Origin of the sequence: Mycobacterium sp. SMC-18, from assembly GCF_045310895.1 — a bacterium.
Taxonomy (GTDB): Bacteria; Actinomycetota; Actinomycetes; order Mycobacteriales; family Mycobacteriaceae; genus Mycobacterium.
In genome coordinates this window covers 1-57,179 of the sequence record NZ_JBJIAL010000026.1, presented here as the reverse complement: position 1 = coordinate 57,179, position 57,179 = coordinate 1, and the positions used below count along the sequence as shown (strand labels likewise).

48 protein-coding genes and 2 pseudogenes (1 of these 50 running past the window's edge) are annotated in these 57,179 nt (G+C 66.5%); 17 read left to right on the top strand and 33 right to left on the bottom strand.

From position 1 onward, the window contains the following. On the bottom strand, nt 1-217 hold the 5' portion of the coding sequence (locus ACJH6J_RS20665) for a WhiB family transcriptional regulator (protein WP_029105464.1). 74 nt of this gene lie to the left of the window's left edge; only the first 217 of its 291 coding nucleotides appear in the window; it begins with the start codon at nt 215-217; its stop codon lies off the left edge, out of view. A 413-nt stretch (nt 218-630) separates the two neighbouring features. Between ACJH6J_RS20665 and ACJH6J_RS20660 the strand changes: the two genes are divergently transcribed. From ACJH6J_RS20660 to ACJH6J_RS20650, 3 genes are all read left to right on the top strand, one after another. Beyond that, nucleotides 631-1,455 carry a hypothetical protein gene (locus ACJH6J_RS20660; RefSeq protein ID WP_318986495.1) on the top strand — a complete coding sequence of 275 codons (825 nt, stop codon included), beginning with the start codon at nt 631-633 and terminating at the stop codon, nt 1,453-1,455. Between the two features lie 88 nt (nt 1,456-1,543). Beyond that, the gene (locus tag ACJH6J_RS20655) at nt 1,544-2,122 is read left to right on the top strand and encodes a sigma-70 family RNA polymerase sigma factor (protein WP_138250355.1); all 579 of its coding nucleotides are present in this window, start codon (nt 1,544-1,546) and stop codon (nt 2,120-2,122) included. Beyond that, nucleotides 2,115-3,392, top strand: a complete 1,278-nt coding sequence (locus ACJH6J_RS20650) for an anti-sigma-D factor RsdA (RefSeq protein ID WP_406804466.1) — start codon at nt 2,115-2,117, stop codon at nt 3,390-3,392. The genes ACJH6J_RS20655 and ACJH6J_RS20650 overlap by 8 nt, the downstream gene beginning before the upstream one ends. A gap of 114 nt (nt 3,393-3,506) precedes the next feature. Here the strand turns inward: ACJH6J_RS20650 and ACJH6J_RS20645 are convergent, their stop codons facing one another. After that, nucleotides 3,507-3,908, bottom strand: coding sequence for a DUF5319 domain-containing protein (locus ACJH6J_RS20645; RefSeq protein ID WP_406804465.1), 402 nt, complete (start codon nt 3,906-3,908; stop codon nt 3,507-3,509). Nucleotides 3,909-4,055: 147 nt separating this feature from the next. Between ACJH6J_RS20645 and guaB the strand changes: the two genes are divergently transcribed. From guaB to ACJH6J_RS20630, 3 genes are all read left to right on the top strand, one after another. After that, nucleotides 4,056-5,597, top strand: a complete 1,542-nt coding sequence (gene guaB / locus ACJH6J_RS20640) for an IMP dehydrogenase (RefSeq protein WP_133427623.1) — start codon at nt 4,056-4,058, stop codon at nt 5,595-5,597. Between the two features lie 32 nt (nt 5,598-5,629). Beyond that, on the top strand, nt 5,630-6,757 hold the full coding sequence (locus ACJH6J_RS20635) for a GuaB3 family IMP dehydrogenase-related protein (RefSeq protein WP_346414607.1): 1,128 nt from the start codon (nt 5,630-5,632) through the stop codon (nt 6,755-6,757). A 67-nt stretch (nt 6,758-6,824) separates the two neighbouring features. Then, nucleotides 6,825-8,549 (top strand): GMC family oxidoreductase N-terminal domain-containing protein, encoded by a 1,725-nt coding sequence (locus ACJH6J_RS20630; protein WP_406804464.1) that lies wholly within the window; start codon nt 6,825-6,827, stop codon nt 8,547-8,549. A gap of 60 nt (nt 8,550-8,609) precedes the next feature. On the opposite strand, the gene ACJH6J_RS20625 is transcribed toward ACJH6J_RS20630, so the two are convergent. From ACJH6J_RS20625 to ACJH6J_RS20615, 3 genes are all read right to left on the bottom strand, one after another. Next, entirely contained in the window at nt 8,610-10,970 is a 2,361-nt protein-coding gene (locus ACJH6J_RS20625; RefSeq protein WP_406802771.1) for a glycoside hydrolase family 65 protein, read from the bottom strand. Between the two features lie 7 nt (nt 10,971-10,977). Next, nucleotides 10,978-11,709 (bottom strand): beta-phosphoglucomutase family hydrolase, encoded by a 732-nt coding sequence (locus ACJH6J_RS20620; protein ID WP_406802770.1) that lies wholly within the window; start codon nt 11,707-11,709, stop codon nt 10,978-10,980. Nucleotides 11,710-11,779: 70 nt separating this feature from the next. Beyond that, nucleotides 11,780-12,649, bottom strand: coding sequence for a TauD/TfdA dioxygenase family protein (locus tag ACJH6J_RS20615; protein WP_406802769.1), 870 nt, complete (start codon nt 12,647-12,649; stop codon nt 11,780-11,782). 66 nt (nt 12,650-12,715) lie between these two features. Between ACJH6J_RS20615 and ACJH6J_RS20610 the strand changes: the two genes are divergently transcribed. Both ACJH6J_RS20610 and guaA read left to right on the top strand, forming a co-directional pair. After that, nucleotides 12,716-13,273, top strand: coding sequence for a TetR/AcrR family transcriptional regulator (locus ACJH6J_RS20610; protein ID WP_212806821.1), 558 nt, complete (start codon nt 12,716-12,718; stop codon nt 13,271-13,273). Between the two features lie 9 nt (nt 13,274-13,282). Beyond that, the gene (gene guaA / locus ACJH6J_RS20605; RefSeq protein WP_212806820.1) at nt 13,283-14,842 is read left to right on the top strand and encodes a glutamine-hydrolyzing GMP synthase; all 1,560 of its coding nucleotides are present in this window, start codon (nt 13,283-13,285) and stop codon (nt 14,840-14,842) included. A 25-nt stretch (nt 14,843-14,867) separates the two neighbouring features. On the opposite strand, the gene ACJH6J_RS20600 is transcribed toward guaA, so the two are convergent. The 3 genes from ACJH6J_RS20600 to ACJH6J_RS20590 are packed head-to-tail and all read right to left on the bottom strand — an operon-like array spanning nt 14,868 to nt 18,726. Next, a complete protein-coding gene (locus ACJH6J_RS20600) occupies nt 14,868-16,778 on the bottom strand; it encodes a zinc ribbon domain-containing protein (protein ID WP_346414579.1) in 1,911 nt (636 codons plus the stop codon). Further along, entirely contained in the window at nt 16,775-18,409 is a 1,635-nt protein-coding gene (locus tag ACJH6J_RS20595) for a S53 family peptidase (protein WP_212806818.1), read from the bottom strand. The genes ACJH6J_RS20600 and ACJH6J_RS20595 overlap by 4 nt, the downstream gene beginning before the upstream one ends. 59 nt (nt 18,410-18,468) lie before the next feature. After that, the gene (locus ACJH6J_RS20590; RefSeq protein ID WP_212806817.1) at nt 18,469-18,726 is read right to left on the bottom strand and encodes a hypothetical protein; all 258 of its coding nucleotides are present in this window, start codon (nt 18,724-18,726) and stop codon (nt 18,469-18,471) included. Nucleotides 18,727-18,936: 210 nt separating this feature from the next. On the opposite strand from ACJH6J_RS20590, the gene ACJH6J_RS20585 reads away from it, so the two are divergent. From ACJH6J_RS20585 to ACJH6J_RS20570, 4 genes are all read left to right on the top strand, one after another. After that, complete coding sequence (locus ACJH6J_RS20585) at nt 18,937-19,632, top strand: hypothetical protein (RefSeq protein ID WP_212806816.1); 696 nt, start codon at nt 18,937-18,939, stop codon at nt 19,630-19,632. A 1-nt stretch (nt 19,633) separates the two neighbouring features. Then, nucleotides 19,634-21,202 (top strand): DNA polymerase Y family protein, encoded by a 1,569-nt coding sequence (locus tag ACJH6J_RS20580; protein ID WP_212806815.1) that lies wholly within the window; start codon nt 19,634-19,636, stop codon nt 21,200-21,202. A gap of 266 nt (nt 21,203-21,468) precedes the next feature. Further along, nucleotides 21,469-21,900 (top strand): MarR family winged helix-turn-helix transcriptional regulator, encoded by a 432-nt coding sequence (locus ACJH6J_RS20575; RefSeq protein WP_212806814.1) that lies wholly within the window; start codon nt 21,469-21,471, stop codon nt 21,898-21,900. Nucleotides 21,901-21,951: 51 nt separating this feature from the next. Then, nucleotides 21,952-22,374: an organic hydroperoxide resistance protein gene (locus tag ACJH6J_RS20570; protein ID WP_020102468.1), complete on the top strand. Its 423-nt coding sequence runs from the start codon at nt 21,952-21,954 to the stop codon at nt 22,372-22,374. 111 nt (nt 22,375-22,485) lie between these two features. Here ACJH6J_RS20570 and ACJH6J_RS20565 read toward each other — a convergent pair whose 3' ends face one another. The 8 genes from ACJH6J_RS20565 to glnT form a co-directional block, all read right to left on the bottom strand. Then, complete coding sequence (locus tag ACJH6J_RS20565; protein WP_305798813.1) at nt 22,486-23,571, bottom strand: nucleoside hydrolase; 1,086 nt, start codon at nt 23,569-23,571, stop codon at nt 22,486-22,488. Nucleotides 23,572-23,634: 63 nt separating this feature from the next. Further along, nucleotides 23,635-24,282: an XRE family transcriptional regulator gene (locus tag ACJH6J_RS20560; RefSeq protein WP_212806813.1), complete on the bottom strand. Its 648-nt coding sequence runs from the start codon at nt 24,280-24,282 to the stop codon at nt 23,635-23,637. Beyond that, on the bottom strand, nt 24,236-25,552 hold the full coding sequence (locus tag ACJH6J_RS20555; RefSeq protein ID WP_212806812.1) for an allantoate amidohydrolase: 1,317 nt from the start codon (nt 25,550-25,552) through the stop codon (nt 24,236-24,238). Before ACJH6J_RS20555 ends, ACJH6J_RS20560 begins: the two co-directional genes overlap by 47 nt. A 39-nt stretch (nt 25,553-25,591) precedes the next feature. Next, nucleotides 25,592-26,770, bottom strand: coding sequence for an FAD-binding oxidoreductase (locus tag ACJH6J_RS20550; RefSeq protein ID WP_212806811.1), 1,179 nt, complete (start codon nt 26,768-26,770; stop codon nt 25,592-25,594). After that, the gene (locus ACJH6J_RS20545; RefSeq protein WP_212806810.1) at nt 26,770-28,125 is read right to left on the bottom strand and encodes an FMN-binding glutamate synthase family protein; all 1,356 of its coding nucleotides are present in this window, start codon (nt 28,123-28,125) and stop codon (nt 26,770-26,772) included. The genes ACJH6J_RS20550 and ACJH6J_RS20545 overlap by 1 nt, the downstream gene beginning before the upstream one ends. A gap of 14 nt (nt 28,126-28,139) precedes the next feature. Then, nucleotides 28,140-28,820 (bottom strand): protein glxC, encoded by a 681-nt coding sequence (locus ACJH6J_RS20540; protein WP_212806809.1) that lies wholly within the window; start codon nt 28,818-28,820, stop codon nt 28,140-28,142. After that, the gene (locus tag ACJH6J_RS20535) at nt 28,817-29,728 is read right to left on the bottom strand and encodes a glutamine amidotransferase (protein ID WP_212806808.1); all 912 of its coding nucleotides are present in this window, start codon (nt 29,726-29,728) and stop codon (nt 28,817-28,819) included. Before ACJH6J_RS20535 ends, ACJH6J_RS20540 begins: the two co-directional genes overlap by 4 nt. A 65-nt stretch (nt 29,729-29,793) precedes the next feature. Continuing rightward, entirely contained in the window at nt 29,794-31,131 is a 1,338-nt protein-coding gene (glnT, locus tag ACJH6J_RS20530; RefSeq protein WP_212806807.1) for a type III glutamate--ammonia ligase, read from the bottom strand. A gap of 204 nt (nt 31,132-31,335) precedes the next feature. Here glnT and ACJH6J_RS20525 point away from each other — a divergent pair, with 204 nt between their 5' ends. After that, nucleotides 31,336-32,580: an ammonium transporter gene (locus ACJH6J_RS20525; RefSeq protein ID WP_406804463.1), complete on the top strand. Its 1,245-nt coding sequence runs from the start codon at nt 31,336-31,338 to the stop codon at nt 32,578-32,580. 67 nt (nt 32,581-32,647) lie between these two features. On the opposite strand, the gene ACJH6J_RS20520 is transcribed toward ACJH6J_RS20525, so the two are convergent. Continuing rightward, nucleotides 32,648-34,660 carry an SDR family oxidoreductase gene (locus ACJH6J_RS20520; RefSeq protein ID WP_212806805.1) on the bottom strand — a complete coding sequence of 671 codons (2,013 nt, stop codon included), beginning with the start codon at nt 34,658-34,660 and terminating at the stop codon, nt 32,648-32,650. An 88-nt stretch (nt 34,661-34,748) separates the two neighbouring features. Here ACJH6J_RS20520 and ACJH6J_RS20515 point away from each other — a divergent pair, with 88 nt between their 5' ends. Further along, the gene (locus tag ACJH6J_RS20515) at nt 34,749-35,615 is read left to right on the top strand and encodes a MaoC family dehydratase (RefSeq protein ID WP_212806804.1); all 867 of its coding nucleotides are present in this window, start codon (nt 34,749-34,751) and stop codon (nt 35,613-35,615) included. Between the two features lie 198 nt (nt 35,616-35,813). Beyond that, nucleotides 35,814-36,266, top strand: coding sequence for a DUF5994 family protein (locus tag ACJH6J_RS20510; protein ID WP_212806803.1), 453 nt, complete (start codon nt 35,814-35,816; stop codon nt 36,264-36,266). 34 nt (nt 36,267-36,300) lie between these two features. Here ACJH6J_RS20510 and ACJH6J_RS20505 read toward each other — a convergent pair. The 14 genes and pseudogenes from ACJH6J_RS20505 to ACJH6J_RS20440 all read right to left on the bottom strand — a co-directional run bounded on the left by ACJH6J_RS20505 (nt 36,301) and on the right by ACJH6J_RS20440 (nt 53,484). After that, nucleotides 36,301-36,503 (bottom strand): annotated as a pseudogene (locus ACJH6J_RS20505) (cold-shock protein). 83 nt (nt 36,504-36,586) lie between these two features. Continuing rightward, the gene (locus tag ACJH6J_RS20500; RefSeq protein ID WP_212806802.1) at nt 36,587-37,042 is read right to left on the bottom strand and encodes a DUF5994 family protein; all 456 of its coding nucleotides are present in this window, start codon (nt 37,040-37,042) and stop codon (nt 36,587-36,589) included. A 279-nt stretch (nt 37,043-37,321) separates the two neighbouring features. Further along, entirely contained in the window at nt 37,322-37,807 is a 486-nt protein-coding gene (locus ACJH6J_RS20495) for an SRPBCC family protein (RefSeq protein ID WP_212806801.1), read from the bottom strand. Then, the gene (locus ACJH6J_RS20490; protein WP_212806800.1) at nt 37,804-38,511 is read right to left on the bottom strand and encodes a DUF899 family protein; all 708 of its coding nucleotides are present in this window, start codon (nt 38,509-38,511) and stop codon (nt 37,804-37,806) included. Before ACJH6J_RS20490 ends, ACJH6J_RS20495 begins: the two co-directional genes overlap by 4 nt. Nucleotides 38,512-38,563: 52 nt before the next feature. Then, a complete protein-coding gene (locus ACJH6J_RS20485) occupies nt 38,564-39,742 on the bottom strand; it encodes an FAD-dependent monooxygenase (protein WP_256445375.1) in 1,179 nt (392 codons plus the stop codon). Nucleotides 39,743-39,867: 125 nt separating this feature from the next. Then, nucleotides 39,868-40,023: pseudogene (locus ACJH6J_RS20480) on the bottom strand (FAD-dependent monooxygenase); the annotation flags it as partial. Nucleotides 40,024-41,502: 1,479 nt separating this feature from the next. Further along, entirely contained in the window at nt 41,503-42,120 is a 618-nt protein-coding gene (locus ACJH6J_RS20475) for an MspA family porin (protein WP_212806798.1), read from the bottom strand. A gap of 231 nt (nt 42,121-42,351) precedes the next feature. Further along, nucleotides 42,352-42,981, bottom strand: a complete 630-nt coding sequence (locus ACJH6J_RS20470; protein WP_212806797.1) for a TetR/AcrR family transcriptional regulator — start codon at nt 42,979-42,981, stop codon at nt 42,352-42,354. A 1,540-nt stretch (nt 42,982-44,521) separates the two neighbouring features. Continuing rightward, complete coding sequence (locus ACJH6J_RS20465; RefSeq protein ID WP_212806796.1) at nt 44,522-46,423, bottom strand: glycosyltransferase family 39 protein; 1,902 nt, start codon at nt 46,421-46,423, stop codon at nt 44,522-44,524. Between the two features lie 55 nt (nt 46,424-46,478). Continuing rightward, a complete protein-coding gene (locus ACJH6J_RS20460; protein WP_244881341.1) occupies nt 46,479-47,897 on the bottom strand; it encodes a cell wall metabolism sensor histidine kinase WalK in 1,419 nt (472 codons plus the stop codon). A 97-nt stretch (nt 47,898-47,994) separates the two neighbouring features. After that, entirely contained in the window at nt 47,995-48,696 is a 702-nt protein-coding gene (locus ACJH6J_RS20455) for a response regulator transcription factor (RefSeq protein ID WP_212814657.1), read from the bottom strand. A gap of 1,008 nt (nt 48,697-49,704) precedes the next feature. Further along, the gene (locus ACJH6J_RS20450; protein ID WP_406804462.1) at nt 49,705-50,508 is read right to left on the bottom strand and encodes an energy-coupling factor transporter transmembrane component T family protein; all 804 of its coding nucleotides are present in this window, start codon (nt 50,506-50,508) and stop codon (nt 49,705-49,707) included. 47 nt (nt 50,509-50,555) lie between these two features. Next, the gene (locus ACJH6J_RS20445) at nt 50,556-52,559 is read right to left on the bottom strand and encodes an ATP-binding cassette domain-containing protein (RefSeq protein WP_406776088.1); all 2,004 of its coding nucleotides are present in this window, start codon (nt 52,557-52,559) and stop codon (nt 50,556-50,558) included. Nucleotides 52,560-52,602: 43 nt separating this feature from the next. Further along, nucleotides 52,603-53,484, bottom strand: coding sequence for a 1-acyl-sn-glycerol-3-phosphate acyltransferase (locus ACJH6J_RS20440; protein ID WP_212806793.1), 882 nt, complete (start codon nt 53,482-53,484; stop codon nt 52,603-52,605). Between the two features lie 672 nt (nt 53,485-54,156). Between ACJH6J_RS20440 and ACJH6J_RS20435 the strand changes: the two genes are divergently transcribed. Further along, nucleotides 54,157-54,471: a hypothetical protein gene (locus ACJH6J_RS20435; protein WP_212806792.1), complete on the top strand. Its 315-nt coding sequence runs from the start codon at nt 54,157-54,159 to the stop codon at nt 54,469-54,471. A gap of 166 nt (nt 54,472-54,637) precedes the next feature. Here ACJH6J_RS20435 and ACJH6J_RS20430 read toward each other — a convergent pair whose 3' ends face one another. Next, on the bottom strand, nt 54,638-55,309 hold the full coding sequence (locus ACJH6J_RS20430; protein ID WP_406776074.1) for an MSMEG_1061 family FMN-dependent PPOX-type flavoprotein: 672 nt from the start codon (nt 55,307-55,309) through the stop codon (nt 54,638-54,640). Between the two features lie 7 nt (nt 55,310-55,316). Next, entirely contained in the window at nt 55,317-56,273 is a 957-nt protein-coding gene (locus tag ACJH6J_RS20425; RefSeq protein ID WP_346414539.1) for a PDR/VanB family oxidoreductase, read from the bottom strand. Nucleotides 56,274-56,338: 65 nt separating this feature from the next. On the opposite strand from ACJH6J_RS20425, the gene ACJH6J_RS20420 reads away from it, so the two are divergent. Beyond that, complete coding sequence (locus ACJH6J_RS20420; protein ID WP_244872785.1) at nt 56,339-56,989, top strand: TetR/AcrR family transcriptional regulator C-terminal domain-containing protein; 651 nt, start codon at nt 56,339-56,341, stop codon at nt 56,987-56,989. The last annotated feature ends 190 nt before the right edge of the window (nt 56,990-57,179 follow it).

Below are 57,179 nucleotides of genomic sequence, written 5' to 3'. Positions count from 1 at the left end.
ACGGTTCGCCGACGGCCAGGGCGTGCGACCGGCATTGAGTGATCACAGGGCAGGCCCGGCACATTTCCTTGGCGCGCATTTCACGCTGGGCCCGAGCCCGGCCGCGCTCGCCATCGGGATGAAAGAACACCGCTGAGTCGACGCCACGGCAAACGCCGTGCATCTGCCAATCCCACATATCGGCGTTGGGTCCGGGAAGCTGCTGAGGCTGTGGCATTGGGAACGACTCCTCCCCGCGCATCCATTTTGGAAATCTGTGGATACGCGTTGATCTGCAAATGACCCGAGAACTTGTCGCCGATGACAACTCGTGCACACAAAGTAGAAGGATTCGGCAAATTCCGTCAATAGCCACGCTCTGTGCGAAACCCCATAAGCGCAGGTCAAGAATTTACATCACGTTCATCTGCGCGATGCCTTGGAAACGAAACGAGTGGTGGCGATATTGTCGCAAGGTACCTGTTTCGGCAGTTCGCGACAGTTCGCCACGTTTGTCGATATGTGGCGGAATTGGAAGTCGTTGACATGTTGTTAACACGGCCAGCATTAATTATTAACCAAAGCTCTCGAACTCGCACGGCGAGAGAAGGCGGTCACGCGAAGGAGCGGCATTGATACCGTGCTGACTCGATGACCGCAACCGGTACCAGGACGGGCACTGTCGACCCGCCAGCAGTCCGTCTGTACGACGCCGCTTTTGGCAACGACCTGCCGTGGTGGCCGCTGCCCGCGGCGCACTCGGCCGGCGAACTGTGGCTGCGCGCCGTGGCTGCGGGCGGTCAGGGTCGATATGCCGTCGCCACCGCCGATCTCGACGCCGTGGCCCGGTGTGGTCGCGGTCCGTTGCTGTCGCTGGCGCACAGCACCCGTGCGTCGTTTCTCCGGCAGCTCGGCTGGCATCGCCTCGCCCGGGTTGCCGACGGGCGGGCGTGGGCCTTGGTCGCCCATCGGCGCGATGCCGCCGAGGCGCGGGCTGACGCCCTCGTCGGTCTGGCCGCCGATGCTCTCGGGATCGGCCGCTTCGCGGTGGCGCAGCGGCTGCTCGAGCGGGCCGCGGTCGACACCGACAACAGTGGGGTACCGCGTCAGCGGGTTCGGCTGGCCTGGGTCAGTGCGGAGTTGGCCATGGTCAGCGGTCGTGGCGAGGACTCCGTCGCTCATGCCGAACGCGCGCGGGAGCTCGTCGCTGACCTCGGTTCGCCGCGCCACGCCGTGAAAACCGACGTCGTGTATTCGGCGGCGCTGTGCAGCGCCGGCCGGTTCGACGAGTCCCGGCGTCTCGCCGACGCCGCGCTGGAACGCACGCAGCAGTTCGGGTTGGTGCCGCTGACCTGGGCATTGGGCTGTTTGTTGAGCGATATCGGGAGCGCCGGGCACAGCCCGGAAGCGATGGCAGAGATCCGTGACGCGGCGGCCGCCACGGTGCGCGCACGCGGCGGCCGATGGGCGGGATGAATCTGGTAGCTCACACCAGTCATTACTGTTGTCCTGACATACCAACCACGGCACTGCCTCGTCCGTAACGCTGGAGATTGCGCCCACGATGACATTTTCGGGAGATGGTCTCGATGCTGTCGTTGCTGATGCAGTTGCCGGCAATCGCGACGCGCTCCGCAAGGTGCTGGAAACCATCCGCCCGATCGTCGTTCGGTACTGCCGTGCGCGCTTCGGGGTCGGCGAGCGACAGGGTGTTTCCGCAGACGATGTGGCTCAGGAGGTGTGTTTAGCTGTGATCACGGCGCTGCCGCGGTACAAGGACCAGGGACGGCCGTTCCTGGCTTTCGTGTACGGCATTGCCGCTCACAAGGTTGCTGACGCGCATCGTGCCGCCGGCCGCAATCGCGCTGAAGCCACCGACGATCTGCCGGACCGCCCCTCGACCGAGCTGGGCCCCGAACAGTTGGCCATTGACGCCGACTCGGCGGCCCGAATGAACCGCTTGCTGTCCGTGTTGCCCGAGAAGCAGCGCGAAATCCTGATCCTGCGCGTCGTCGTCGGCATGAGTGCCGAGGAGACCGCGGAGGCCGTCGGCAGCACCGCCGGCGCGGTCCGCGTCGCGCAGCACCGTGCGTTGGCGCGGTTGAAGACCGAGATCGGTTCGACGGAGCGCGGCCATGCCTGACTCCGGACAATGGTCGCCGGGCGGCGGCGACCCCTCGCTCAACGAGATTCGACGCGTCGACCGCTTCTTCGACGCGCTCGCCGCAGACCAACACGCCTACTCGACGGATTCCACGGAAGCCGAGCTGGCGTTCCTGCTCGCGGACTGGCGCGACAGCATCCGCGAACCCGCGGTGACGACGCCCGTCACGGCCCGCGACGCGGTCGCCGCCCTGCAGAACGGGTTGCACCGCAAGGAATCTCGGACATCGCTGACCATCGTCGGCTCGGTCGCGGCCGCGCTGCTGTGCCTCGGTGGCTTCGGCACCGCGATCTACGCCGCTGGGCCCAACTCGTCGCTGTACGGCTTGCACACGGCGATGTTCGGCAGCGACAAGGCCAGCCGCGACGACCAGGTGATGCTGGCCGCGCAGACCGAGATGCAGCAAGTGCAGCAGCTGATCGACAACGGCCAGTGGCAGCAGGCGCAGGAGAAGCTCCAGGCGCTGAGCCCGACCGTGCAGAGCGTCGACGCCCCGGAGCACAAGCAACAGCTGATCCAGCAGTGGAATGCCTTGACCTACAAGGTGGTTGAGCAGGACCCCGCCGCGACGCTGCCGCCGCCGGGAGAGCCGATGCCGGTCCTGCCGTCGTCGCCGCTGACCCTGTTGCCGGTGCCGGTGGTGGAGACGACGTCGTCGTCGACCTCGTCGTCGACCTCGTCGTCCAGCACGTCGACGACCACATCGTCGTCCACGTCGGCCACCTCGACCGACGCGTCCGCGACGTCGACCAGTCCGTCGACCTCGCCCTCGGAGCCGACGAGCACGTCGGCCTCCTCGAGCGCCACGTCGCCGACCGAGACGACCAGTTCTCCGTCGCCGAGCAGCTCGACCGTCACCTCGTCTTCGGTTTCGACGGCCACCTCGGTGCCGTCGAGCGCGACGGCGACGGGGACGTCGCCTGCCACGGTGCCCTCGAGCGAGCCCGTCGTCACCAATCAGCCCACGGCGACGGCCACGCAGTCGGCCACGGTCGCACCGTCGACTGTGGCATCGCCGACGCAGAACCCGGCGCCCGCGCAGACGGTCACCACCGTCGCCCCGACTGTCACAGTGCCCTCGGTGACCACACCTGCACCGACAGTCCCGGCAGTACAGCCCACCGTGGCGCCCTCAACCAGGGAAGTGCAGCCGGAGCCGACGCGCGAGCGGTCAGTCGTGACGACGACGCAGGCCCCGTCAGGGTCGGGATCGGGATCGGGATCCGGATCGGGCCACGGGCAGCACTGACGTCATGCGGCGGCTGTTGACCCTCTAATGGGGGTGCTGCCTACTCGGCTTTTTTCGCCCTCAGCGGAACATCAACGCAGCCAGACGTGACATCCAGCACGTCAACAGAAAAAATCAGCGGTAGCCGTCGTGCTCGGAGGTTGCCTCGTTGAGCGACGCATCCGCATAACCGCGGCAGTAGTCCCACGTCACGTAGGCATCGGGCTCGGGATCGTAGGCCGGCTCGTGGGGACGGACGGTGCCGTCGACCAGCAGCTGCAGCAGGTTCGCCCGCAGCATGTCCCAGTCGTGGTAATGGTCCTGCTGACACTCGTCGCAACAGACGACGAGGCCGCGAATGCCCTTGTGCGCCAACAGTGTTTCGTACACTGCCAGATCGGCGAGATCGGCCTCGACGGCCATGCGTTCCTGCGGGTCCAGGGGTTGTCCGGGCTCCAGCGCATCCAGAACGGCCGACGGGTCCATGGGATCGTCGGCGAACGGGTCGGGTGGCAAGCCCGGCGGCAGGTGGGTCACGCACAGGTCCACCCTACTTATCACCCCCGACCATGCGCCAGCCGTTACCCCGGCGAGCCGCCACCGAGTGGAGTTCGTTGCACGCAGTCTGGGCCGATAGGATGGCTTTTTAGTTCCACGACTGTGTCTGCCCTGGAGGCCCCACCCATGTCGATCGCTGAAAGCAGCGTTCCCATCTCCGTTCCGGTGCCGACCGGCGGTGACGATCCGACCAAGGTCGCGATGCTCGGGCTGACCTTCGACGACGTCCTTCTGCTGCCCGCGGCGTCCGACATCATCCCGGCGACTGCCGATACGTCCTCCCAGTTGACGCGCAACATCCGGCTGCGGGTGCCGCTGGTCAGCTCGGCCATGGACACCGTCACCGAGTCGCGGATGGCCATCGCGATGGCCCGCGCCGGCGGTATGGGCGTGCTGCACCGCAATCTGCCGCTGAGCGAGCAGGCCGCGCAGGTCGAGACCGTCAAACGGTCCGAGGCCGGCATGGTCACCGATCCCGTCACCTGCTCGCCGAGCAACACCCTGGCCGAGGTCGACGCCATGTGCGCCCGGTTCCGGATCTCCGGCCTGCCGGTCGTGGACACGTCGGGGCAGCTCGTCGGCATCATCACGAACCGCGACATGCGCTTCGAGGTCGACCAGGACAAGGCCGTCGCCGAGGTCATGACCAAGGCTCCGCTGATCACTGCCCAGGAGGGCGTCTCGGCCGAGGCCGCCCTGGGCCTGCTGCGCCGGCACAAGATCGAGAAGCTGCCCATCGTCGACGGCCACGGCAAGCTCACCGGGCTGATCACCGTCAAGGACTTCGTCAAGACCGAGCAGTTCCCGCTGGCCACCAAGGACAGCGACGGCCGCCTGCTGGTCGGGGCCGCGGTCGGCGTCGGTGACGACGCCTGGACCCGCGCCATGACGCTGGCCGACGCCGGCGTCGACGTTCTGATCGTCGACACCGCGCACGCCCACAACCGCGGCGTGCTGGACATGGTCGCCCGCCTCAAGAAGGCCGTCGGCGAGAAGATCGAGGTCGTGGGCGGAAACGTCGCCACCCGGTCCGCCGCCGCCGCGCTGTGCGAGGCCGGCGCCGACGCCGTCAAGGTGGGTGTCGGGCCCGGCTCCATCTGCACCACCCGCGTCATCGCGGGTGTCGGCGCCCCGCAGATCACCGCCATCCTGGAGGCGACGGCCGCGTGCCGCCCCTACGGCGTGCCGGTCATCGCCGACGGCGGCCTGCAGTACTCGGGCGACATCGCCAAGGCGCTGGCCGCCGGCGCGTCGACCGCCATGCTCGGCTCGCTGCTGGCCGGTACGGCCGAATCGCCGGGTGAACTGATCTTCGTCAACGGCAAGCAGTTCAAGAGCTACCGCGGCATGGGCTCGCTCGGCGCCATGCAGGGTCGCGGTCAGGGCAAGTCCTACTCCAAGGACCGCTACTTCCAGGACGACGTGCTGTCCGAGGACAAGCTGGTGCCCGAGGGCATCGAGGGGCGGGTGCCGTTCCGCGGTCCGCTGTCCACCGTCATTCACCAGCTCACCGGCGGTCTGCGGGCTGCCATGGGCTACACCGGTTCGGCCACCATCGAGCAACTGCAGCAGGCGCAGTTCGTGCAGATCACCGCGGCGGGCTTGAAGGAAAGCCACCCGCACGACATCACGATGACCGTCGAAGCACCGAACTATTCCTCGCGCTAACTGACAGGGAAGTCAAAGAACACATGCGTGACATGGTCGAAATCGGCATGGGCCGGACCGCTCGTCGTACCTACGAACTGGACGACATCAACATCGTGCCGTCGCGGCGCACCCGCTCCAGCCAGGACGTTTCCACGGCCTGGCAGCTGGACGCCTACCGGTTCGAGATCCCGGTCCTGGCGCACCCGACCGACTCGCTGGTGTCGCCCGAGTTCGCCATCGAGATGGGCCGCCTCGGCGGCCTCGGCGTGCTCAACGGTGAGGGCCTGATCGGCCGTCACCGCGACGTCGAGGACAAGCTAGCCCAGGTCGTCGAGCTGGCGGCCAAGGAAGACGACCCGTCGGCAGCCGTTCGGCTGCTGCAACAGCTTCACGCGGCCCCGCTGGACCCGGAGCTGCTCGGCGCCGCCGTGGCACGTGTGCGTGAAGCCGGCGTCACCACCGCGGTGCGCGTCAGCCCGCAGAACGCCCAGGCCCTGACGCCGACGCTGGTGGCGGCCGGCATCGACCTGCTGGTCATCCAGGGCACCATCATCTCGGCCGAGCGGGTGGCGCAGGACGGCGAGCCGCTCAACCTCAAGACCTTCATCTCCGAGCTGGACGTGCCCGTCGTCGCCGGTGGCGTGCTCGACCACCGCACCGCTCTGCACCTCATGCGCACCGGCGCGGCCGGCGTCATCGTCGGCTACGGCTCGACCTACGGCGCGACGACCAGCGACGAGGTCCTGGGCATCAGCGTGCCCATGGCCACCGCGATCGCCGACGCCGCCGCCGCGCGGCGCGAGTACCTCGACGAGACCGGCGGCCGCTACGTGCATGTGCTGGCCGACGGCGACATCCACACCTCGGGTGACCTGGCCAAGGCCATCGCCTGCGGCGCCGACGCGGTCCTGCTGGGCACCCCGTTGGCCGCCGCTGCCGAAGCGCCTGGTGAGGGCTGGTTCTGGCCGGCTGCCGCGGCGCATCCGTCGCTGCCGCGCGGTGCGCTGCTGCAGGTCGCGCTGGGTGAGCGTCCGTCGCTTGACCAGGTCCTCAATGGCCCGTCCGACGACCCGTTCGGCTCGGTCAACCTGGTCGGTGGCCTGCGCCGTTCGATGGCCAAGGCCGGGTACTGCGACCTCAAGGAGTTCCAAAAGGTGGGCCTCACCGTCGGTAGCTAGTACCGGCGGTAGCGAGTTAGGTTTACCTTGGTAGCTGGTTACCGAGCGGTAGGTCCATACTTCTGCCATGGAGCCTGACTACGACGTCTTGATCATCGGCTCGGGTTTCGGAGGCAGCGTCAGCGCCCTCCGGCTCACCGAGAAGGGTTACCGCGTTGGAGTGTTGGAAGCCGGCCCCCGGTATTCCGACGCCGACTTCGCAAAGACCTCGTGGGACCTGCGAAAGTTCTTGTGGGCCCCCAAGTTCGGCATGTACGGCATCCAGCGGATCCACCTGCTGCGCAACGTGATGATCCTGGCGGGCGCAGGTGTTGGCGGTGGTTCGCTGAACTACGCCAACACGCTCTACATCCCGCCGGACCCGTTCTTCAACGACCCGCAGTGGAAGAACATCACCGACTGGCGCGCCGAACTGATGCCGCACTACGAGCAGGCGCAGCGCATGCTCGGTGTGGTCAAGAACCCGACGTTCACCGACGCGGACAAGATCATCAAAGAGGTCGCCGAGGACATGGGCTGCGCCGACACCTTCGTAGCGACGCCCGTCGGTGTGTTCTTCGGACCGGACGGTGAGAAGACCCCGGGCAAGACGGTGCCCGACCCGTACTTCGGCGGGGCCGGCCCGGCCCGCACCGGCTGCATCGAGTGCGGCGAGTGCATGACGGGCTGCCGGCACGGCGCGAAGAACACTCTGGTGAAGAACTACCTGGGCCTGGCGGAAAAGGCTGGCGCACAAGTACATCCGCTCACCACGGTCACCAGCTTCGAGCAGCGCGGCGACGGGCTGTGGGAGGTGTCGACCCGACGCACCAACGGCAAGGTGCGGCGCGGCAAGCGGACCTTCACCGCCAAGTACCTCATCGTGGCGGCCGGTACGTACAACACCCAGAAGCTGCTGTTCAAGGTGCGCGACACCGGCAAGCTGACCAAGCTGTCGGGCAAGCTCGGCGTGCTGACCCGGACCAACTCCGAGTCGATCGTCGGCGCGCAGACCCGCGAAGTGCCCACCGACATGGATCTGACGCACGGCGTGGCGATCACGTCGTCGATCCACCCGACACCGGACACCCACATCGAACCGGTGCGGTACGGCAAGGGCTCCAACGCCATGGGCATGCTGCAGACGCTCATGACGGACGGCGCCGGCCCGCAGGGCACCGACGTGCCGCGGTGGAAGCAGTTCCTGGACCAGGCCGGCGAGGACCCGCGTGAGCTGATCCGGCTGCTCAACCCCAAGCGGTGGAGCGAGCGGACCGTGATCGCACTGGTCATGCAGCACCTCGACAACTCGATCACCACATTCACCAAGCGCGGGCCCGGTGGCATTCGGATCATGTCGTCCAAGCAGGGCCACGGCGAGCCCAACCCGACCTGGATCCCGGTCGGCAACGAGGCGACGCGGCGGATGGCCGAGAAGGTCGGCGGCATCGCCGGCGGCACCTGGGGCGAGCTGTTCAACATCCCGCTGACCGCGCACTTCCTGGGCGGCGCGGCGATCGGCGACAGTGCCCAGACGGGCGTCATCGACCCCTACCACCGCGTCTACAACTACCCGACGCTGTTCGTCACCGACGGTGCCGCGATTTCCGCGAATCTCGGTGTGAACCCGTCACTTTCGATCGCGGCGCAGGCCGAGCGCGCGGCGTCGCTGTGGCCGAACAAGGGGCAGGACGACGCGCGGCCGGCACAGGGCGAGCCGTACCGGCGCATCGAACCGATCGCGCCCGACCGTCCCGTCGTCCCGGCCGATGCCCCCGGCGCGCTGCGCCGACTGCCGATCACCCCGGTTTAGTAGGGATTTGTGCACGATTTTCCGCGCTGACCGCGGAAAATCGTGCACAAATCCTCGGGGTCAGACGGTGTGCAGCCGCCGGTGTGTGGGCGCCCGGCCCGGCGGTTGCGGCGGCGGGGGCAGTAGCGACTGCCGCCGCTTGACATCGACGACGGTCGGCTCGCGCGTACTCAGCGTCAGGTCGGATCCGGCATGGCGGATTTCCAGGGTGGAGTCGGGCCCGTCGCGCAGGGTGTACGTCACCTCGTTGTGCGTCGCGTCGACGGTGATCCGAAACTCCCTCCACCGCAACCGAAATCGGAGCCGGGACAGACTGTCCGGCAGCTGCGGGTCGAGCGCGAGGATGCCTTCATCGTCGCGCAGGCCCCCGAAACCGGCGACCAGCGCGATCCAGGCGCCGGCCAGGGATGCCATGTGCAGCCCGTCGCGGGTGTTGTGGTGCAGATCGCGGAGGTCGATCAAGGCCGCCTCGTACGCATAGTCGTGCGCCAATTCCAGGTGGCCGACCTCGGCGCACATCACCGCCTGCGTGCACGCGGACAGCGAGGAATCCCGGACCGTGCGCCGCTCGTAGTAGTCGACGTTGTGCGCCTTCTGCTGAGCGGTGAAGGCGTGCCCTTGCCACTGCATGGCCAGCACCAGGTCGGCCTGCTTGATCACCTGCGCCGGATACAGTCGCACGTAGGGGTAGTGCAGGAACAGCGGATAAGCGCTGTCGGGCGTGAACTTCCATTCCGCGAAGGTGGTGAAGCCCTCGCACTGCGGATGCACGGCGAGTTCGTCGTCATACGGGATATGTGCGGCGGCTGCGGCGTCGCGCCAGGCGGCGGTCTCCTCGTTGGTCACGCCCATGGCATAGGCGTTGTCGGGGTGCCGCGTGCACGCGTCGGCCGCGACGCGCAGATTGTGCGCCGCCATCAGATTGGTGAAGACGTTGTCGCGCACCATCGCGGTGTACTCGTCGGGGCCGGTGACGCCGTCGAGATGCCAGACGCCGTGCCGGTCGTGGTGTCCCAACGACATCCACAACCGTGCCGTCTCCACCAGCACGTTCAGGCCGCAGTCGACTTCCAGGGATTGGTCACCGGTGGCGTTGCGGTAGCGCTCGAACGCCATCGCGATGTCGGCGTTGACGTGCCACGCCGCGGTGCCCGCCGGCCAGTACGCCGAGCACTCGGGTCCGGATATGGTGCGCCACGGGAAGCTCGCGCCGCGTAAACCCAGTTCCGCCGCACGGCTTTTCGCCAATCCCAGGATCGAAGCACGCCAGCGCAGAGCGTCGGCGACGGTATGCGGTTTCGTGTAGGTGAGCACCGGCAGCACGAAACCTTCGGTGTCCCAGAAAGAGTGACCGTCATAGCCGGTTCCGGTCAGCCCCTTCCCGGCGATGCCGCGGCATTCCGCGCGGGCACTGGCCTGCAATACGTGGAACAACCCGAACCGCACGGCCTGCTGACAGTCGGGGTCACCGTCGACTTCGACGTCGGCGCTGTCCCAGAAATCGTCGAGATAGGCGCGCTGCAGATCCAGCAGGCCCTCCCACCCGCTGTAGTGCGCGCCGGCCAGCGCACCGGCGACCTGATCGCGCAGCGCGGGCCGTGACCGCAGGCTCGACCAGCCGTACGCCAGATACTTTACGATGCGCAGTTGCTGACCCGGTCGCAGGCCGCAGATCACGGTGGTACGCGCCAGATCTGGGCGCGCGTCGGTGCTCACCTCGACACGGCCCGGGACCTCGATCTCGTGGTCCATCGCGGCGGCCATCATCAGGCCACTGCGCTTGGTCTGGTGGATCAGCAGGCCGCTGTGTTGGTTGTGTTCGTGGTGTATCGCCTGCAGGGGATTGGCGAGGGCCGCCGCGACGCGGGGATCCGACGAGGTCTGCGGCTGGTCCTCGTTGGCGACCAACTCCGATTGCACTGTGACGCGGGCGAATTCGTCGATGGCCTCGACGATGTATTCGATGGCCGCGACGCTGCGCTGGGCCAGCGAGACCAGCCGAACCGACTTGACGCGCACCTGTTTTCCGGCCGGTGAGCGCCAATGCACAGTGCGCGAGAGGGTGCCGGCACGCAGATCCAGAATTCTCTCGTGGTCGAGGAGTTCGCCGTACCGGACGTCGAAGGGCTCGTCGTCGACCAGTAGGCGGATGATCTTGCCGTTGGTGACGTCGACGATGGTCTCGCCGCCCTGGGGATAGCCGAATCCGCTTTCGGCGTACGGCAGCGGCCGGGTTTCGTAGAACGAGTTGAGATAGGTGCCGGGCAGCCCGTGCGGTTCCCCTTCGTCGAGATTGCCGCGAAAGCCGATGTGTCCGTTGGACAATGCGAACACCGACTCCGACTGCGCCAACAGCTCGAGGTCCAGTTGGGTCTCGCGGACCTGCCATGGCTCGACGGGAAATGAGTCCTGAGTGATCATCGTCGGCCTACAGCAGCTCGGCCAGGTCGCGGACCACGACGTCTGCGCCGCTGTCGCGTAGTTGCGCGGCTTGATCGGCTCTGTCCACTCCGACGACGTACCCGAATCTGCCGTTTCGGCCGGCCGCGACACCGGCCAGGGCGTCTTCGAAGACGGCGGCCGCCGCCGGTTCGACGCCCAGCAGTTGTGCGGCCCGCAGGAACGAATCCGGTGCCGGTTTGCCCGCGATGTGCTCGTCCCGCAGGGTCACACCGTCGACCCGCTGTTGGACGAACCGCGACAGTCGGGTCGCGTCGAGCACCTGACGGGTGTTGGCGCTCGACGACACGACCGCGATGCCGAGTCCGGCAGCGGCGACCGCCTCCAGATACTTCCGGGATCCGCTGAACGCCTCGATGCCGTCGTCGTGCAGCACCTGCTGGAACATCTCGTTCTTGCGGTTCCCGAGTCCGGCGACGGTCTCGGCGCCGGGCGGGTCGTCAGGGTCGCCCTCGGGGAGGTCGACGCCGCGGCTGCGCAGAAATGCGCGGACGCCGTCCTGGCGCGGCTTGCCGTCGACGTACTGCAGGTAGTCGTGACTGTCGAACGGGACGAACGGTTCGCCGTCGCGTTCGGCGCGGTGCCGCAGATAGTCGTCGAACATCGCCTTCCAGGCCTTCTTGTGCACGCTCGCGGTGTCGGTCAGGACGCCGTCGAGGTCGAACAGGCAGGCGTGCACGGCGTCGGGGAGACCCAGCATGGTTGCTCTTTCGGTCGGGAGCGGTTCTGCTGTGTCCTTTCCCGCTTTTCGGCCCGGTTATTCGTCGTCGCTATGCCGCGCTGATCACGCGGCTGGGCGTTCCGTGGATGTCGACGGGGACGTCGCCGGTCAGGGTGACGCGGTGCATCAGCCGGTGCTGGCCGTCGTAGTCGTCGACGGCGCGGTGCTGGGTGGCCCGGTTGTCCCACATCGCGACGTCGCCGGGCTGCCAGTTCCAGCGAACGGTGTTCTCTGTCATGGTGATTCGTCGCTGCAGCAGTTCCAGCAGGGCGGCCGACTCGTAGCTGTCCAGGCCGACGAAGCCGCGGACGAACTGGCCGGCCACGAGGGCGCGTTCCCCGGTCTCGGGGTGGACCCGCACCACCGGGTGCTCGGTGCGGAAGTCGGGCTTCTGGAATTCGGCCTGGTAGCCCTTCTGCTCGTCGGTGAGGTGGGTCGTGTCCACGGTGACGTCCTTGAGGTAGTCGAACCGGTTGGAGTGCACGGCCCGCAGGTTCTCCGCCAGCGCCTTGAGCGGGGCGGGCAGCGCCTCGTAGGCCGCGACGGTGGAGGCCCAGAGGGTGGAACCGCCGTAGGTCGGCAGGGTGACGGCGCGGAGCACCGATGCCGAGGGGTAGTCGGGCATGAACGTCACGTCGGTGTGCCAGCGGTTGGCCTTGCCGTACTCCGAGTCGATCGGGGTGATCTTCGGTGCGTCGGCGCGCTTCATCGAGTGATGGCCGACCAAGTCACCCATCAGTTCCCCGAAGGCCTGCTGTTGCGCGTCGTCGAGATGGTCCTGACCGCGGAAGAAGATGACCTTGTGCTCCAGCAGCGCGGCGCGAATCTCGGCGATGGTCTCGGGGGAGAGGTCACCGCCCAGTCGGACGCCGTCGATGACGGCACCGATCTTGCTGGTCAGTTTCGTGGCGTTGAGCATGACGTTCCTTTCGGCCAAGGCGACTGTAGTCAATTGACTACAGCACGTGGGCGCTAGTGTAGCCACATGACTACAGGCGTGCCAGTGGGCCGGGACGAGGTCGTCGCGGCCGTCCTCGAGGCCGCATCGGAGCTGTTCGCCGCACGCGGTCCCGCCGCCACGTCGATCCGGGACATCGCCGCGAAGTCGAACGTCAACCACGGTCTGGTGTTCCGGCACCTCGGCTCCAAGGATCAGCTGGTCGGAGCGGTGCTGGACCATCTCGGGCAACGGCTCAAGGGCCTGATCGACACCGATGCGCCGGCCGACGTGATCGACGCGGCAGTCGACCGACAGCTCCGGGTGATCGCCCGGGCCGCGCTCGACGGCTACCCGGTCGGGGAGTTGCAGACCACATTTCCCAACATGGCGCGCCTGCTCGACGAATTCCTGCCCCGGTACGCCGACGAGAATCAGGCCCGGCTCGCGGTGGGCAACATCATCGCGCTGCAACTCGGCTGGCGACTGCTGGGGCCATTCCTGCGGCCCGCGCTGGGGCTCGGCGAGATGACCGATGACGACGTCCGCGCCGCCGTGGGCGCCGCAGCCGAGCGGTTGGCAGAGCCGCCGGCTGCCCACCACTAGACTGGGCGGGTGCAAACACCAGCTTCACAGCCCGTTCTGGTCATCGACTTCGGTGCGCAGTACGCGCAGCTGATCGCCCGCCGGGTCCGCGAGGCTCGGGTGTTCTCCGAGGTGCTGCCGCATACCGCGACGGTCGAGGACATCAAGGCCAAGAACCCGCAGGCCATCGTGCTGTCCGGTGGGCCGTCCAGCGTCTACGAAGACGGCGCGCCGCAACTGGACGCGGCGATCTTCGACCTGGGCGTCCCGGTGTTCGGCATCTGCTACGGGTTCCAGGCCATGGCGCAGGCGCTCGGCGGCACCGTGGCGCACACCGGCACCAGTGAATACGGCCGGACCGAGCTGAAAGTCTCCGGCGGAGAACTGCATTCAGGCCTGCCGGGCACGCAGCCGGTGTGGATGAGCCACGGCGACGCGGTCACCGCGGCGCCCGCCGGATTCGACGTCGTGGCCAGCAGCCCCGGCGCCCCGGTCGCCGCCTTCGAGGACCGGGCCCGCAAGCTGGCCGGTGTCCAGTACCACCCCGAGGTGATGCACTCGCCGCACGGCCAGCAGGTGCTCAGCCGGTTCCTGCACGACTTCGCCGGCATCGGCGCGACCTGGACCGCGGCCAACATCGCCGACCAGCTGGTCGAGCAGGTGCGCGAGCAGATCGGCGACGGCCAGGCCATCTGCGGCCTGTCGGGCGGCGTCGACTCGGCGGTCGCGGCCGCGCTGGTGCAGCGCGCCATCGGCGACCGACTGACCTGTGTGTTCGTCGACCACGGCCTGCTGCGCGCGGGGGAGCGTGAGCAGGTCGAACGCGACTTCGTCGCCGCGACCGGTGCCAAGCTCGTCACCGTCGACGAAGCCGACCGCTTCCTCGACGCCCTGTCGGGTGTGACCAACCCCGAAGGCAAGCGCAAGATCATCGGCCGCGAGTTCATCCGGGCCTTCGAGGGCGCGGTGCGCGACACCCTGGGATCGAGCGAGTCCGAGATCGAATTCCTGGTGCAGGGCACGCTCTACCCGGACGTCGTGGAATCGGGCGGTGGCACCGGTACGGCCAACATCAAGAGCCACCACAACGTCGGCGGTCTGCCCGAGGACCTCAAGTTCAAACTCGTCGAGCCGCTGCGGCTGCTGTTCAAGGACGAGGTGCGCGCCGTCGGCCGCGAGCTCGGCCTGCCCGAGGAAATCGTTGGGCGCCAACCGTTCCCGGGCCCGGGTCTGGGTATCCGGATCGTCGGCGAGGTGACGGGCTCCCGGCTGGACACGCTGCGCCGCGCCGACTCGATCGCCCGCGAGGAGCTCACCGCGGCCGGGCAGGACCAGAGCATCTGGCAGTGCCCCGTGGTGCTGCTCGCCGATGTGCGCTCGGTGGGCGTGCAGGGTGACGGGCGGACCTACGGACATCCGATCGTGCTGCGCCCGGTGTCCAGTGAGGACGCCATGACCGCCGACTGGACCCGCGTGCCTTACGAAGTGCTGGAACGCATTTCGACGCGCATCACCAACGAGGTGCCCGAGGTGAACCGCGTGGTGCTGGACATCACCAGCAAGCCGCCGGGCACCATCGAGTGGGAGTGATCCCCCTCCGGCTGACGGGTGAGGCTCAGCGCGCCGGGTCGCCCCGCCACGCGAAGCTGTTGACGTACTGGCCCATGTCCAGGGCGAGTTGCAGGCCGACCGCGGACGGTTTCCCGGAGCCGAAGTCGGGCCCGAAACGGTGGTACGGACCCGAGGCCGCGGCGATCAGTGCCAGGTCGTTCTTGACGGCGACGAGCACCAACAGCCGCATCCGGGAGTACTGGCGGCTCGCGCCCTGCGGATACCAGTCGGCGACGACGCCGTAGCCCGTCTGGTAGCCGACCATGGCGTTCGGAATTTCGTACGCGGTCTTGGCATCCGGATAGGTCGACTTGACCAGTTCGGCCGCAATGTCTTTCGGCTGGCGTCCGGTCGCGGGCCGGCTGAACAGCTGCAGCATCCCGCCGTCGCCGGCGAGCAGTTTGGCCAGCACGCCGTGGTCGTCCTTGGTCACCTCGTACGCCGATCCGGTCGCCGGGTAGGCGACGCTGAACGAGCCGTCGGGTGCGGTGAACCGGGGGTTGATGGTCACCGGCTGACCCATGGGCGGATGGCCGCATTCCGGCGGGCACACGTACCGCACGGCCGGCTTCTCCAGAAGTCCGGACACCCCGACCAGGAGCGCGGCCAGCACCACCGCGGCGAGGACGAAGATCAGTGTCACCTGAACGCGTTTCGTGGTCCGGGTCGGCGTCGTCGCGTAGGCAGGCGCGTGCAGCGAGTAGCCGGGGAGGAGCCCCACCGTCAAGCTGTCGGCGGGTGCCGGGCGGTCGGTGCGCTGGCTGTGCCGTGCGGCCCGTGACGACGCCCGGGTGGCGGCGCCGCAGGCCGCGCAGAACGGGGCGTCGGGCACGACGTGGCCGCACTGGGTACACAGCAGCGGCTCGTCCATGTTGTAGTCGTCGTGGGCCTCGTGCAGCAGCGCCAGGTGCAGTCCGACGCGCAATGCCAGCAGTGCGACGAGGGTGAGCGCGAAATACATTGCCAGCTGGACGAACTGGGGCAGCTGGACCGCGTCGATCAGGCCGAGCAGGGCGTAGACCACGGCGACGATCACCGCGATCAGGGTCAGCGTCAGCCGGACGTAGCCTCGATGTTGGTGCGCCTTGTTCGGTGGCCGGGTGAACCACAGCGCCGCACCGATCAGGCCGCCGACGGTGGCCGCGATGATGGGAGTGGCCAGGCCGCGGATACCGGCCTCGACCAACAGGCCTTGCAGCGGGCGGTCGCGGTTGACCATGCCGGTGCCGAACTGCGGGGCCAGCCGGGTCAGGGTTGCCGCCGCGGTGAAATAGATGGCGGCGTGGGCGCCGATGGCGTAGCCGTGCAAGGCTTCTCGATGGCCGGGCCGGACCAGACGGATCACCAGTGTGGGCACCTGCATCAGCAGGAGGCCACCGAGCGTGGCGCCGAGGCCGGTGCGCAGCATGCGGGCCGCCGCGATGCCCGCACCGAGCGGGATGCCGTAAGACCGGGCGGCCACCGCTCCGGTGAGCAGCGCCCACCCGACGCCCAGCGCGACGGCGAGACCGGCGGTCAGCCAGAGGTTGCCCCGCGGTGCGTCCTGGTTGAATTCCGATTCCCGGAGATAGATTCCGAAGATCACGGGCAGCCCGAGGACGGCGACGGCGACGAGCGCGCCGGGCAGGCGAAGCATCGCGGTGGCGACCAGGGCCAGCACCAGGGCGACGAGCCCGAGCATGAACGACGTGCGCGACCGCGGGGACAGGTGGGGGAACAGCGAGCTGGTGATCGACAGGCGAAGCAGATGCTGGCCGGGTGCGGCGCTGAACGACCGCGCCCGCAACCAATGCGGTCCGTCGTGACGGTGTTCGCTCAGCGGCGCGCCGCACAGCCCGCAGTACTCGCCCGCCGGGACGTCCAGCTGGCAGACCTCGCACTCCATCATCGGCCGGTCTTCGAGCTGGGTGCTCATTGCGTCACCTTCTGCAGCAACAACAGGTTTTCCGCCAGGTTCTCCACGTTCGGGGTGCCGAGCCCGCTGACCAGGTCGTAGCCCGGGCCCGCCGTGTCAACGGCGTTGCCGCCCAAGGTGATATCGCGGAATGCCGGTCGCGGGGCGCCGGTGGCAATCCGATACAGCAGCGGGTTGAGCGCGCCGATCGGCCGTCCGCCGTTGGCGGTGAGGTATTGCGTCATGACGGCGGTCAGGCCGGCCCAGATCGGTGCGGACTGCGAGGTGCCGCCGCCGACGACCACCTCCTTGTCCACCACGATCCGCACGCCGGTGTAGGGATCGGCGACGGCCGAGATGTCCGGCGTCATGCGCTTGCCGGCGCTGCGTTTCGGGTCGACCTGGTTCGCCGCGGCCGCCTGCCAGCGTGGCTGGTCGAACAGTGCGGAGACGCCGCCGCCGGTGCCCTGGGAGAGCGGGACGTTGAACCAGGCCTGTTCGTCCACCCACCTGCCCTCGGCATCGGTGGACAGGGTGCTGCCGCCGACGTTGGTCATCTCGGGCAGCGACGCCACCGAATCCAGCCCGATGTCGGCGGGGCCGGGAGGGGAGTCCCAGTCGTCGCCGCCCTTGCATTCCAGTCCGGCCAGGTCGCCGCTGGCGTCAAATGCCGTGGTGCCGTGCGCTTCTGCGGCGGCCAACGCCGAGCGGACGGGAGTGAGGTCGGCCGCGGTGGTCAGTTTGTCGCAGCCCCAGCCGATCGACAGGCTCCAGATCGCGCCGGGGAAATCACGGTCGGTCCGCTCGAACATCTCGCCGATCTTCACGTAGGCGCCGTCGCCGGTGACGGTCGGACGGGCGTTGACCACGACCAGCCGGGCGTCGGGGGCGATGGCATGGATCACCTCGAGGTCCATGGTGGTCTCGCCGCGCTCGTCGCCGGGCTGCCCGCCGATGAGGGTCGGGGTGAACTTGGGCAGGCCGAAGGTGGTCGAGAACTGGTCCAGGTCGGCTTGGTCGTAACCGTTGAAAGCGAAGACCACCACCGTGGTGCCCTTGCCCGTGTGGCCGGCGGCGCTCAACTTGTCGGCGTGGTAGGCGCTGAGCAGGTGGCTCGGGGTCAGTCCGCGTTCCGGGACACCCTGCGGCGGGTCCTGCGGTGCCGAATCGTGGTGCGGGGTGTAGCTGAGGATCCGGCCCAATTCGGCGACCGTGCCTTGTAGTTCGGTGGGGAGCTGGGGTTGCTGCGGCGCGGCGTAGAACTCCTGTCCACGCCGGCCGCGATAGTCGTGCACCTCGACGCCGAAGGCGGCGCCCATCCGGTCGGGGTCGCCTTCGACGACGGCCCAGTTGTCGCCGGGGCGCCAGCGCACCGAAAGGCGTTGCAGCTCAGCCCAATTGATCAGCGCGTCCGGTCGATGGTTCGCATCGAGCGTGGCGGTGAGCTGGACGCGCTGCGGATGAGCGGGCCCGAGATCGGTCGAGGAGGCGAGTAGCGACGCGAAGGGACCGTCGATGGTGCCCGACGGCTGGTCTGACGCCGTGGTCGGCCGACCCGGGGTGGGCAGGTTGACGACCACCATCGTCAGCGTGGCGGCAAGCGCCAGGCCAACCAGCCATCGCCGGGGTGGTGTCCGATTCGGCGATGGCATGTACCAACGGTAGCGCGAACCCGGATTCTGCTGGGCCGGTAGGCAACCCGGGTTGGTTGTCAGTTGCGGTGCGTGCCCGGTGTGGCGGTGGGCGCCGGGTTGGCGGTGACCGACGGGGTGAACAGGTTGCCGCCGTTCGGGCTGAGCGACTTCTCGGTCGGGGTGACCGCCGATGTGGTCGTGGTCGTGGTGGTGGTCGACGGCGCCTCGGGGGTCTTCTTCTCCTCGCCGCAGCCGGCGGTGAGGCCGATCATCGCGATGAGTGCGGTGCCTCCCGCTGCGGCGGCGACGCGGTGGACCAGACGATTCGAACGCATGATGCATGCCCTTCCACTAGCGCAGCGGTCCACCAAGCCCCGAGCGGGATTTCCGGACCTATTCCAGTTATGAGCGTACAGGTCAGAACGCTGCGATGGCGGTGTTGTGGGTCACCGGCGGCTTGACCGTGTCGGTGGGTGGGTGTTTACTCACGATATCGAACAAATATTCGAATATTGACAGTGTCTGATGGTGCGGGAGGTGTTGTTGTGGCGGCTGTGACCAGTCTGGCGAATAGCCAGATTGACCGCGCTGACCAGCTGGAACAACTCCGGCGCAAGATCGCCGAGATGTCGGGACCCGCGGGTTTGCGCGGCCGGGACCGGGGACGGTCCGAGCCTGCCCCGAAGGTTGCCGAAAGTTTGCTGGAACCGTCGGATCTGCAGTCTGAGCTGCTGCCTGACGTGTTGCCCCGCGGCACGGTCGCGGTGCTCTCGGGGGCCCGCTCGCTGCCGTTGCGAATGGTGGCCGCGGTGACGGCGGCCGGTGGGTATGCGGCCATCGTCGGTCAGCCCAAGGTCGGGCTGCTGGCCGCGGTGGAGATGGGGGCCGACCTGGAACGCATCGCGCTCATCCCGGACCCGGGGCCGGACCCGGTGGAGGTGGCCGCGGTGCTCATGGACGGGCTCGACCTGGTGCTGCTCGGGCTGGGTGGCAAGTCCGTTCCGGCCGGCCGGGCGCGGGTGGTGGCGTCCCGGGCCCGGCAGCGCGAGTGCACCCTGCTGGTCACCGACGGCGACTGGCCCGGGGCGACGGCCCGGCTGGAGGCCAGGGTCCGCGGGTACGAGGTGGTCGGAGCGGGCGACGGGGACCCGGTGCCGGGGTGCGGGCGGATCGGCCGGGTGCGGCTGGACACGCGGGCCCGCGGCCGCTCGATGCGTCCGCTGCGAGCGGTGGGTGGCTGAGATGTCCCGGGTGTTGGCCATCTGGTGCATGGACTGGCCCGCGGTGGCGGCGGCGGTGGCGGCCGGGCTGCCGGTGACCGAACCGGTGGCGGTCACTCTGGCGAACCGGGTGGCGGCCTGTTCGGCGTCGGCGCGGGCATCGGGCGTCCGAAGGGGGTTGCGGCGCAGGGAAGCTCAGGCACGCTGTCCGCAATTGCACGTCGCCACCGCCGATCCGGCGCGGGATGCCCGTCATTTCGAGGGGGTGACGGCTGCGGTCGACGAGGTCGTGCCGCGCGCAGAGGTCCTGCGGCCGGGGCTGCTGGTATTGCCGGTGCGTGGCGCGGCCCGGTATTTCGGGTCGGAGCAGACCGCGGCTGAACGATTGGTCGACGCGGTGGGTGCGGCCGGGGTCGAATGCCAGGTGGGCATCGCCGACCAGCTGCCCACGGCGGTCTTCGCGGCCCGGGCGGGGCGCATCCTCGCGCCGGGTGAGGATGCGCAGTTTCTCGCAGAATTGTCCATCCGGCAGTTGGCCACCGAACCGAGCCTGTCCGGTGAGGGCCGGGAAGAACTGGCGGACTTGTTGTGGCGCATGGGTATCCGAACCATTGGGCAGTTCGCCGCGTTGTCCCGGACCGACGTGGCGTCCCGGTTCGGTACCGATGCCGTGGTCGCGCACCGGTTTTCGCGGGGTGAACCGGCGCGCCGCCCGTCGGGACCGGAGACGCCGGCGGACCTCGACGCCGTGATGGACTGCGACCCGCCGATCGACCGGGTGGACGCGGCGGCATTCGCCGGACGCTCGCTGGCAAGCCAGTTGCACCGCAGCCTGGAGTCCGCCGGGGTGGGGTGCACTCGGCTGGCCATCGATGCGGTGACCGCCAACGGTGAGGAACTGCAACGGGTTTGGCGGTGTGCCGAGCCGCTGACCGAGGATGCCACCGCGGACCGGGTGCGGTGGCAGCTGGACGGTTGGCTGACCAGGCGGGGACTGGGCGGCGCCGGGCCCACCGGACCCATCACGGTGTTGCGGCTGCATCCGGTCGAGGTCGTCTCGGCCGCGGCATTGCAGTTGCCGTTGTGGGGATCTTCCGGAGATGACGACCGGATGCGCGCCCGGCGGGCGCTGGTGCGGGTCCAGGGTCTGCTCGGGCCGGAGGCGGTGCAGGTGCCGGTGCTCAGTGGTGGACGGGGGCCCGCCGAGCGCATCACACTCACGCCGCTGGGTGATGAGGTGGTGCCGTTGAATGATCCGACCCAGCCGTGGCCCGGGCGCCTGCCGGAGCCGGCTCCGGTGGTCCTGCTGGATGACCCGGTGGAACTTGTTGACGTACGCGGTGATTCGGTTCGGGTGACGGACCGGGGCATGTTCTCCACCGATCCGGTGGGGCTGACGGGTTCGGGTTACCGCGGGGCGTTGCGCTGGTGGGCGGGGCCGTGGCCGGTCGACGAACGCTGGTGGGATCCGGAGCGGGGGAAGGGCCGCACGGCCCGGGTTCAGGTGCTGCTCGGAGATGAAGGGGAGAGCCGTGCGCTGCTCCTCTGCTATCGACAGCGGCGGTGGTATGTGGAGGGGGTTTATGAATAGGCCGGCGCTGTAGTTCGAACCGTGGAGTTCCTGGGCGGGGCGGCACCCAATGGTTGCCCCATCGCTTCCTATGACGAATGTGCAGGTTTCGTTCGACATTTCGCAGATTCACCGTCCGAAACTGCACATTCGCCGTAGCACCCCTCGGGGATGGGCGGACTGTGGCACCGCCGGAAGTACCCGAACCAGCGACATCTTCGAGGCCTGCCGGCAGCACGACAAAATTATGGTTGTGCACAACTGAATTGTGGGCTACAGTTCTTCGTGTGGACGCACTCACCTTGGACCGTCAGCTCTGCTTCGCCTTGTACTCGGCGTCGCGGGCGATGACAGCGGCCTACCGGCCGATCCTGGCCGAGCTGAACCTCACCTACCCGCAGTACCTCGTGCTGCTGGTGCTGTGGGAAGAGGATCGGGTCACGGTCGGGCGCCTGGGTGAGCGGCTGCAGCTGGATTCGGGCACTCTCTCACCGCTACTGAAACGGTTGGAAGCCAATGGATTCATCCGTCGTGAACGGTCGTTGCAGGACGAGCGCCAGGTCGAGGTGACCCTCACCCCGGCCGGCCGCAAGCTCGAGGGAAAGGCCCAGTGCATCCCCGAGAAGCTGGGCGCCCAGACCGGCATCACCGAGCAGGAAGCCGCGGATCTGCGCGACGCGATTCACCGATTGACCGATGCGCTCACCGCATCGCACTGATTTACCGACGCAACCCGCGTCACTGGCACCAACCACCACAAGGAGATCGACATGAAGACGCTGTACACCGCAGAAGCCCTGGCCACCGGCGAAGGTCGCGACGGCCACGGCCGCACTTCCGACGGCAAGCTGGACCTGGATCTGGCCATCCCGAAGGAGATGGGTGGCAGCGGCAACGGCACCAACCCCGAGCAGCTTTTCGCCATCGGCTACGCCGCCTGCTACCACTCGGCGCTGCGCCTGGTGGCCCGCGAAGCCAAGGCTGATGTCACCGATTCGTCTGTGGGAGCTCGGGTTTCGCTCGGCCAGCTGGACAACGGCGGATTCGGCCTGGCGGTCGAGCTGGAGATCACCCTGCCCAACCTGGAGCACGACGCTGCGCAGGAGCTGGCGGACAAGGCCCACCAGGTCTGCCCCTACTCCAACGCCACCCGCGGCAACATCGACGTCAAGATCACCGTCACCGACGACTGAGCTCCCGCCGCGAGCTGGGGGCACCTCCCGCTTGCGGGGGAACGCAAAACTGTCGAATTCCGTTCGGAAAAGACAGTTTTGCGCCTGCTCGCGGAGTCGTCGGAACACCCCTCACAACTTGGATGCGAAGGCCCCGACGCGCTCGATGAACCGATCGAAGAACGCCACCGGGTCGACCTCGATGCCGATGTGGGCATTGGGCTGGCGTCCCCAGTGTCCGCGCCAGTCGGCGACCGTCATGCCGCGCGTCAACGTGCCCAGCAGTTCCACGTCGACCGTCGCCTGCTGGTACCGGACGATGTCCGGGTCGAGCGCCACCGCCGCCGCGAGCGGGTCGTGCAGGTGCGCCAGGTAGCCCTCGCCCTGGTCGAAATGGAACTCGAAGTAGAACCGCATGGCGTCTTCCAGCACCCGGATCAGCGGGTTGGATGACGTCGACCGTGTCCCGCGATCGTCCAGCACACTCATCGGCGACGACGGTCCACCCGCTGCGGTAGCCAGCCGGCTCAACAGCGACGGTGTCATCGCGACGTTCTCGGTCAGGTTGAGCCCCAGCACTATTGGCAGATGCGTGGGGTCCTCCAGACCCCACGCCGCGCCCCACACCGAGAACACCTCGGCGGCGGCCTCCGGGTCGACGCTGATGTTCCATTCGGACACCGGCGTGGTGTTGCCCCGGTAGTCGAAGGCGCCGCCCATGATCACCAGGCGTCGCAGCAGCCGGGGGAGCGACGGCTCCTGCCGCAGCGCCAGCGCGAAGTTGGTCAGCGGGCCGGTGACGAGACCGATCAACTCGCCGGGGTACTCGCGTGCGGCCTGGATCCAGGCCTCGGCGGCGTCGTAGTCGGTGAGCACGCCGCCGATTTCGGACTCGGCGTCGGGCTCGGGCAGTTCCGCATAACCGAGTCCCTGCGGGCCGTGTGTGTCCTCGGCGGTGCGCAACGGCGCGACCAGCGGGACGCTCGAGCCCCTGGACACCGGGATGGGGCCGACGCCGCACAACTGCAGCAGCCCCAGATTGTTGACGCATACCTGGTCGACCGGGACGTTGCCCGCGGTGGACGCGATGCCCACCAGTTCGGCGTCGGCGCTGGCCAGCAGGTAGGCCAGTGCCATCGCGTCGTCTACGCCGGTGTCGACGTCGGCAAAAACCGGCTGCACCCTGGTCTGTCCGACGGGTAGTAGGCCCCCTGTCATGTCGCCAACCCTAAAGGGCCGCGGGGCAACGGGCAGTCCGATCGCGGGCTCTGGGCCTGTTACCTATATCGCGCCGTCGGGGAATGCGATGACCGACACAAAACGGATCGGCAGACGGATGAGCCGGGTGGGCCCGTGGACGCCCTCACCGTCGAACTGCAGTGAGTCGCCGGGCTCGAGTCGATACTCGGACCGGCCGTGGCCGTAGTCCATGACGCCGTCGAGCATGTAGATGAATTCGGTCCCGGGATGCTGGAACAGTGGATAGACCTCACTGTCCTCGTTGAGCGTCACCATCAGGCATTCCAGGCGTTTGTGCTCGCCGCGGAGCCCACCCAGTAGTTCGTATTCGTGGCCGGCCTGCGAGCCGCTGCGGACGATCGGGGTGCCCTTGCCGGCTTTGACGAACGACGCGGGCCGTTCGGTGTCGGCGCCGCGGAACAGGTAGGTCACCGGTACGTCGAAACCTTTGGACAGCAGCGCGAGGGTGCTCAGCGAGCAGGACGTCTGGGCATTCTCGACCTTGGACAGCATGGCCTTGGAGATGCCGATGCGGGCGGCCATCTCTCCGACCGACAGACCCGAATTGTGGCGCAGCTGACGAACATTGCGCGCGATGGCGACCTCGAGCTCGAGTTCTTCGACCTTGTCGTCGGGCCGTCGGTTACGGGTGGTGCCCGCATTGCGAAGTAGCGTTTCGTCGTTCTCCACTTGTCAACCGTAACGCATCAACGTCCACTGTCAGTAGACGACGCGCGTCGGGGTCGGTACGGGCCGACTGGGCCTCGATGAGGTGCTGCAGGCTGTCGGCCAGAGCGACCGAGCCGGCTTCGGCATCCGCGTTCTCGACCGCTTCGGACGGCGCGTGGGAGACGCCGGTGGGGTTGCGCACGAACAACATTGCGGTGGGCACGTGATCCTTCAAGACTCCGGCATCATGCCCCGCGCCGGTGCCCAGTATCGGCGCGTCATCGAGCGTAGCGCTCAGCCCGTCACGCAACGACGAATCGAAATCGACGGTGGCGCTGAATGATTCCTCGGTCATCGTGACACCACAGCCCTCGCCGGCGGCAGCGGCATTGGCGGCCTCCGCGATCTCGTGCACCAGGAACTTGGTCACCGCGTCCTCGGGGTGACGTACGTCCAGCCAGAGATCCACACGCGAGGCGATGACGTTGGTGCCGCCGGGCACCGGGACGATCCGGCCGACGGTGGCGCGTGCGCCGCTGATGGCCCGCGCCTGTGACTGGACGGCGGTGATCAGCCGGGCGGCGGCCACCATGGGATCGGCCCGGTCCGTCATGAGCGTGGTGCCGGCGTGGTTGCCCGCACCGGTGAAGGACAACCGCCACCGGCCGTGGCCGAGGATGGACGACGCGACAGCCACCGGCCTGCCCAGATCGATCAGCCCGCGGCCCTGTTCGACATGGAGTTCCACGAACGTCCCGATCCGCCGCACCATGTCTGGATCGGGCCCCAGATGAGCGGGATCGATTCCGGCACAACGACTTGCCTCGGCGAATGTGGTTCCGCTGCTGTCGGTCAGTGATCGGGCCCGGTCCGGGTCGATCGCTCCGGTCAGCAGCCGCGAGCCCAGGCACGCGACCCCGAAACGTGAGCCCTCCTCCTCGGGGAACACCGCGATGGCCCGCCGCCCGCCGACACCGCGGGCGGCCAGTAGATCGAAAGCGACCAACGCCGACGCCACCCCGAGCGGCCCGTCGTAGGCGCCGCCGCCGGGCACGGAATCCAGGTGACTGCCGGTGACGACGGCGTCGTCGCCGACTCCGCCCGACCAGGCCCAGATGATCCCGTTGCGGTCGGTCTCGATGTCCAGGCCGCGCTTTGCCGCGTGCGCGACGAACCACGACCGCAGGTCGAGCTCGGCGGTCGAATAGACGGGCCGGGTGTAGCCGCCGCGCTGGTTGTCGACGCCGGTGCCGGCGATCTCGGCAAGCAACGAGGTGACGGTGTCAGGCATGAAAGATCCTTCTTGGCAGAGAGATTCAGGGTGACGTGATCAGCGCATCTCGCCCGCACCGGCGTACGGGTGCAGGCTGTTGAGCGGCTTGCCTTCGGCGAACCGTTCCAGCCGGAAGTCCGTGGCCGGGATATCCGGATCGGTGCTGTCGCCCTCGAATACCAGATCCGCGACCAGCTCACCGACCGCGGGGCTGATCTTGAATCCGTGACCGGCGAACCCGGCCGCCAGGATCAACCCGTCGACCCCACCGACCGGCGCGATCACCGGATTCCAGTCCGGCGGAACGTCATACACGCCGGCGTAGGTGTGGGTCACCGCCGGCTCGGGGAAGCCGGGGAACCGGTGCATCACCTTTTCGCCGTAGGCCAGGACGGATGCCTCCGCCGCGACATTCGAGTAGTTGTCCGGGTCGACGAACTTCTTCTGGAAGTCGGCGTGGTCGCTGTTGCCGACCAGAAACTGGCCGGAGCCTTCGACGCGGCAGTACTGCAGGCTGATCAAGTCGGAGATCACCGGCAGGTCCGGCAGCGGTGTGCCGGCGTCGACGATCAGCAGTTCCGATCGATACGCCTCGATGGGAAAGTCGATGCCCATGGCGGCCAACAACTTTGCCGACCACCAGCCGTTGGCCACGATCACCAGATCGGCGTCGATGAGGTCACCGTTCTCCAGCATGACCCCGGTGACCTTGTCGCCGGCTGTCACGACGCGGGCGACGGGCGTGTTCTGCCGGATCCTGGCCCCCGCCGCCCGGGCTGCCTGCCCGAAGTGCAGTGCCAGCTGGGTGGCGTCGGCGAATCCGCCGCGTGGTTCGTAGGAAGCCAGTGCCACATCGGAGGTTTCGAGCATCGGCCACAGTTTCTGCAGGGTGTCGGTGTCGATCAGTTCGACCTCGACGCCGAGCGATTGATGCATGGCCGTGTTCGCGCTCAGGGCGTCGACGTTCTCGTCACCGACGAGCACGGTGTAGCCGACCTGGCGGAAGCCGACGGCGTCTCCCAGCTGTTCGATCACCGGCAGGCTGCGCCAGGCCATCGCGGCGATCGACGGCACACCGTAGTGGGCGCGGACGATGCCCGATGATTTTCCGGTGCCGCCGCTGGCCAGCTGATGCCGTTCCAGGACAAGGATATCCGTGAGCCCGCGCTGAGTCAGGGAGTGTGCGATGGACAGTCCGATGAGGCCGCCACCGATGATCACGGCTTTCGACGCCATCAGAAACCACCTGCCGCGGAGTGGCCCGGGATCCACGACGTGCCGGCCAACGGCACCCGCGCCATGGCGGCGGCTTCGATGGACACGGCAACCATGTCCTCAGGCTCCAGGTGCGTGACGTGTGCCTTGCCGCAGGCGCGTGCGATGGTCTGTGCCTCCATCGTCAAGACGCGCAGGTAGTTGGCGACGCGGCGGCCGCCGTCGACCGGGTCCAGCGCCTGCTGCAACACCGGATCCTGCGTGGTGATGCCTGCTGGGTCCTGGCCGTCCTGGAAGTCGTCGAAAAACCCTGCTGCCGAGCCGAGTTGGGCGTACTCGGCCTCGTACTTCGGGTGGTTGTCGCCGAGCGCGATCAATGCAGCGGTGCCGATCGCGACGGCGTCGGCTCCCAGCGCCAGTGCTTTCGCGACGTCGGCGCCGGTGCGGATGCCGCCGGACACGATCAATTGCACGCCGTCGGGCTTGCGGTGTACGCCGAGTTCCTGCAGGGCCTGCACGGCTTGCGGTACTGCGGCCAGGGTGGGGATGCCGACGTGCTCGATGAACACCTCTTGGGTGGCCGCGGTGCCGCCCTGCATGCCGTCGACCACGACGACGTCGGCGCCGGCGTGGACCGCGAGTTTGACGTCGTAGTACGTGCGCGATGCGCCGACCTTGACGTAGATCGGCTTCTCCCAATCGGTGATCTCACGGAGCTCGTTGATCTTGATGGTCAGGTCGTCAGGGCCGGTCCAGTCGGGGTGCCGCGACGCCGAGCGCTGGTCGATGCCCTGTGGCAGGTCGCGCATCCCGGCGACCCGTTCGGAGACCTTCTGGCCCAGCAGCATTCCGCCACCACCGGGCTTGGCGCCCTGGCCGAGTACCACCTCGATGGCGTCGGCGCGGCGTAGGTCGTCCGGGTTCATTCCGTACCGGTTCGGCAGGTATTGGTAGACAAGGTGTTTGGAGTGGCCACGTTCCTCGGGCGTCATGCCGCCGTCTCCCGTGGTGGTCGACGTACCCACTTCTGAGGCGCCGCGTCCGAGCGCCTCCTTGGCGCGGCCGGACAGCGCCCCGAACGACATGCCGGCGATGGTGACCGGGATATCCAGGTGCAGTGGGTATTTGGCGTTCCGTGCGCCCAACACCACATCGGTGCCGCACTTCTCGCGGTAGCCCTCCAGAGGGTAGCGCGACATCGACGCGCCGAGGAAGAGGAGGTCGTCGAAATGGGGGAGTGCGCGCTTGGCGCCCCAGCCGCGGATGTCGTAGATGCCGGTCTCCGCCGCCCGGTGGATGGCGGCGATGGTCGTGCGGTCGAAGGTGGCGGACTCGCGTAGACCGCGGTTGGCGCGGTCGTCTGCCGAGAAGGTCATGAGCTGGCCTCCAATCAGTAGGAGTTGTGTGCTTGGAAGTGATAGAGGTTGCGGGCCGAGCCGTAGCGCCGGTACGTGGCCGGGTCGTCGTCGTAGCCCGCCGCCTTGAGCAGGCCCGCGAGCTCCTCGAGGTGTTCGGCCTCCATCGGTTTCTCGATGCAGTCCGCACCAAGGGATTTCACTTCGCCTCGGACGTACAGCCGGGCCTCGTAGATCGAGTCGCCGAGGGCGTCGCCGGCGTCACCGCGGATGACGATGCGGCCCTTCTGTGCCATGAAGGCGCTCATGTGGCCCACTGAGCCTCCGATGACGATGTCCAGCCCTTTCAGCGAGATGCCACACCGGGCGGCGGCGTTGCCGTCGATGACGAGCAGTCCGCCGCGCCCCGTGGCGCCCGCCGATTGCGATGCGTCGCCGGTGACATGGACGACACCGCTCATCATGTTCTCCGCCAGACCTTGTCCGGCGTTGCCGTTGACGGTGATCTCGGCCTTCTGGTTCATGCCGGCGGCGTAGTAGCCGACGTGGCCGTGCACCGTGATCTCGACCGGCGAGTTGACTCCGACGGCCACGTTGTGCGCGCCTTGGGGATTGGTGATGACGAACTGGCCGTCGATGCCGTCGGCGTGCAGGGCCGCATTGACGTCACGCAGACTCACCGTCGACAGGTCGAAAGTCGTTGGCGCGTCGCTCATGCCGGCACCGCCTCTCGGCTCCAGGCGTAGACCACTTCGGGTTCGGGCTCCCAGATGCGGGCGTCCTCGATCCCCGGCAGGTGCGCCAGGGCGCGGAACTCCGATGCCATGGCCACCCAGTCCGTGGTCTCGGCGATGACCGCCGGTTTGCACGCGATGGCGTCGCGGACGATGGCGAAGCTGTCGCTGTTGGAGACCAGCAGGGTGTAGAAGCCGTCGAATGTTGTCGTCAGATCGGTCAGGGCCTGCTCGACGTCGGATCCCGCCGCCAGCTCGTGGGCCACGAAGCGGGCACCGACCTCGGTGTCGTTCTCGGAATCGAATTCGACACCGGCCGCGCGTAGGTTACGTCGGATGCCGGCGTGGTTGGCGAACGAACCGTTGTGCACCAGACACTGATCCGGGCCCACCGCATACGGATGTGCGCCGCTGGGCGTCACCGCCGATTCGGTGGCCATCCGGGTATGGCCGACGCCCTGCCAGCCCTGTGCGCCGGCCAAGCCCCAGTTCTCGACCAGCGACGTGGGCGTGCCGACGCCCTTGAGCACCGCCACATCGGTGCCGAATCCGCCGACGAGAGCGTGCGGGTACACCGCCTTGGCCGCGGCGAGCAGTGCCTCGGGCGTCGTGGACGCCGACACCAGATAGGTCACATCGCGCGCGATGACCGTGATTTCGGCGCTCAGGCGGGCGCCGAGTGCTTCCGCGACCTGTTCGGGGGACTCGCCGACTTCGATCAGCGAGATGGTGCTCTGTCCCGGCGGTGACCACTCGGGGTCGCCATACACGGCGATGCCGGCGGAGTCGGCGCCGCGCGCCTCCATGGCGGTCAGCATGCCGGCCAACAGTTCACCCAGCCTGGGATAGAGCTCGGGGTTGCGCAGGTGCAACCCGACGATTCCGCACATGGTTGTACTGGTCCTTTCTCGTCGCGGCCCGATGTTGTTGGCCGACAGCGGTTTTGCTGCAGTGCTCAGAAAGCGGTGAGGTAGCGCTCGTGTTCCCAGGCGCCGACCGCGGAATGCCAGTCCCAGAACTCGGTCTTCTTCAGACGGGCGAAATAGGCGGCGACACTGGGGATATCGGTGTTGGGCGGGATGGCGGCATCCAGGGCGCCGGTCATCACCTCGTCGGTCTCCAGCCGTTCGATGGCGTGCAACAGCGTGGCGGGGAGGCGTTCCTGTTTCGGTCCCGTGCCCAGGGCGCCGGGGTCAGCAGCCCGCTTGATGCCGTCCAGTCCGGCGGCGAGTGCGACGGCCGCCGCCAGGTACGGGTTGGCCGAACCGTCGGCGCCGCGCATTTCGATGCGACTGCTGTCCGGGACGCGCACGTAGTGGGTGCGGTCGTTGCCGCCATAGGTCGGAAAGCGCGGCGCCCATGAGGCGCCCGACGCCGTCGAGATGGCGCCGGTTCGCTTGTAGGAGTTGACCGTTGGCGCGATCACCGCCTGCATGGCGCACGCGTGATCGAGGATGCCGGCGATGAACGAGTACGCCGTCGCGGACATCGCGAGGCCGCGGTCGTCCTCGTGGGGCTCGGTCGGGAACACCGGGGCGCCGCCACTGGTGAGTGACATGTGCATGTGCAGGCCGGATCCGGTCTTGTTCGCGAACGGCTTCGGCATGAACGTGGCGATCATGCCCCGCTCAGCGGCCATCACGTTGAGCAGGTAACGCAGGGTGATGACGCGGTCACAGGTGGTCAGCGCCTCGGCGTAATTGAAGTTCTGTTCGAACTGGCCGGACCCGTCCTCGTGATCGTTGGCATAGTTGCCCCAGCCCAGACCGTTGATCGCGGTGCTGATCGACGACAGGTGGTCGTACATCCGGGTGACACTGCGGGCGTCGTAACACGGTTGGGCCGCGGTGTCCTGGTCGTCCGCAGGCACCAATGCGCCGTCGGCGTCCCGCTTGAGTAGGAAGTACTCGACCTCGGCGCCGATCCACGGTTCGAATCCGGCGTCGGCGGCCTGCTGGATCATGGCCTTGAGGATGTTGCGCGGCGCGAACGGCCACGGCTCACCGTTCACGTGCGGATCGCAATGGACGAGGGCCAGGCCCTCTTTGACGAAGGGGATCGGTGTGAACGACGCAGGATCGGGCATGGCGACCAGATCGGGGTCTTTCGGTTCCTGGCCGATCGCGCCGACCGCGTAGCCGGCGAACCCGACTCCGTCGGTGGCGAGTTCGTCGACCGCTTCGACTGGCACCAGCTTCGCGCACGGCTTGCCGTTCAGGTCGACGAAGAGCGCGAGGATGAACTTGGTTCCCGCCTGGGCGGCCAACTCCGCAAGTGTGGTGGGCTTCGTCATGCCAACTCCCGACTACTGATAGGAATCATCGTTTCTCAATAGTAGACATGGGCGACTTGGGGATTGCAACAGCAGCTACGTAACTTCGGCGTTACGAGGTCGTTCACAAGCTTGTTACGCGCACCATCTCGTCTACGCAAAGAAAACGATGTCTACTGTCCCGAGACGGGCATAGCCTGTGCCCCGAACTTGCGAGGAGGCGAAATGGATACCGGAACAACAGCATTCATGCTCTGTTGCATCATTGGGCTCACCATCATGATCCCGGGGCTGGCCCTGTTCTACGGCGGCATGGTCAGTGTGAAGAGTTCGACCAACATGATGATGATGACGTACGGCGCCGTGGCGGTCGTCGGAGTGCTGTGGGTGCTGTTCGGCTTCTCCATGGCGTTCGGCACTTCCTATGGCGGATTCGTCGGGAGCATCACCGAGTTCGCGGGGATGAAGAACCTCCTGGACCCGATGACCACCATCAACGGCCTGCCGGTCAGCTTGTTCGCGCTGTTCCAGGCGCTCTTCGCGGCGCTGACCGTGGCGATCGTCTCGGGTGCCGCCGCGGACCGGATGAAGTTCGCGGCCTGGATGACGTTCGCGACGGCGTGGGCAATTCTGGTCTACTTCCCGGTCGCCCATTGGGTTTTCGCGGTCGACGGCGTCGTCACGAGTGACGCCAAGGGCGGCTGGATCGCCAACAAGCTGCACGCCATCGACTTCGCCGGTGGCACGGCGGTCCACATCAACGCGGGCGCGGCTGCGCTCGCGGTGGCGCTGGTGCTCGGCCGCTCGGCGACCTGGTCGTCACGTAAGCCGCACAACGTGCCGCTCATCCTGCTCGGCGCCGGTCTGCTGTGGGCCGGTTGGTACGCGTTCAACGGTGGCTCGGCGCTGTCCGCCGGCAAGCCGGCGGCGATCGTCATGGTCACGTCGTTCGTCGCGACGTGTGCGGCCACGCTGGGCTGGCTCCTGGTGGAGAAGTTCAAGGACGGCCACGTCACCGGCATCGGCGCCGCCTCGGGCGCCATCACCGGTCTGGTCGCCATCACTCCCGCGTGTGGTGCCGTCACCCCGGTCGGCGCCATCTTCGTCGGCTTCATCCCGGCGGTGATCTGCCCGTTCGCCATCGGGCTCAAGCACAAGTTCGGCTATGACGACTCGACCGACGTCGTCGGCGTCCACCTCGTCGGCGGCATCGTCGGCACCCTGCTGATCGGTTTCTTCGCCAGCTCGGGCATGCCCAACGGCGTCAACGGACTGCTGTACGGCGGCGGCGCAGACCTGCTGCTCAAGCAGGCCGTCGCCGCGGGGTCGGTCCTGGCCTACTCGTTCACGGTGGCCCTCGTCATCGCGCTTGTCATCAAGAAGATGATGGGGCTGCGGATCTCGGCGGAAGAGGAGGAAGAGGGCATCGACTCGACCCTGCACCGGGACCCGGCGTACGAATTGGTCTGACCTCGACACCGCGACACCTGGTCCGAGCCCCATTGCTGGGACCAGGTGTCGCCGTCTGTATCGGTGTCTACCAGTGCACGCCGGGGATCAGCCGTACCGCGGTCTTGACCGGACGGGGCACCCGGACCTTGCCGGCTGCGAGGGGCCGCTTGGGTCGACGCGGTGTGCGCGGGCGATCCGGACGATCAACCGGCGGCTGGGTTTCGGCGACACCGCGGGCCGCTGCCGAATCCGGGTAGCCGAGGTACAACTGGTGCAGCACGCGGCGAGACAGCTTGGGTGTGAAGTAGTTTCCGAGATCACCCAGCGTGCCCATCGGGGTGTCGATCCGGGCCGGCTTCTCGACCAGGCCGCGCACCACCATTGCCGCGGCGTGCTCCGCGGTGATCGGCGGCATGGGGTTCAACCGCTTCGACGGCGCGATCATGGGGGTCTCCACCAACGGCATGTGGATGTTGGTGAACGTGATGTGGTCCGAAAGGGTCTCGGTGCCAACCACTTCCGAGAACGCGTCCAGCGCGGCCTTGCTCGGCAGATAGGCGCTGTACTTCGGGCTGTTGGCCTGCACCCCGGCGCTCGACACGTTGACCACGTGACCGAACCGGCGTTCGCGCCAGTGTGGCAGCAGCGCCAGGGTCATTCGCACGGCGCCGAAGTAGTTGACCGCCATCACGCGCTCATAGTCGTGGAAGCGGTCGGTCGAGTTGACGACCGACCGGCGGATCGAGCGGCCGGCGTTGTTCACCAGATAGTCGACGTGATCGAACTGGCCGAGGATGTCCTTGACGGTGTGTTCCACCGAACTGCCGTCGGCGACATCGCACGTGAAAGCGTAGGCCTCGCCGCCGAATTGGCGAATCTCCGCCACCAGCTCATCGAGGGCGTCGGCGCTGCGCGCCAGCGCGAACACCCGCCCGCCGCGCTCGGCGACGGCGATGGCCGAGGCCCGGCCGATACCGCTCGAGGCACCCGTGATGATCACGTTGCGCCCGACCAGCGGACCGCGCGGATCATCACGGCGGGCCCGGTCCGGGTCCAGGTGTTCGGCCCAGTACCGCCAGAGTTTCGGTGCGTAGGAAGCGAATTCGGGTAAGACGATGCCGGTGCCCTGCAATGCTGCGACAGTGGCCTCGGAGGCGAACGACGGCGCCAGGTCGACGACATCGAGCACCTCACCGGGGATGCCCAACTGGATGGCCGCCATGTTGCGCAGGACCTTGGCCCGCCCGGTGGCCTTGAGCACCGGAGCCGCAGTGGCCTTCGGCAAGGTGCCACGCAGTGGCGGCAAGCCGGCTTCCTGCGCGACGCCGCGGTAGATGTCCTTGAGCCCAATGGGATTCGGCGAGGTCAGATGGAAGGTCTGGCCGTCGCGTCCCTCGGCATGCATCAGCGCCACCAGCGCGTCGACCACGTAGTCCACCGGCACGATGTTGGTACGGCCGGTGTCGGGCACCATCATCGGCGTGAATTTCGGCAGTGCTGCCAGTCGCGACAGCACCCCGAAGAAGTAATACGGCCCGTCGACCTTGTCCATCTCGCCGGTCCGGGAGTCGCCGACGACGACGGCAGGCCGGTAGATCCGGTGCCGCAGACCCGCGGTGGCGCGCACCAGTTGCTCGGCTTCGAACTTGGTCTGGTGGTACGGCGTCGGCAGCTCCTGGGAGACATCGAAGTCGTCCTCCGTGAAAACGCCCCGGTAATTGCCGGCCACCGCGATCGACGACACGTGGTGCAGCGTCGCACCGAGGCCGCGCGTCAACTCGATCACCGCGCGAGTCCCTTCGACGTTGGCGGCCTGCTGAGTAGCGGCGTCGACGGTCATGTCATAGATCGCGGCGCAGTGCACCACATGATCGATCGGACCCAGATCAGCCAGATCGGCCAGGCCCAGACCTGCGGAGGTGAGGTCGCCGACCAGGGGTTTCGCCCGGTCACCCCAGTCCGCGGCCAGTTCTTCGAAGCGAGCCAACGAGGCCCGACGAACGAGAACGAACACTTCGGCTTCGTCGTACTGAGCCAGAATCCGGCTGACGACGCGGCGGCCAATAAACCCGGTACCGCCGGTAACGACATATCGCATGCGAGTCATCGTGAACCTGTCGCGGGTTCAGGTCAATAGCGCGTATGGTCCGAATTTGTCACACCGACTTCTGAGGGAGAACCGCCGAATGCCGATCAACCCCAATGCCATCGGAGCCAAGACCGCACCGCAGCCTTTCGAGTGGACCGAGCGCGACACCCTGCTCTACGCACTCGGAGTGGGTTGCGGGACGAAGGATTTGGCGTTCACCACGGAGAACAGCCATGGCATCGACCAGCAGGTGCTGCCCACCTACGCGGTGATCTGCTGCCCGGCCTGGGGCGCTGTCGGGGAGGTCGGCAGCTTCAACTTCGGCAAGCTGCTGCACGGCAGCCAGCAGATTCGGCTGCACGCGCCGCTGCCGCCGTCGGGCCGATTCAACGTCAGCTCCGAGGTGGTCGACATCCAGGACAAGGGCGAGGGCAAGAACGCCATCCTGACGTTCAAGGGCACCGCCACGGACGACAGCGGGAATGTGATCGCCGAATCCTGGTCGACCGCGGTGATCCGCGGTGAGGGTGGATTCGGCGGGCAGCCAGGGGAGCGGGCCGCCGCGCCGGAGATCCCGGATCGCCCGGCCGACGCCGTCGTGGCGCTGCCCACCACCGAGGATCAGCCGCTGATCTACCGGCTCTCCGGCGACCGGAACCCGCTGCACAGCGACCCGTGGTTCGCGCAGACCCTCGCCGGCTTCCCGAAGCCGATCCTGCACGGCCTGTGCACCTACGGCGTCGCCGGCCGCGTCCTGGTCACCGAGCTCGCCGGCGGTGACGCCGCCAAGATCAAGGCCGTCGGCGCGCGCTTCACATCCCCGGTGTTCCCCGGCGAGACGTTGACGACATCGGTGTGGCGCACCGAGCCTGGGCACGCGGTGTTCCGTACCGAGGCCGCTGCGGCCGACGGCAGCAACGCCCGGCTGGTGCTCGAAGACGGGACCGCGGAGTACAGCGACTGACGGTTGCGCGGCGCGGCGGCCGCGCATGCGGCGTAGCGTCATAGGTAGAGCCGCGTCAGATGTTGCTTGGCGGCTCCGCTCGAAGTCATTGGCAGCGTGGTCTCTACGTGATTCTGCCGGTGGGTGATCGCGGCACCGACCGTTAGGACTTTTCATGGGATGGCGCACCAGTGGGCTTCAGCATGCGGTGGTGACCTGATGGCGTACGTCGCGCAACGGATCCGCGCCGACAAGCCCGTCCGGCTGTGCCTGTCCGACAAGCTCGGTCGTCGGATCGACGGGGCCTGGTGGCCGTACACGGGAGTCCTGGCCGACGAATTCGGGGGCCTGATGGCGGTTCTCGATGACCGTCTCGGGAAGATCGCGGAGGTCGGCATCAACTGGTCGCCCCTGCACAATCCGCCGAACCTCAATTGGCAGGCCTGGCGTGGACGCGCGCAGCACATCATGACCGTGGAAGGGTGCGAAGCCACCGCCACCCTGTTGATCGTGCCCAGCACGACCAACAACACGCTCGCCGGCATGGTGCTGCGCCGCGCTGCCGGTCAGCCGGTAGACCCGCGTCGCGGTGAGGACGCGATGCTGGAGACCGCCGAGGAAATCCTGACAGCCGCACGGCGGCAACGTGTTTCGGGAAAGGTTCTGGACTGACGCGTGGTGCGTCAGTCCAGAATTTCCGCGGGAATCAGAGCGTGGTGACGCCGACGGCCTGCGGGCCCTTATTGCCCTGGGTGACATCGAACTTCACTCGCTGGTTCTCCTCCAGTGAGCGGAAGCCGGCGCCCAGGATTTCGGTGTGATGTACGAAAACATCGGGTGCACCGCCGTCGGGGAGATGAAGCCGAAGCCTTTAGCGTCGTTGAACCACTTCACGGTTCCTTCGGTCATGTGACTACTACTTTCTTTTTGAACATGGATGCGAACGTCCGCATCCAAATCTGTTGTGATTCAGCGCAAGAAGCGATGAACCGCTAGTCCGCGTGCTGCGCGGCTGCGAAAATGCCCGACACCGTCGTGTGGTCATTGGGCTGCGCGGCACTCATAAGCGCGCAATGGGCTTCTGCCGGAGCCGTATCGACGGGCACGGTCAGGAGCACGATCCGGTTGCGATCGAGACCAACCACCTCAACGGTGTTGATCGGCTGGCGCTGATAGCCGTCGAGGCGCACCCGCCGCCCGCCTGCCGCGAGTTTGGTGGGGGCGGCCGACCACTCGCCGACGTTGTAGAGCACCCGGTCGATCTGTCCGAGGCGCACCGACAAGACGGCCAGCAGGTCGGGCAGCTCGGTGCTCAGGTTGCGGGTGTGCGGCCACCACGCCCCGTCGACATATCCACTGTGGGGAGCCTTGGGCTTCAACCGCAATCGTGGAGTCTGCTTCGGCGACGTGCGCTGAGCGTGGGTCGTGCGGTCATGTTGCGGCGTCATTTCGACGCTCCTGCCTTGACCGCGAATCGGTCAAACTACTTCGAATCGGCGACGGCGTGGCTTTGACCCGCCACGCGACGAAGTACCGCCGATGGACCAAGCGTACGCGGGAAACGCGCAGGACCAAAACGGTTCTCGCCTGGCCATTCGGAGTCGACTCGGTGAACGGCCGACGCTTTTGCCCGTACCCTCGGTTCGGTGAGGGCACCGCCTCGCCCGTGCATGTGTGACAATCCGTTGTCGTGCAAGCGTTGTCGCGCAGCGCGGGCGAGGCGGCCCCTACCCGGTGACGGCGCGGTCGAGTGCGGCGAGCGACTCCTCGATGAACCCGAGCGGGAACGGCGGCATGCCGCCGATCTGGTCGCGGAAGGCCTGCGGTGTCTCGGTCCAGTCGTACGTGAGGGTGACATCGGTGCCGTCGCCATTCGGGGTCAGGTCGTAGCGCCACCACCAACCGCCCGGGACGTGCTGTCCCGACTCGTCCAGACTGCCGGTCGCCCAGCCGACGGTCCTGTCGGGCTCGAAATCCGTCACCAGGTTGTACGTGACGTAGTCCCCGCCGGCCTGGTCCAGGTACATGTTCATGGCGAAGACCTGGCCGGTACCGGTGATCGGTGCGGCGTCGACGGCGTCGCGGACCCAGTCGCCCGGTTCGGTCTCCTTGTGCCGCGCCGGGTTGGCCAGCACCGCGAACACCGCCGCGGGCGGTGCGGCGATGGTGCGGGTGGCGACGAAGCGTTCCTGGGTCGTCGAGCTGCTGGTCATCGGTTCTGTCCGTTCTCTGCGTTCGATCCGTATGCGCGGGCAATGTCCTGTGAACTGGCCCATTTGGAGTATGTCGGCGACTGGGGCCAGCCTTCGGGCGAATCCTGCCACTGCTCCTGGCGGCCGTAGGGCAGAACGTCGATCAACGCGAAACTGTGGCCCAGCTGCTCGCAACCGCGGCCGTCGGTGTGCCAGGTGCGGTACACCGTATCGCCGTGTCGCAGAAACACATTGACGGCGAAACCCGTGCCGGGCGCGGCGCCCATGTCCGACCCGAAGCTGCTCTCCGACGACGAGTACCACTCCATCTTGTTGCCCACTTTGGCCTTGTAGGCCAAGGCTTCCTCGATGGGCCCGTTGGTGACGATGACGAAGCGGGCGTCGTAATTGGCCAGGAAATCGAGGCGGGTGAACTGCGAGGTGAAGCCGGTGCAACCCGAGCACTGCCACTCGGCGCCGTCGGTCCACATGTGGTTGTAGACGATCAGCTGGGACTTGCCGTCGAAGACGTCAGCCAGCCGCACCGGCCCCTCGGCGCCGATCAGGGTGTAGTCGGGCAGCTCGACCATCGGCAGCCGGCGCCGTTGTGCGGCGATGGCGTCGAATTCGCGCGTCGCGGCCTTTTCGCGGCGGCGCAGGTCGTCGAGGGCGGCCCGCCAGGTGTCCTGGTCGACCACTGGCGGCAGGGCGGTCTGCTCGGTCATGTTGCCTCCTGATGGTTGCGTTCACTGGGTAGACCGGTGCGGGCGCGAATATTCATCGCGGATCGCCGAACCAATACGTGAGTGCGTCCCGCAGCCCCGCATCCGAGGCGCCGGCCCACGCGATGTGTGCATCCGGGCGAATCAGCAGGGCGTCGGCCTGGCCCCTGAGGATGTCGACGCGATCCACCCACGGTGCCGCGACGTCGCACAGCTCGGGTGGTCCGACGAAGACAGGTCGCGCCGCGCGCAGGGCCGCCACGACGTCGTCGGGCAGGTGCGACGCGAACGTCCCGGCCAGCGGGTGCGGCTGCGCGCCGGGCATCGGATACCGGACGTCGGACGCGGCGATCATCGCGCCGACGCGCGCAAGCGCGGGCGCGTCGGAGAGCAACTCAGTGAACACTTTTCGCAGCGCCTCGTCGGCCGGGTCGTGGCCCCGCCGCAACGACACCTGGGCCTGCGCGTGCAGCAGCAGGCGTTCGCCGGCGAGGTGCCGTTCGGAGTGGTAGGTCTCGAGCAGGCCGGGCGGTGCCCAGCCATGGAGCGTGGCGGCGAGCTTCCACGCGAGGTTCACCCCGTCGAGCATCCCGGCCGATACCGCGACGCCGCCCGTCGGAATCTGGTGCGCCGTGTCACCGGCCAGCAGCACCCGGCCCGACACGTAGCGCTCGGTGTGCCGGGCCGCGTACGTGAAGCGGGTCAGCCGCTTTGGCTCGCCGAGCGGGAAGTCCACGCCGAGCACGCGACGGACGCTGGCGCGGAATTCGTCCAGCGTCATCGGGTCGTCATCGTCGTAGTCGTGGTCGGGAGCCTCGCTGGTGTACAGGCCCAACCATCCGGGCTCTGACGACGCGATGGCGAAGATGCCGCCCTCGGTCTGGCTGTAGCCCCACGGCAGGCGGCCATAGCCCGGGACGTCGTAGTCGCCGTCGTCGCGGGCGGTGATCTCGCGCGGCCACGTGACGGTGGCCATCCGGTGGATCTCGGGGTAGACGATGCCCGGGAAGCCGATGCCGGCCAGTTCCCGCACCCGGCTCCGTACCCCGTCGCAGCCCACGACGTAATGCGCGATGATGCGGTACGGACCATCCGGACCGCGGACCTCGAGATGCACGGCGTCGTCGTCCTGCTGCAGACCGACGACCTCCTGGCCGCGCCGGACCTCGACGCCGAGGCTGCGTGCGTAGTCCTGCAGGAGGGCTTCGAGCCGAGGCTGGGGGAGCCGCTGCACCTGATCGGCGACTCGTCGAGCTGGGTGAGATCGACGTGGATGCCGCCGAACGGGAGTTTGGCGGTGACGGGCGGGCCGGCCGCGTCATTGAGCAGGTCACCGAGTTCGCGGTAGCGCAGCAGGTTGAGGATCTGGCCGCCGATGCCGCCGGCTTTGGCGACCTCGCGAATGTCGGTGAGTCGCTCCAGGACAAGCGGTTTGATCCCGGTCAGGCAGAGTTCGGTGGCGAGCGTCAGACCGGTCGGTCCTGCGCCCACGATGATCACGTCAATGTTCGTCATGCGTCCCCCTCAAGACGATCGAGCTGCAGTTACGTTGCAGCCCAGCGATTCTGGAGCATGAGGGGGGGTCTTGCCACAAGCCCCGGGGTGCGCTATATGTTGAAAGTGAGGGGAGCAGGGGTTGCTTTTCTCCGTGGCGACGCGCATTACGAAATCTCCAACGGTGCCGGGTTCGACCGTTTGCACTGCAAAAGGTCAACTAAGCAATCGCGTGGCAGGTCGTGGGTTCGCGCGGCGCGTCCGTGGCCTCCTGGTTCTTGACGCGACGCCGATCGTGCTCCGGCCATTGCCTCCAGAGATGCCGTGAGGCTGTTCAGGACCGAGTGTGCCGCGTCGGGCCGCTCCGCTGTTATCCGCCATCTGGCCAGACTTCCCCTCCAACTGGCGGGAAGAGCGCTCGGATGACCCGTAAGGGCCTCGAAGCGAGAAGTCGCCCGTCGTGCGCTGCGGAGTGCACCGTGCCTATCGCGTGCCACGACGTACGCGAGTGCAGACGCCGCACGGCGCCGCGCGACTTTGACAGTCAACCGACACCTCCGTCTGGCAAAAATAACGCTGCTTGCATTGTGCTCACGACGTTGAGTCGTACTCGGCTCAAATGCGATTCCAATCCTGGGGAATTCGTATGGATCGCGTATCGCGACAATATGAATATGCAGCGGAGAGGAGCGTCGGAAAAGCGCGAACTCCGAATATTTACCCATTCCGATGAACAATATTGTGTTGCTGTGCTACGGCACCGTCCGACCAAATCGACTGGTAGCAAGGCTAATTAGAGCTTGAACCGGCAATCGTAGAAGTAGCTGCACGGTTTGCGATATAACGTTTCAACGCACGATGTTACCGCGATTAGACAATTCATTTCAGTCGATTGAATGAGCTAGTGTCGGCGACTGTAAGTAGTTCCGCAGAAGAGGAGGTATGTGAATGTCGAAGCAGCACAAGTCACGTCATCGTGCAGCGGTCGCATTGCTGGCGGTCGCGCTGATGGGCACGGGCGCCGGATTTACCGCGGCCGTGGCCGGCGCGCAGCCGCCCCCACCGCCCGGGCCGGGCATCCTGCCGCCGGGGCCCGGTGCGCCCCCGCCGCCCGGTGGACCCGGCCTCGCTCCTCCTCCGGGTCCAGGGGCTCCGCCGGCCCCGGGCGGCCCACTACTCCCGCCTCCGCCGTTCTGATCCTGGTGCAGCGACTCGACCGCCCGGCGCGTAGCCCGGTTGCCGCAGGTGCAACCGGGACGCGGCCGGGTGGTCGACCCGCTCGTCACGGACTGAGTCCCGCTGGCGGGCTGGCGATCTCGGCGCACAACCCCGTCTGAATGCCGCTCGTTTGGCGGCTCCGCTACTCCGCTGGGGATTCATTTGATCTTCGAACTCGCCCCGTTCCCTCGACCGACTCATCTCGGCGGCCAAGGCGCGTCCGGGCATCTTCTGGGCCGTGTATTCCTCATCCAGCGCCTCCATGCCTCGATGGCTGCCCGGTTAGTTCATGTTCCAGGGTTCACCGTAGGTGGTCACCGAGTCACCGGTCTTGGCGATCAGGCGAGCAAAGGGCCGCAAGAGCACGCCGCCGGCTGCACCGGTCACAGTGCCGTGCGCGTTGGACACCGCCACTGAACCCGTCGGGCCGGAAACGTCCACCGAGAACGTCGCGACTTCCTGGATACCCGGGCCGTTGCCTAGATCGGCGGAGATCGACACACCCGGCAACAGGTTTGGTGTGATGATGCCGCCACCGCCGCTCCCGCTACTGTTGAATGTGCCGGGATTGACATCGTCGAGGAGAATGTTCGGCGTGGTGTAGCTGAAGTTGATGCCTACGCCCAGGGCCCACGGGAAGCCGATCTGATAGCCCAACTCCAACGTGCCGGTGAACTGGCCGCAGCCGTTGCCATCACACTTGTAGGTGGCGCGGCCGGAGTGGAACCACTCACGTGTCAGCCGGTTGCGGTCCAACGGAAATACACCGTTGAGGAACGTGTCCCACTGCTGCACCGTCAAGGTGCGATCGAGGCCGTCCACCAAGCTCAGCTGGTTGTCTAGATCCGCGCGTGAGGGCGCAGCTCCGACGGACAACGCCACGACCGCACAGATGCTCATCACGAAGCCGCATTTCAATGTTGTCAACAGTTCTTTCCCGTCCTGGTAATGCCTTGGTCGTTGATTCAGCGCCGATGATGATCTAGGCAGGATAGGGCCGAATGATGTTGTACTTGTGGGGTTTTCGTATGTGAATCATGTCAACCGTGACACAAGCGCAACTGCGGCTGGCGGCCGGACCGTCGCTCATGCGCAGGTGGCGTTTGCAGCTCTGTAGGCCGGTGCGACGTGTCAACCGGCGAGGAGTCTGTCGGTGATCAGCAGTTCGAAAGTACTCACGATGGCCGGAAGGTTGTCGGCAGGGCCAACCGCCGAGGGGTAAGCGGCGATACCGCAAAGAACCGCGACCATCGTTTCGACGGCATCGATGATGTTGATCTCATCGCTGAGCTCGCCTCGATCGATAGCCTCACGCATTGCCGACGAGATGAACGCCCGGGCCATACGAAGCACCGAGCGGTCAGTGACGATTCGTGTTTCATTGCGAACCGATTCGCGAACGGCGGCGGCAACAAGTTGGGCGTTGCACTGGCCAGGGTCGTCGGCGCCCAGGGCCGTTGAAAAGAAGCTGACAAGCTGTGCGGGCAACGTTTTCGAGCGTCGGGCCGTAGCGGCCGCTGCCGCCATTACATCGACCGCTGGGCGGTCGATGGCGTCGCGGTACAACTCCGATTTGTTGGCAAAGTGATAGTGCAGTGCCGGTCTGGACAAGCCAGCCCGTGTTGCAATGACATCGAATGTCGCGGTGGTATAACCGAATTCAATGAACGTCTCTCGCGCTGCACGCAGAATGCGCTGACGGTTGGCGGCGGTTGTTGCTGCCGACGGACGGCCCGCCTTGAGACGTTCGATCGGTGCCATGGCTCCATTATGGGTCGGCATACCGGCTGTCGCGCCCCGCTGGCGTTGTGGGTTTTCTATCAATTCATCTCAGTGGTGAGCCTGAAAATGCATATGGATGCCACAGGTCCGATGACGTTCCGCAGACCACCTTGTGCACTACAGTCGTTGCAGGACAGACTGATTCACCTAGGAAGGGAGCTACATGTCCAGCTCAATCACACGTCGGCCCAAGTATGTCGGCGCCGCCGCATTCATCACCGGGCTTGGATTGACCGCCAGCCTGCTCGGTGCAGGTGTGGCCAATGCCGGTCCGCCCCTGCCGCCGCCAAGCCAGTGCGCACCGCCACCCGCTCCGTGCCCGCCGCCGCCTCCGCCACCTCGGTGATCAAGAGGATTCCCTGACAAACTGTCCAGGCGGCGCAGCGCGTGTGAAATCGCGTGCTGCGCCGCCGCCATTTTGTGTCATGCACACCTCATGTCATCGTCGCCGATATGGGCAGCGACTTCGAAACACGTTTATGCACAGTCTGATTCAACGTGTGGAACAGACCCGCCGAGGTCGCCATACATGACACCGAGATCAACTGCGGATAATTCCGCAGCGAGGTACGTCAACATCGACGTGGCCTGCGATCCTTCCGAAACCTTCAGTGGCTCAGCCCTTATCCCCGTACTCGGAAGTGGCGACCGAGCGCGTGCCGGCGTTCTCTGCACGCAGTGGCGGGCAGTTCATCGCGCGGATTCCTGTCGTGACTACAATTCTGATTGTCATTTCCTATGCGCACGACAGCTCGTGCATAGCAGGAGGTCATAGGCTGGATTCGCCAATGGGCCCGCGACAGCCTGTTGGTTATCGGTGATGACCTTCCGGCATCATCTCAATTAGTGCGACACGCGAGCGACCAGTCCTCCCGGTCTCTCGCGTGTCGCACCCCTTGTGCAGTCCTGTTGCGCTGCATTGATTTTGACCAATCGGTCTTCACTCCCCGGTGGAGCTGCTTGTTTTGGCCGTCCAGGTCGGCATGAGCGTGCGCGAGGTTTGACCTTGGGAATTTCTATGGATCTTGTATCACCCAGATATGGATATTGAGGCGCGCGTGGCGGTTATGACCCTGCTGGTCCAATTGTTGAGGATCAGGCGCCGACCGGATAATCGGCGCACATGGTTGTGTAATCATTTGGCGCAGAACGTATTATGTACGCGCTAGGTAATGAGCGCTTCGTCATGTACAGGCGCGAAATTGCCCGCGTAGGACAGAATTCGCAAATGTCGCGAGTTCGGCTGGCCCCAACGACGTGGGCTAAAGTCGGCGCCTGGCAGCTTGTTTCACAGTGGGGAGATGCGCATATGCCCAAGCAGTACAGGATGCATCGCCTGGCCAGGATGGCATTATTGGTGATCGCGTCGGTGAGTGTGGGCGCAGGCGTCGGTGCGGCGGTTGCTGCCGTCCTGAGTCAGCGTGGTCCCAATCCGGCCGGACACGGCCTGACGTAGTCAGCACACACCACGGGTGCTGATTTCTCCGGTTATCCGACAACGGTATTGGACAATTCCTGCCTAGGGTGCGCTGTGTTGGTCCGCGGTGAGGTCGTAGTAGGTCACACCGTCGACGGTGGCGGCGGTGAAACTCTGTTTCACCCAGTCGGCGATCTTGTCGCCCTCGGTCTGCGCCCCGCTTTGTCCGCCGGGAAATCTGGGGCCGCGGGAGGCAATGTAGTAGTGAATCCGCCCCTGGGCGGCGTACTGCTGGAACTGCGCCAGGGTCGGTGATGGGTCCATGCCCCCAAAACCGCCGATCGGCATCACCGCGTGGCCGGTCGCCAACTGGTAAGTGGCGGCGTCATTGGCGCCGTTGGTGGCCGCCACCCACTGGTAGTTGTCTGCGTTCGCTTCGAGCAGCTGTTCCAGCCGCGTGCTCGATGCGGTATCGAAGCCGGGTGGCATGCTGGGGAAGTGCTGGCTGCTGAGCTGCGGGCCGGCCGTCACGATACCGCCGTTGTGCGGGGTGGCTACGGTCTCTACACAGTAGGCCAGCGGACCGGCCAGCACTGCGACGACAGCAAGTGGGGCCGCCCACGATCCGAACGGGATGCCGCGCAGTACATCGGCTACGAGGATCAGCGCGGCGCCGGCGCCGATCACCGCCACCGGCCAACGCAGCCACGGCGCGAAATCCGGTGTGCGGTTCAGCAGTACCCAAGACCAGCCCGTGGTCAGTGCAATCGTCGCTGCCAGGGTGAGACCGATCCACATGGTGGCTCGGCGTCGCCAAAGCTCGGTGGCTCCGATGCCGACCAGTGCGGCAATGGCGGGGGAGAGCGCCATCGTGTAGTAGTCGTGATAGAGGCCGGACATGAAGCTGAAGATGACGCCGGTGCCGAGCAGCCAGCCGCCCCAGACCAGGTACTGAGCTCGCTGCGGCTCGGTTCTGGACGCCCTGCCGCACAGGATTATTCCCGCGACGAGGAAGATCAGAGCGGCCGGCAGAAGCCACGATATCTGTGCCCCGGACGCGCCCGTGAACAACCGCAGGATGTTGGGATCGGAACCGAATGGGAAGCCGCCGTGCTTACTACCTGGCGGCAACTCCGCGCCGGCGGGTAGCTCCGGTAATCCGCCGTGGCTGCCACTGAGCCGAGATATTCCGTTGTATCCGAACGTCAGGTTCAGGAAGCTGTTGTCGGTCGAACCACCGATGTAGGGCCGGCTGCGGCTCGGGATCAACTCGACCAGGGCTACCCACCAACCGCCCGCCGCGACCATCGACAGCAGCGCTGCGATCAGTTGCAGCCCCCGGGTACGCAGCCGGGTCGGCCCGGCGATCAGATAGGTGAGGACCAACGCGGGTACCACGAGCATGACTTGCAATTGCTTTGTCAGAAAACCGAATCCGATCAGTGCGCCGCAAAACGCCAGCCACCGCGTGCGGCCGTCCTCGACGGCGCGCAGTAGGGCGCCAACCGCGCCGATCATGAGCAACACCAGCAGGGCATCCGGATTGTTGTAGCGAAACATCAGGGTGGCCACAGGCGTCAAAGCCAGTGCGCCGCCGGCGATCAGGCCCGCGACCGCACCGAATTGCCGGCGGACGATCACATACAGCAGCGCGACGGAGGCGAGGCCGATCAGCACTTGTGGTAGCAGTATCGACCAGGTGTTGACGCCGAAGATTCGGGCGCTGAGCTCCATCGGCCACAGCGATGCGGGCGGCTTGTCCACGGTGATGGAGTTTTCGGCATCCGACGAGCCGAACAGGAATGCCTTCCAGCTCTGCGCGCCTGCCTGCACGGCCGCGGCGTAAAAGGCGTTGGCCCAACCCATTCGGCCGAGAGTCACGGTCCACAAGACCGCGGTGGCCGCCAATAGGCCGGCGAGCGCTGTGCGCGCCCACCGCGGGTCGGACTGTGAACGAGCGGCCTGCGGCAGTCGTGCCGGATGCAACGTCGGGTTCTGCAGCATGCGCTCATCTTCTGTGACTTACCTGGGAAGATCGTTGGGCAACTGTGGGGCGCGGCTATGACTGTGTGCCGCGTGCCGGCAGCGTCACCGTGAACGCAGACCCGTTCGGGCCGCTGTTGACTGAGATTGTGCCGCCGTGGGCTTGAGCTACCGCCTGGGCGATGGACAATCCGAGGCCGGTGCTGCCTGCCGCTCGTGAGCGGGATTCGTCGCCGCGGGCGAAGCGTTCGAAGATTTCCGGCAGTAGATCGGGCGGAATTCCGGGGCCGCTGTCGACCACCGTCAGTGTTGTTGATCCGTCGTCGCCCACGGCGAGTGTGGTGGCCACCTTGGTGCCGGCGGGGGTGTGGACGCGGGCGTTCGATAGCAGGTTGGCCAGTACCTGGTGCAGCCGCTGGCGGTCACCGACCACAACGACAGGCTGGTCTGGAAGGTCTAGGGCCCAACGATGTTCAGGCCCCGCCATGTGGGCGTCGCTCACGGCGTCGATGACCATTTGGGATAGGTCGACGTCGTTGTTCTCGAGTGGGCGGCCGGCGTCCAGCCGGGCCAGCAGCAGCATGTCCTCGACCAACTGGCTCATGCGCCGGGACTCGGCGTGGACCCGGGTGAGCGCGTAGACCAGATCGTCGCGTCGCGCATCAGGCCTCTCGGCCACCAAACGCCGTGCCACCTCGGTGTAGCCCTGGATGGAGGCCAGCGGCGTACGCAATTCGTGACTGGCGTCGGCGACGAACTGGCGTACGCGGGTCTCGCTTGCGTGGCGGGTGGCCAATCCGTCGGCTACCCGGTCGACCATGCGGTTGAGGGCGGTGCCCAGCCGGCCCACCTCTGTATGCGCAGCGTCGGCGTTGACCGGTTCGATCTGGGACGGAAGTCGTACGTCGCCTTCGTGTAACGGAAGTTCGGCAACGTGTTGCGCGGCTTCGGACATCCGTGACAGCGGGACGAGCTCACGGCGAATCATCGCGCTCCCAGCGGCGATCGCCGCCGCCAGCGCCACCGCAGAGAACCCACCGATCATCCAGGTGACCGATCCCAGCGTCTGTTGTACTCCCGATACTGGCAGGCCTGCCACCACAACCGTATCCCGGGACTGCTGCGCGGTAAGGCGGTAAAGGCCCAGACCGTCGAGGTAGGCACTCACCTTGTGCCCCTGGGGAACTCGCTCTAGCTGTGTCAGTGCCGCAGGGCTGACGGAGCGCCGATCGCCGCTGGTCATGATGACTGCCGCCTGACTCTGACCGGGCCCCGAAATGATGGCGCCCACGGTGCCTGCCGATTGACCGGGCGCATCGAGAAACATCGGCCCGGGACCGGAGAATCGCAGGAATGGCGGCGGTCCGAACTCAAAGAACGTTACGGACCGCGATTCGGCGTCGGAAACCTGGCTGTCGAGTTGGTTGATGAGGAAGTGCCGGAGCGCAACCAGGGTGGCGGCTCCGACAGCGGTGCACAGTCCTGCTCCGAGCACCGCAACCACGACGATCAGGCGGCTCCGCAACGTCCATGTACGCGGCGCGCAATTCCAGCGACATCGCGATGATGGGGCAGGGTCCGCCACCACGATGTCACTGAGGTTTGAGGACATAGCCGATCCCGCGGACCGTTTGGATCATGGGCGTGCGGTCGGCATCGATCTTCTTGCGGAGGTACGAGATGTACAGCTCGACAACGTTGGAGCGGCCCTCGAAATCCCAGTCCCATACGGCGCGGAGGATCTGGGCTTTGGTAAGTACCCGTCTCGGGTTGTTCATCATCAACCGAAGAACTTCGAATTCAGTTGCGGTCAAATTGATTTCCGCTCCCGCACGGGTTACTTCGCGGCTGTCTTCGTCCAGCACCAGATCGCCGACGACGAGTTGAGCACTGTCGGCGGCAAACCCGATGCCGGACCGGCGAACCAGTGCCCGCATGCGGAGGACCATTTCTTCGACGTTGAACGGCTTCGTGACGTAATCGTCTCCGCCCGCGGACAATCCAGCGATGCGATCTTCGATGGTGTCTTTCGCGGTGAGCAGCAGCACTGGTAGTTCTGGGCGGATGCGGTGCAGTTCGTGGAGCACGTCGAGGCCACTCATGTCGGGCAACATGATGTCGAGCACCACGATGTCGGGTTTCTCGTCGGCGGCCTTTTTGATGGCCGATGCACCGTCGCATGCTGCCGTGACGAGCCAGCCCTCGTAGCGCAGCGCCATGGCGACCAGGTCGCCGAGTGCCGGTTCATCGTCGACCACGAGCACCTCGATCGGGCTGCCGTCGTGGCGAGTCATCGGGGCCGGAGCTGCAGGGCCGGTGGCTTGTGGCCGACGGGTCGCCTCGTAGGCGTCTGGCGAGTGTCGCATCGCGTCATTGTTGCCAACCGGATTAGCGACGATCTGTGGTTGACCTATGGATGACCTATGAAACACAGCGTTCAGGTGGTAGTTGATTGTTGATTGTCTGGCGTGACTTCCCCAACATCGGTCGGGTCCCGCCTTGGCCCGGGAGTACTTGCTTGGTCCGCCGCATCTCGTCGGGCATCTCTAGGAAGTACCAGCAGTCGGGTTCATGAAACCCCCTGCGCGTCGTCCATTCATTTGGTCGAACGAATGCGGGAGGCCTGGATCAGGAGATCGATCCAGGCCTCCCATTTTCACCGTCGGCCTATAGCGGTGGAAGCAATGGAATCCCGAGAATGTTCGGTACTCCAAGCGCTGGAGGCGGGGGCGCAGGTGGACCGACACACGGCAGCAGCAGAACACACCCTCCCGGTGCCCCCGGGGCTCCCGGTCCGGGTGGGGGCGGTGGCATCGCGCCGGCCGTTGCCGTTTCGAATCCGATTGCGCTGAAGGCCAATCCGGCACATACGGCCACTGATCCGACTACTAGACGTGACTTCTTCACGATGTCCTTCTCCTCTGCCAAATTCGGTGGGCGACGGAATCGACGGTAGTCGGCGAACATAGGCAGAAACTGTCGGTCGATTAGGGCCGTCGTATCAGTTTTGGCTGTCGTCTTCCGTCCGTCTGACCGGGTAAAGCGATTGGTGACCGTCGCGCGTTCGGCGACGGCGTAATCGGAGAACGAATAATCATCGCGGCCGGGAATTCATAAAAACTCTTCGACAATCGCGGAGTGATCACCTTCCGCGATTGGATACGCCGATATCCGGCGGATGTGGCGGTGCACCGAGCGGCCAGAAGGCGCATCGAGACGAAAGACGTTCGGCAACAACGTGATTCATTGATCGCTGAGTACCGGTGATATCCAGGGATGCCCGCGCAGGCTGGTCCCCAACCCTAGTGACGGCCCGGCGGACCGCCGATGCCGCCCATGGTCACATCGAGACCGAGGGCAGTGGCGCAGACGGCGCCGGCGATCGCCAGTGCTACCCAATCGGACCGGCGGAGTTTGGTGCGGCCGGCGGTGAGTTGTCCGGTTCCACCTCGGGCGGCGATCGCATCGCCCATTTCGTCGGCGCGGCGAAACATCATCGCAGTGACGGTGGCTATCAGGTCGACACCGTCGCGGATACGCTGTCGCACCCGTCGTATCCCGCTCAGCTCTGGTGCGGGCCGCAAGGTGCGGGCCGCGTTCACGACCCTGAATTCGTCGATCAGCATGGGGAACGACCGCAGTGCCAAGGCCAGGGCCACCGCGAGGTCGTCGACAGGGATAGCCAGTCGGCGCAATGGGCGGCCCAGTGTCGCGATGGCCGGCGCGACATCGGCGACGTCAGTGGTCCAAGAGAGCACCGCACCTGTGAGCAACAGCACGATGGTCAATGCCGCAAGTTGCAGGAATTGAAGCAGGCCACCGAGTCCCACATGCAGGCCGGTGATGACGATGAACGGGGGCCCGCCTGCGGACAGGAGGATCGCGGAGCCGATCAAGACGACTGCCCATACCGGCGGCGGTACGGACGGAAAGGCGGTCCTCGGGATGCGTGCGAGCCAGATGGCCGCCAGGTCCAGGACGCCGACCGCGGCGATCGGGAGGGGGCTGGGATCGATGGCCAGCATCACCGCGACGGCGATGGCGACGATGAGTTTGGTGCCGGCCCACAACGAGTGGACCGGGCTTGTTCCCGGGACGGGTCGCATGAGCACCAACGGCCTCGGGCCCCGAGGCTTGTCTTGCGTACGGGGTGTCATGACGATGCTCCCGTCGCGGGCGACACTGGAGTCTCGATCGCGCCGTTGTGCAGGCGTAGCACTCGCGGGCACAACTGGTCCAGGCCGAGGAAGTCGTGCGAGATCATGATGATCGTCAATCCGGTGGTGTGGCGCAGGTCGGTCAGCAGCTGCACGAGATCGCGTGCGCTGCCAGCATCCAGGCCGGCGAGGGGCTCGTCGAGGATCAGCACCCGGGGCCTGCGGGCCAATAGGCCCGCGAGCACCAGTCGGCGCTGCTGTCCGCCGGAGAGTTGATCGACGCGGCGCCGCGCGAGTGCGGCGTCCAGGCCGACACTGGCCAGCGCGGCCACCATGCGATCCGTCTCATCTGCATCGAATCCTGCGGCGGATGCGATTTCCAAATCGACCCGCGGCCGCATGAGTTGTAGGCGCGCTGCTTGGAAGGCGATGGCGATCGTGCCGACCTGTTCGGCGGCGGGTTGGCCATCGATCTGGACCGATCCTGCGGAGGGCGCTGTCAGGCCGGCCATGATCCATGCCAGCGTCGACTTGCCGGACCCATTGCCGCCGTGGATCAAGATGCCATCGCCCTCGTGCACAGTGAGGTTGATGTCGGACAGCGTGGTGTGTGCCCATGGGGTGCCCGTCGCGTACTGATGGCTGACGCCGTCCAGTCGCAGGACGGGCACGCCGGTTGCCGCGGGCAGGCGACCGACAGCGGCCGGGGCTGAAGCGGGTGCCGCGACGGTGGACACCATTGCGGTGTCATTTCCGGTTCCGGACAGGCTGATGACCCAGTCGGCGCTCTCGGCTTCGTCGCGGTAGTGGGTGATCTCGACGACTGACATTTGCTGGTGTGCGGTCAGGCCGTCGACCACCGCCAGCAGCGCTTCACGGCCCTCGGGGTCCACCATTGAGGTGATTTCGTCGGCTACCAGAAGTTTCGGCGAGCGGGCCAGCGCAGCGGCCACGGCCAGGCGCTGCAGTTCACCTCCGGACAGGCCATTTGTCGCGCGCTCACGCATCCCGGCCAGACCTACCCGGTGCAGGATTGCATCAACGTCCACTGGTGTGTCCGGGGGCAGGCCCCAGACGACGTCGTCAGCAACCCGCATACCCAGCACCTGTGTCTCCGGGTGTTGCAGCACCACAGCGGTGCCTCCAATGCGGCCCAGGCCGACTGCACCGGGCCGGTGGACCGCGCCGGTGGTGGGTTCGGCGCCGGCGAGAATGCGTCCCAGTGTGCTTTTGCCGGACCCGTTGCCACCGACCACGGCGAGACGCTCGCCGACATCGACGGTGAAGTTGGTCGGCGCCAGCGCGTCGTGTTCGGCGTCGGGATACCGGAAGCTGACGTGGTCCAGATGCATCGGCAGCGGGGCGGGGGCGGCCCCGGCCAGGTCGGCCGGGGGCGGGTCGAGGTTGTGGACGTCGGGGATCCCGCCGAGGCGCCGCAGGACACCGGACATGATCCACCAGCCGATGACAGACACGAGCGTCACGACGGCCGCCATCCAGCCGGTTAGCAGCAGTGGCCAGGCTCTGAATCCGGCCGAGGTCAGGTGCGCCAAGCCGTCGCCGAGGTCACGTAGGGCGGGAACGGCGTGTAGGGCGGCAACCAGTCCGTTCGTCGTCGCGTTCAAGGCGCTGAAGATCAGCGACCGCAACGGCGTCAGCACCAGCAAGATGCCGGCTGTGACGGTCCCGAGGACCGCGCCTGCGGTGAGACCGGTGAGGGCGACGGTGACGATACCGCCGCCGCGGCGTTTGACGATGCCGGCCAGCCCTCCGATGTAGGCGCAGGACAGCACGGTAATGGCGCCGGGCACACCAATGATGAGGAATGCGATCATCGCACCGGCGATGGCAGCGGTGATCAATACCCGTAGCCGGTGGCGGTGAGCGAGTAGCCCGATCGGCACGACGGCGGCCAAGGCCAGGAATGCCGTCACCGGCACCACGGCTGTCGAGATCGCCAGGCCTGCTGAGGCCGCAGCGACCGTCGCGGCGTGTGCCATCTCCCCGGGGAGCAGGCCGGCGCGGCCTTCGGTGCGAACTCGGCTAGCCACGGGCGTCGTCGCTCATGTTGACCGGGCGTGCGGCACGGGGCCACGCCAGCGGATTCAATGCGCGGTAGGGGTCGGCGGCGCGAACGCTCAGAAGGTCGACGAAGCTGGTTTCCAGCGCTTCCTGGGTGGTCTCCTTGACCGTGGCGATCCATGTCTCACCGGAGACATCGGCGGGTTTGGTCGTGGTGATGGGGGCACCGAACCTCAGGTACATGCGCTGCGGCCGTGGGATGAGAGTGGGACCGATCCCTCGCATCAGCGGGATCGGCATGTTCGGACGGCCGGTGATCTTCTCGCTGATCGTCATGCTGAGCCGGCCCAGCATGCTGTCGCGGGTGAACAGATGCTGGTACATGTCGTCGCCGCCGACCAGGGTCACCGGCACGATCGGGTAGCCGCCGATGATGGCTTCGCGGGCGAAGCCCGCTCGGCCGAGCCAGTTGATGGTGTTCTCTTCGCCTTTGAACTTGGCGAGCTCGCGGCCGCCGCCGGGAAACACCAGAATTGTGTCGTTGTTCCGCATCAATTCCTGGGCGTTTTCCGGAGATCCGACCACGGCGCCGACGGCGGCGACCACATCTCCCATGGGGCCGCCCATCTTGCCGATACCCCGCTCTGCCAGCGGCCGCACCCGCGTCCCGATGCCGCGCCGCACGTAGTGCAGGATCAGCGGCACCTCGATGAAGCTCTGAGTGTGGTTCGCCACCAACAGAAATCGGCCGTCGGCCGGCAGGCTCTCGAGCCCTTCGACGTAAGGGCGCATCAGGTCGACGATGGGTTCGGCGGCATCGCTGACCGACCCCAGAACCCGGCGCAGTAGCTGTACCCGCGCTGGTTGACCGAGGTTCTCTTCAGCGGTGTAGTGGATTGTCATGACGATGATGTGCTCCGATCCAGGTGTCGATTTGCCGAACCAGGCGGCGATTTGGCCCGATGGCGGGTGAGGCAGGCCGTGGGATTGCCGAGATGCAGCGACCTCGGTGCCTGGTGCGACCGGTGTGGCCCGGGAACTTCGCCGGCCCCGACCCGCTGCCCAGTACGGACGTGAAGCTATCGGCCGAATCCATCAAACCTCTAGGACATTGCTTGCGAAAACGTATGAATACAGCTGGTTTTGAGTCACAGCCGGCCCTACCCATGACCATCGTCACGGTCGAATGTCGCGAGTCTGTCCTGGCCGCTGAATCGCCACGCCATAATGGGACCGTTGTTTGGGGTGAACGAAAGTTGGTGCGGTCCAGCAGCTCTGGCGCAGGCTGCTGGGTGTCAGGCAACGAAACTCGCGGAGTCGCAAAGTCCGTGCGCATGTGGTCGATCTTCTTGGCAAGACTCCGTGAGTGCTAGATTCCAGTGAATACCGTTGTTGGACAGTATCTTCTGGAGTCGGTAGAGGCTTTTGTATGGCGCCTCGGCCGTACAGCGACGATACGGAAACTCGGGATCCGGGGTAGGCATAGCCGACTCCTATGACGTCGATACGGATTTCCCAGAGTCGGCGGCTACGTTTTGCCCAGCACGGCAGCCAATCGAGGGAGGTCCCTGCCGCATGAGAATCAAACTGATCACCCGAAGTACCGTCATTTCAGCCGCTGCGCTCGCTATTTCGCTGACTGGTGTCGGCATTGCACAGGCCTCGCCCGATACGGTCAACCAGGACAATCAGGCCGGCCATTCCCGCTCCGGGAAGACGGCACGTAACAACACCAACGGTCTTGACTGGGGCGATGATTGGAGCCTGGGTGGCTTTCCGCCGATCAACCTGTCGAGTTTGCCGGCGCCCAACGTGAACCTGTCGGTCCCGCTGTCATTGGGCATGCCTGGCTTATCCCTCCCAAGCCTCAACCTCAGTCTGTTTCACTAGGCGTGCCCTGTCGTAAGTCCTCAGCCGGAAGAGGCAAGGCACTCACGGGGCCACCAACGCCCCGATTCCAGCTCCAGCCGGTGATCTAGACGCTTGGGTGCGACCAACTTGGGCACCACCGTGGGTTTCTCGGCGGGTGGCCGAGCTGCCCGGTTGCGGTCTGAGGTCAGTACAACTCGTTCTCGTAATGAACGTCGATCACCGCGTGGAGTGACCCCGCCAGGTCGCCGAGTTTCTCAGCCATCTTCGCCGCGCTCTCGGTGATCGTGAGGGTGTAGAAGTCCCCGCCTAATGTCACAGCGTCGGCCAGTCCGCGGCTGTCACCTTCCCACAGCTTGGCCCGGATGACGGCCTTGCCGCATTGCCCGAACACCTCGCGGATGCGCACGATGGTGGCCAACACCGCGGGTTTGCCGTCGGCGCTGAGCATCTCGAGCAATTCAGGGTCATCGGTGACGAACGCGTCCCCGTTCACCCGGATCACCTCGCGGATGCCCGGCACGAAGAAGACCAGTCCCACCGCGGGATGCTCGGTGATGTTCTCGTGGGTATCAGCGAGCTTGTTGCCCGGCCGGTCGGGGATGGCGAGCGTCCACGGGTCGAGGATCCGCACCGAACCGGGTGGGTCGCCCCGCGGGCTGGTGTCCAGCTGACCGTCGGCGCCGACGGTGGCCATGCAGAAGAACGGGCTGTGCGCGATGAAGCGAGCCGAGAATTCACCGAGTTTCGGCTCCTTCTTCTCGGCGATGAACCTCTCCGGGTATCCGACGATCTCCCTCACCCGCTCCATGGAGATGGGGGAGTACGAATCTGCCGCTGTACCTGTTGATTTCAGCATGGATTACCTAAGCATCGAGAACGAGTCGGGGAGTCTGGGCGCGCGAAACACAGATGAACATGCGGTCGTTGGCGGCGCGCTCGGACTCCGAGAGGATGTCGTCGCGGTGGTCGGGGACGCCCTCGAGCACGGCGGTCTCACACGCCCCGCAGATCCCGGATCGGCACGACGACGGCACCTTGACCCCGGCATTGTCGAGTGCGGCGAGAATGCTTTGGCCCGCTTCGACATTGACGGTCCTGTCTGACGCTGCACACACCACTTCGACCGGAGCGTCTGCGGATGCCGTCCGCTTGCCTGGTTTGAAGCGCTCGAGATGCAGACTGTCCGTCGGCCAATGGGCGGTGGCGTCCTGCAGCGCCGACAGCAGTGCTGCAGGGCCGCAGGCATAGATCTGCGCCCCGGGCTGAACCCGAGCGAAATGCTCGCCGAGAGGGATGCGACCGTCGGCGTCAGAGGCGTAGAAGCTCACCCGCGTTCCGTATTCGCCGAGTTCGTCGGCGAACGGCATCGAGGCGGCGGTGTGCCCACCGTAGAGCAGTTTCCAGTCCAGGCCCCAGGATTCGGCCTGACGGAGCATCGGGAGGATAGGGGTGATGCCGATGCCGCCGGCGACGAAGATGTACGAGGCGGCCGGACGCAGCTCGAATGTATTCCGCAGGCCGGCGACCGTAAGTTGTTGTCCTGGACGCAGAAACGCGTGGACGTACTCGGAGCCGCCGTGGCTGGTCCGTTCCCGGCGCACCCCGATGCGGTAGTACGAGCGCTCACCGACCGGCCCGCACAACGAGTACTGACGCTGGATGCCGGTGGGCAGGAGCAGATCGATGTGCGCTCCGGGTTCCCAGGCTGGCAGTAGCTCGCCACAACGCGGCTGCAATTGCACGGACACCACACCGTCGGCCTCCCATCGGAGTTGCCGGACCGCGACGCCAATCCCATCGGCTCCCAGTTCGCTGCCCACGCCACGCCCTCCTTCGCATTAACAATGTTAATCGCAGGTCGGAGCGTAGTGTTAACATTGTTAACGTGTCAACCGCCTCGACTGGCCCCGATCGTGTGGCGCTCGCCAACCTGTCGGTGGACCGAGTGGTCGGGGAAGCCCTGGCACTGGTAAACGAGTCCGGGCTGGAATCGCTGACCATGCGCCGGCTGGCCGACCGGCTGCGGGCCCACCTCCCGACCATCTACCGACTGGTCGACGGCAAGGACGCCCTCATCGACGAGATGGCCGAGGCGATCCTGGCGAAGGCGCTCGACAATGCGCGCCTGGACCACCCGGATTGGGTCGATCGCGTCAAAAGCCTTGCAGGGGGTCTGCGTTCGGCACTGCTGTCACAGCGCGACGGGGCGCGGATCGTCGGCGGAAACTATGCTGCCAAGCGGGCCAACCTGACCTTCATCGATACGCTCGTCGGCAGTGTCCGGGCCGGCGGCCTGGCCCGCGAACATGCGTTGTGGGCGGCCAGCTCGCTGTTCTGCTACGTCCTTGGTGAAGTCCTTGAACAGCAGGGCGCCGCCGGCGGCGAGACCGAGACGCTGGAGGGTGTCGTCCGCTCGGGAGACTTCCCACACCTCGCGTCCGGCCCCGTCGTGCAGCTGCTCGACTTCGACGCGCGATTCGACTACGGCTTGAGTCTGCTCATGGCCGGAATGCGTTCCGGCGCAGACCGTTCGTGACCGGCGCCAGAAGCGGATACAACGACTCACTGCGCTGAGTGTGAATGATCATGCCGACCCGCTCTGCGTCGGTCGTAGTTGGTTTCGCAGGAACGGGCTTAATCAATGCGCCACTAGTGTCCTGCGCCGTAAATTAGTTGATTAATTGTAGAATTGGCGGGTGGGAACCAGGGGTAGGCCGGTAGTCGAG

What these genes read in the sequence shown, in the direction of transcription:
- ACJH6J_RS20490 (WP_212806800.1), bottom strand. Translation starts at nt 38,511, where the DNA reads ATGACCGAGCAGACCGCCCTGCCGCCAGTGGTCGACCAGGACACCTGG.
- ACJH6J_RS20535 (WP_212806808.1), bottom strand. Translation starts at nt 29,728, where the DNA reads ATGTGCGGAATCGTCGGGTTGCACCTGCGCAACCCCGAGCTCTATCCC.
- ACJH6J_RS20550 (WP_212806811.1), bottom strand. Translation starts at nt 26,770, where the DNA reads ATGGCGTCGAAAGCCGTGATCATCGGTGGCGGCCTCATCGGACTGTCC.
- ACJH6J_RS20555 (WP_212806812.1), bottom strand. Translation starts at nt 25,552, where the DNA reads ATGCCTGACACCGTCACCTCGTTGCTTGCCGAGATCGCCGGCACCGGC.
- ACJH6J_RS20465 (WP_212806796.1), bottom strand. Translation starts at nt 46,423, where the DNA reads ATGCTGCAGAACCCGACGTTGCATCCGGCACGACTGCCGCAGGCCGCT.
- ACJH6J_RS20650 (WP_406804466.1), top strand. Translation starts at nt 2,115, where the DNA reads ATGCCTGACTCCGGACAATGGTCGCCGGGCGGCGGCGACCCCTCGCTC.
- ACJH6J_RS20470 (WP_212806797.1), bottom strand. Translation starts at nt 42,981, where the DNA reads ATGGCACCGATCGAACGTCTCAAGGCGGGCCGTCCGTCGGCAGCAACA.
- ACJH6J_RS20540 (WP_212806809.1), bottom strand. Translation starts at nt 28,820, where the DNA reads ATGAGCGACGCGCCAACGACTTTCGACCTGTCGACGGTGAGTCTGCGT.
- ACJH6J_RS20565 (WP_305798813.1), bottom strand. Translation starts at nt 23,571, where the DNA reads ATGACAGGGGGCCTACTACCCGTCGGACAGACCAGGGTGCAGCCGGTT.
- ACJH6J_RS20610 (WP_212806821.1), top strand. Translation starts at nt 12,716, where the DNA reads ATGACTACAGGCGTGCCAGTGGGCCGGGACGAGGTCGTCGCGGCCGTC.
- ACJH6J_RS20430 (WP_406776074.1), bottom strand. Translation starts at nt 55,309, where the DNA reads ATGCTGAAATCAACAGGTACAGCGGCAGATTCGTACTCCCCCATCTCC.
- guaB (WP_133427623.1), top strand. Translation starts at nt 4,056, where the DNA reads ATGTCGATCGCTGAAAGCAGCGTTCCCATCTCCGTTCCGGTGCCGACC.
- ACJH6J_RS20630 (WP_406804464.1), top strand. Translation starts at nt 6,825, where the DNA reads ATGGAGCCTGACTACGACGTCTTGATCATCGGCTCGGGTTTCGGAGGC.
- glnT (WP_212806807.1), bottom strand. Translation starts at nt 31,131, where the DNA reads ATGACGAAGCCCACCACACTTGCGGAGTTGGCCGCCCAGGCGGGAACC.
- ACJH6J_RS20510 (WP_212806803.1), top strand. Translation starts at nt 35,814, where the DNA reads ATGGCGTACGTCGCGCAACGGATCCGCGCCGACAAGCCCGTCCGGCTG.
- ACJH6J_RS20655 (WP_138250355.1), top strand. Translation starts at nt 1,544, where the DNA reads ATGACATTTTCGGGAGATGGTCTCGATGCTGTCGTTGCTGATGCAGTT.
- ACJH6J_RS20580 (WP_212806815.1), top strand. Translation starts at nt 19,634, where the DNA reads ATGTCCCGGGTGTTGGCCATCTGGTGCATGGACTGGCCCGCGGTGGCG.
- ACJH6J_RS20515 (WP_212806804.1), top strand. Translation starts at nt 34,749, where the DNA reads ATGCCGATCAACCCCAATGCCATCGGAGCCAAGACCGCACCGCAGCCT.
- ACJH6J_RS20660 (WP_318986495.1), top strand. Translation starts at nt 631, where the DNA reads ATGACCGCAACCGGTACCAGGACGGGCACTGTCGACCCGCCAGCAGTC.
- ACJH6J_RS20525 (WP_406804463.1), top strand. Translation starts at nt 31,336, where the DNA reads ATGGATACCGGAACAACAGCATTCATGCTCTGTTGCATCATTGGGCTC.
- ACJH6J_RS20440 (WP_212806793.1), bottom strand. Translation starts at nt 53,484, where the DNA reads ATGACAATCCACTACACCGCTGAAGAGAACCTCGGTCAACCAGCGCGG.
- ACJH6J_RS20615 (WP_406802769.1), bottom strand. Translation starts at nt 12,649, where the DNA reads ATGCTCAACGCCACGAAACTGACCAGCAAGATCGGTGCCGTCATCGAC.
- ACJH6J_RS20435 (WP_212806792.1), top strand. Translation starts at nt 54,157, where the DNA reads ATGAGAATCAAACTGATCACCCGAAGTACCGTCATTTCAGCCGCTGCG.
- ACJH6J_RS20475 (WP_212806798.1), bottom strand. Translation starts at nt 42,120, where the DNA reads ATGAGCATCTGTGCGGTCGTGGCGTTGTCCGTCGGAGCTGCGCCCTCA.
- ACJH6J_RS20620 (WP_406802770.1), bottom strand. Translation starts at nt 11,709, where the DNA reads ATGCTGGGTCTCCCCGACGCCGTGCACGCCTGCCTGTTCGACCTCGAC.
- ACJH6J_RS20595 (WP_212806818.1), bottom strand. Translation starts at nt 18,409, where the DNA reads ATGCCATCGCCGAATCGGACACCACCCCGGCGATGGCTGGTTGGCCTG.
- ACJH6J_RS20500 (WP_212806802.1), bottom strand. Translation starts at nt 37,042, where the DNA reads ATGACGCCGCAACATGACCGCACGACCCACGCTCAGCGCACGTCGCCG.
- ACJH6J_RS20570 (WP_020102468.1), top strand. Translation starts at nt 21,952, where the DNA reads ATGAAGACGCTGTACACCGCAGAAGCCCTGGCCACCGGCGAAGGTCGC.
- ACJH6J_RS20445 (WP_406776088.1), bottom strand. Translation starts at nt 52,559, where the DNA reads ATGGCACACGCCGCGACGGTCGCTGCGGCCTCAGCAGGCCTGGCGATC.
- ACJH6J_RS20495 (WP_212806801.1), bottom strand. Translation starts at nt 37,807, where the DNA reads ATGACCAGCAGCTCGACGACCCAGGAACGCTTCGTCGCCACCCGCACC.
- ACJH6J_RS20450 (WP_406804462.1), bottom strand. Translation starts at nt 50,508, where the DNA reads ATGCGACCCGTCCCGGGAACAAGCCCGGTCCACTCGTTGTGGGCCGGC.
- ACJH6J_RS20590 (WP_212806817.1), bottom strand. Translation starts at nt 18,726, where the DNA reads ATGCGTTCGAATCGTCTGGTCCACCGCGTCGCCGCCGCAGCGGGAGGC.
- ACJH6J_RS20520 (WP_212806805.1), bottom strand. Translation starts at nt 34,660, where the DNA reads ATGCGATATGTCGTTACCGGCGGTACCGGGTTTATTGGCCGCCGCGTC.
- ACJH6J_RS20600 (WP_346414579.1), bottom strand. Translation starts at nt 16,778, where the DNA reads ATGAGCACCCAGCTCGAAGACCGGCCGATGATGGAGTGCGAGGTCTGC.
- ACJH6J_RS20455 (WP_212814657.1), bottom strand. Translation starts at nt 48,696, where the DNA reads ATGACTCGCCACGACGGCAGCCCGATCGAGGTGCTCGTGGTCGACGAT.
- ACJH6J_RS20635 (WP_346414607.1), top strand. Translation starts at nt 5,630, where the DNA reads ATGGTCGAAATCGGCATGGGCCGGACCGCTCGTCGTACCTACGAACTG.
- ACJH6J_RS20625 (WP_406802771.1), bottom strand. Translation starts at nt 10,970, where the DNA reads ATGATCACTCAGGACTCATTTCCCGTCGAGCCATGGCAGGTCCGCGAG.
- ACJH6J_RS20545 (WP_212806810.1), bottom strand. Translation starts at nt 28,125, where the DNA reads ATGACCTTCTCGGCAGACGACCGCGCCAACCGCGGTCTACGCGAGTCC.